The organism is Bacillus sp. AFS012607 (assembly GCF_002558005.1).
GTDB classification, from domain to species: Bacteria; Bacillota; Bacilli; order Bacillales; family Bacillaceae_G; genus Bacillus_A; species Bacillus_A thuringiensis_S.
In genome coordinates this window covers 139753-186866 of sequence record NZ_NTVM01000028.1, presented here as the reverse complement: position 1 = coordinate 186866, position 47114 = coordinate 139753, and the positions used below count along the sequence as shown (strand labels likewise).

The following is a 47114-nucleotide window of genomic DNA, read 5'->3' as shown; positions in this document are numbered from 1 at the left end:
AATTACTTCCACTTCTTCTGGCTCTTCTGTTTCTGTAATTACTTCCACTTCTTCTGGCTCTTCTGGTATTTCCACAATGATTGTTTCTGCAAGTTTTTCTTCTGCTTTGACAATCACTGATTCTTCTGGAGCTTGCTTTTCCACTTCAATAGTAGGTTGTTTTATTTCTGTATTACGTTTAATTTCTTCTGATAATATTGTATCCTCGTGCTCTACTTTAGAAGCCACTAATTCTTCTTGTAGATTGTTTTCGTTTAACACCACTACATCTTTTTCTAGCTTAGCACTTTCCATCTGCTCAGCTACTGTTTTATGAAGTAATTCATCCGCTGAAACTTCCTGCGGTGTACTCATTCCTTGAATCACTTCTTTTTCTTCTACTAAAGGCTCTTGGCGTTCGATTTCATAACCGTTTTTCTCTAGCCATTGATCAACAACTGATTTTTCTTGCTTTTTATCCTGTTGACCAACCGATTCATGACTAGGCGAAGAAGACGTTGCTTGCCCTTCTGAGAAATCTGATAATGTATATCCTTTTTTCTCTAACCATGCATCAACAACTGCTTTGCCCTCTACAGATATTTCAAGATCTTCTCTTTCTTTTACTTCCTCCTGCTTTTCAACCTTTTTCTCTACTGAAGGACGATTATATCCATAAATTGGCGAAATCATTTCTGTTGGACGAAATGGTCTACGGTTACTCTCTTGCGAAGGTGCAGATGCCTTTTTAACGACAGCCTCTCGCACCGGTTCATATTGTACTTCCGGTTCTTCATATGTAGAAACTACCTTTTCCACATACGGTCGTCTGCTTCTTTCCACCTGTATTCCTCTTTGAGCAGTCGGTTCTTCATATGTTACTCCTTGAACAGGTTGTTCTTCGAAGTGATCTACTTCTCTTTCATCCTCTTCATCGAACCCATTATCCGGTACTAAAGGAAAACGGCATTTACCTGCATTCCTACTTGCCATTTGTGCTTCTCTTGCTTCAGTGTAGTGGTTTACACGAGGAATTTTCGGCTGACTTTCAATTTGCTTTTGTACTTCTTTATTCAACGCTGTTTGTTCTTCCTCTTTGTTAAACAACTTTTTCATCCAATCTAACATGCTTACCACTCTTTCTACTAAATAGTAACATCCTTTATTGTATCAGCATTCGGCAAAAAGTGCAGGTAAAATTAAGCATGTCATATTTATCCACAATATTCTAATTTACGAGTGTTTCATATGGAAAAACGCAGCCTTTCATGTAAGACTGCGCTTAAGCTTTACGCTTCCGATATGCATCTATACTATCCGTTACACTTTGCAATAAAGAATTTACATACTGCGGGTCAGATAATTTTTTATCTTCTTCAAGATTTGACATAAACCCAAGTTCTAATAGTACACCAGGTACTTTGGACCAATTAAATCCAGAAAGATCATCCCTGAATTTAATTCCATTTACTTTCACTTGCTGGTTCTCCCTCATTTTATTTACAATCATTTGAGAGATTTGAAGGCTTTCCGCATAAATCTCTTTCGTATGCGGACTGTCTTCTGCTGGCGTCAATACAGCAAATCCACTTTGGTTTGGATTTTCAGAACCATCTGCATGAAGACGTAAAAATAAATTTGCCTTATGATTGTTTGCGAATGTCGCCCGTTCTTTATTACTTATATCAACGTCTTGTGACGTTCTCGTCATTAATACTTGCATTCCCTTCGCTTCTAACTTTTCTTTTAATACGAAAGCCATTTCTAATACAAGTACGGCCTCTCTTTTTTTCGTCACAACACCAGTTGTACCATCTGTGACTTTATATTTTTGTGTTGTTGCCCCTGGCCCAATCGGCTCTAAATTTAAATTCGCTTTTTGTTGATGCCCTGGATCAATAACGACGAGAAACTTCTCTTGTTTTTCATTACTCTCTACTTTTTGTTCATTATTTTGCATTGGTTGCTCAGTTGGCAGCACCGGTGTAGTTTCCTCTATCTTTTCTTCAGTCGGCACTTCCTCCTGCTTATGCTCCACTTGCTCATTCGTTTTAATTGCTTGCGATTCTTCGTTCTTTTCTTGTTCTTGCTGCTTTTCTACCGGTGCGTCTTCTTTGGTATCTTTTCTTTTCTCTTGTATAGAAGATGTAGTTTCTTTTTTCGGCTGCTCTTGTGAACAACCAGCCATATATATTCCAATGAATGCAATCATGCTCATTATTTTTATATACTTCATACTTCTCTCCCATCACTTTGCACCGGATTCAAAGTTTTTCTTATAATTGCCCTATAATCTCATCCATATTTCCAATATAAACAGGATGCCACGTTTCTGTACCACGCTCTGCAGTATAAACCGGATAAGCGTTATCATCTATATTTACGAAAACTGGATCACCCATATCCGTTTCATATCCAATTGCAATCCATCCTTCTTGCCACTTTCCGTTTTCTTCACTTATTAATGAATTTTTATGTTTATCATATCGGTAACCGATTTGTCCTTTTTCTAATTCACTTTCACTAAACACATATATTTCATAAGTACCTAGCTCAACATCTTGCTGTTTTGAAGTTTCAATTCGTTTTAGAAGTTCTGCGATTTTTGGTTGTTGTTTCATACGTCTATCCCCTTCTATTTTTCTAAATTTTAACTAGTTTGTTTATAAAATACAATATAGATTTTAAGAAAAAAGGTGACATTCTTATCATATTTACGATTTTTTGAGTATATCTATCACAACTCTCAATATATCAACGATTCAACAAGAAATTTCGACTTACCGATAAAGAATGACAAAAAGAAAAGAGAGGCTGTCCAAAAGGACAACCTCTCTTTTCTTATATCAATTAAAATTTAAACTCTTGTCCAACTTCAAAGCTATCTTCTAATACAAGAATACCTTTTTCTTGTGGAGCGTCTGGAAGCTCTAATTCACGTGCAGAGCAGATCATTCCAGAAGAAGGAACACCGCGAAGTTCAGCCGGTTTAATTAACATACCGCTTGGCATTACAGCGCCGATTTTCGCAACGACAACTTTTTGTCCTGCATCAACGTTTGGTGCACCACATACGATTTGTAATGTTTCTGTACCGATTTCTACTTTACAGATGTTTAGCTTATCAGCATTTGGATGTTTCTCTTTTTCAGCTACATAGCCTACAACAAATTTCGGAGAAAGATCTGCTTCTACTGTTTCTTCAAAGCCATTCTTCGCTAAAACTTCGTTGATTTTCTCTACAAGCTCTTTCGTTAATGTAAGGTTTCCTGTTTCTGTTACTTCTAAATAAGAAGATGCATTAAAGATGTTGAATCCTGCTGTTATATTGCTTTCACGATCGTATACGCGTGCAACATCTCCTTTGCGATCAAAAGTACGGTTCTCTAAAGTAATATCTTGTAAGGCAACAATTAAAGTGTCACCAATTCCTTCAAGGTTGTAAAAAACGTTCACTTCGTTCATCCTTTCTCTTTTCCATCTGTCTTCTTCCGATTTTTCGCTAAAATAAAGATTGGTTCAAATTCTCCATCTTCATATACGAATGAAAGTGATGTAATCGGAACATGCCCTTCGGCAAAAAATTTCATTGTCATTTGTGCAATAATATCATAACCGATTTCGTTGACGATATCAGCAATAATTAATACATCTTGGTGAGGAACAGCAACAACCATGTCACCAGAAATCTTTTCACGCATCGATTGTAGTAACGATTCGTTTAAAATACGAGTCGCGTCATACCCATCATTTGTGTTTAAAAAGTAGAATGTATTACCCGCTACTGTGTCTTGTTTAAATTCATAACCTAATGAGCGTGCGTTGAATAATGCCATTTCACGCACTTGCTGTTCTGTAAGTTCTAATTTTTGTAACAGACGTTCATCAATTAGTCGATACGTTTTATTCGAATCTAACGCATAGTAAATACGTGTTTCCGCCGTATGATCCGTCATAATAAACGGATTTCCTTCTTCTGCTTGTTTCGGGAAAGAAGTAGAACGAATAACAGGTAAAATTTTTGCTCCGCTATTTTCTTCTTTATGCATCGCAATTAGCGCTTCTTGTACGTAATAAGCAACTTCTTCAATTGCCTTTTCTTTGTTCACTTCCCATTTTGCTACAACTCCTGGAAGTGATACGTTAATACCTTTTTTCGAGTCTTTCTGTTCTATACGTAGAACCTCTTTCTCGCTATCATACTGAAAGTCCCACTCTGGACGAGATAATTTCTTCATTAACTCGTCTTTCATCTTTTTACTTGTCATCTTCATCTCTTTTTCCTCCCTTCCAAAAAAATAACCTCCCCCGCGAAGGTAGAGGTTGTTTTACAATTCAATTGGCAAATTGCCTTATTTTAAACCTTCAATGAACTCTTCGATTTGTTCTTGTGTTTTACGATCTTTGTTTACATAGCGACCAGTTTCTTCACCTTTATTGTACGCTACAAAGCTCGGAATGCCAAATACGTCTAATTTTACACATAGATCAATAAACTCATCACGATCTACATAGTAAAATGAGAAATCACTATATTTCTCTTCTACTTCTGGCATAAATGGGTCTACAAAACGGCAGTCTGGGCACCATTCTGCTGAGAACATAAAGACTACATTCTCTTCATTTTTTAATTGTTGGAATTGCTCCATGCTTTCTAATGACTTCATCTATATTTCCTCCTCTAACGAGTGCATTTTTCATGTTATAATCTTTCTTTTATACTACCATACATCGCGCATGGTGCAAGGTTTATGCTTGCTTTTTGTCATACTTATATTGCCCAACAAGTAACTTAACAACGTGTACAAATAATTCCGTGCGGTCGACATAATCATCTGTAAAAATACCAATCGCTCCTTCGTGACTACGAATATCTTTTCTATGTACAAACTCTTCCATCACTTCGCTTAATTCTTTACCATCTTCAAGAGGTGCTAAAAAATCGTCTGGTAACGTAATACGCGCTCCTCCGGCCACAAATACTTTCCCATCACTTGTTGCTAGCGCGCCCCAGTTACACATAAATAAACCGTGCTCCGTTTTCATCACACCGCCTTCTAGCCCAATACCAATTGGAGCTTCTCCTTCCTCTAGCGCTCGCTTCGCTCTATTAATCGCTCCTTGCATCGTCTCTTCATCTGAAAACGGCTGATTTGCTACTCCTGAAGGAACAGAGAGAGATGTAATTGTAGCATCTTTCCAAACCTTCTCCACAGCACCAACTTTCGTTTTATTCTTCGATCCAACTACTACTTTCATTTCGTTCACCTCTATAAAAATTCATCATTCTATTCTAATATCCGCATCAGATACGAATTAAGTATCAACCACTACCACATATCACCAAGTCATCTATTCAGCCTAAAAAAGAAGGTTTTTTCTAGCAACATTACCGTCTTCGAAAACAAAAACAGCCTTCCTCTCACTTCCTACTTGGAGTCTTCATACATCATTCGAACACCAATTAAGCACTGACCGCTCCCAATCATCGCTGGGTCATCTATTCAACCTAAAAAAAGAAGGGTTTTTCGCCCTTCTTCTCTACGCGTTATTCTTAATTGTCTCTAACGTCGTTTTATCTGTTGTTCTTACAAGCTTCGTAATTAATTCTTTCGCCGCTGCATAATCATCAACATGTAAAATTGAAGCATGTGTATGAATGTAGCGTGCACAAACACCAATTACTGCTGATGGGATACCAGAGTTACTTGTATGTACACGGCCCGCATCTGTACCACCTTGTGAAATAAAGTATTGGTACGGAATATTGTTTGTTTCTGCTGTATCTAAAATGAATTCGCGCATTCCTCTATGTGTTACCATCGTGCGATCGTAAATACGAAGAAGAGCACCTTTTCCTAATTGACCGAACTGCGTTTTGTCACCAGATGCATCGTTTGCTGGACTTGCATCAAGCGCATAGAAAATGTCTGGTTGAATCATATTTGCAGCTGTTTGCGCTCCGCGAAGGCCTACTTCTTCTTGTACAGTAGCACCAGAATATAATGTATTTGGTAATGTTTCATCTTTTAATTCTTTTAACAATTCGATTGCAAGACCACATCCGTAACGATTGTCCCAAGCTTTCGCCATAATTTTCTTCTCATTTGCCATCGGTGTGAATGGGCAAATCGGCACGATTTGTTGTCCTGGTTTTACACCAATTTCAATCGCATCTTCATAACTATCTGCACCTATATCAATTAACATATTTTTTATATCCATCGGTTTTGCACGTTGCGCGTCACTTAATAAATGAGGAGGAATAGAACCAACAACCCCAATAACAGGACCATTCTTCGTCATAACTTGTACACGCTGTGCTAATAAAACTTGGCTCCACCAGCCGCCTAACGTTTGAAAACGAAGCATTCCGTTTTTCGTAATTTGCGTAACCATGAAACCTACTTCATCCATATGACCTGCTACAAGAACACGCGGGCCAGTTTCGTCCCCTTTTTTCAGACCAAATACGCTACCTAAACCGTCTTGTACAATTTCATCCGCATATTTGCTTAATTCTTGTTTCATAAAACGGCGTACATCATGTTCAAAACCTGATGCCCCCTGTAATTCTGTTAACGTACGAAATAATTGTAATGTCTCTTTATTCACGAAGTCCCCTTCTTTCAAACCTTAGTAGAATACCTCTTTTATTGTAACGAAATTTTCGAAATGTTTCTAGTTTCTTCTTTTTTAACTGTATTTGCTTTATAATTATTATTGGTACACTATTTTTATTTTATAGAATTGAGGTGAATATATGAGTTGGAAAGGTTTAGTAGCAGGTCTTGGCGTTGGGTTCGCAGCTGGTTATCTCGTTGCAAACAAAGTACAAGAACAATCCCATATTTCTTCAGAAAAAGCATTGAAAATGGTGAAACAAGCATTAAGTCATAAAGGTGAAATTACTGGCTCTTGGGTACATATGGTTCCAGAGACATTTGAAAAATATGATGTCGCATATGAAGTTTATCGCGGCGGTCTTACAACAATGTTAGATGATATACAAGAACGATTTGAATTTTTAGTTGATGCTAAAACAGGTACTGTTTTAGAAGTTATAGCAGCATAAAAAGGAGGGTTCCCATTAGGTGAACCTCTTATTTTTTTGAAATTGTGGGTATTGATTAAAATTATATCAGCGATTTTCCGAATATATCGACTTACCGACAAAATCCGATAATAAAAAAGAAGCTGCTCCAACAAATATGATGGAACAATCTCCTCTTTTTAAGCTTCTATACTCGTTTTCCGTTCTATTTTTTCTACAATATGTCCTTCCTCATTCCACTTCACAGCACGATAATATGCGTCATGATAAAACGTAAACCACGCCTCTTTTTCAGCACCATACTTCATCCACTTTTGCTTATTTTCAATCGAAGTCATCGGATAATCATCGTATGCCATTACCCATAATACATTTTGATGCGCGTGTGTCGGCAATAGGTCTGCTAAATGTAGCATCGTTTCTCCTTGACTCTCCAAAGCGATAACTGCATGTCCATCGCTATGACCACCGGTATGCGTCATCTTGATTTCATCTGTAATTTCTATTTCTTGCTGGAACGTAACAACTTGATCTACAATTGGCTCCCAATTTTCCTTCCAATATGTATTACGTGATCTAATGTTTGGATTCCTCATTTCATTCCACTCTGTTTCACTTACGTAAACTTTCGCATTTGGAAATGCCGGTACAAGGTGATCATCTTCCCATTTTGTTAGACCAGATGCATGATCAAAATGAAGGTGTGTCATTAAAACATATTGAATATCTTCAGGCTTTAATCCCTGTTTTTCTAACGATTCATAAACCGATGATTCTTCTGTTACACCTTGATTTCGTTTCATCTTCTCATTCAACTTACCGTTTCCTATTCCTGAATCAATGAGCATATTTCCATCTTTCGTTTGTAAAAGTAACGGATCTGTTCGTAAGTAAATATGATTTGTGTCATTATGTTTATATTTACGTGACCAAAGTACTTTCGGCACAACACCAAACATTGCGCCTCCATCTAAATGTGTATTTCCGCCTTTTAACCACGTTACTTTTATATCTCCAATTTGTAACTGTTCCATTACACATCCCCCTTTTAATTAATCTTAACATAAAATTCTGATTATTTTAGGCATAAAAAAACCTATGCATTACTGCATAGGCTCTGTACGATATTTTGCTTCAACTCGGTAAATACGATGACCCTTACTAGAGAATTTCTCTTCGTATTCAGTCATGATGTTACCTTCAAAGTCGCTGTTATGAAGATCTAAGCTTAAGTACGTTAGTAACATACCATACTCAGCCATACTCATAAGAGAATATTCAAATAAACCTTGGTTATCTGTTTTAAAATGAATTTCTCCGCCTTCTACTAACACTTCTTCATAATTACGTAAAAACGTTTTATACGTTAAACGACGCTTCGTATGACGCTTCTTTGGCCATGGATCTGAGAAGTTTAAATAAACGCGATCAATCTCACCTTTTGCAAAGAAAACTGTTAAATCTTCAGCATCTTTATTAATTAACTTTAAGTTCGGCACTTCTTCTTCAATTAATTTATCAAGTGCATCTACAACAACACTTGTGAATTTTTCAATTCCAATATAATTAATATGTGGATTCGCTTTTGCCATATCATACATAAAGCGGCCACGACCTGTACCTACTTCAATATGAATTGGTTGTTCATTTCCAAATACTTCTTTCCAGTTACCAGCGCGCTCCTCTGGGTTTCCGATTACGATATGTGAATACTCGTTAATTCGATCCATTGCATATGGTTTATGTCTTAAACGCATAGATGTCTCCCTCTCTTTACAAAACTATTTTAAAGGAATAATTCCTTATTTCTTTTTTTAATTAATCTACCAAACAAAAAACCAAGTACGTACGAGCACTCGGTCCGTTTCTTTCAAGTATAAGATGTACCATTTTGATAAAAACTACATACAGCATTAAACATTCCATGACGAAACAGCTTTTTCTCTTACATTTGAAGAGAAAAACAATCGAAAGGATGATCCGTTCATGCCAATTAATCAACAACATCAATTAGAAGTGCTGAAAGATATTTTAGTCAACCACCAAAGTGATTGCTGCGGGACAGTTTCAGAATGCGAGCAATTAGAGCGCCTCATTCAATCGTTACTCGCAAACGATAATATAAGTAGTGACGCTAAAACAATGCTAAACGATGTATATTCTTATAGTCAATCGGGTAAATCTTCCTCTAATTTGGACAACCATATTTCCAATAATCAAGAACAACTTACTCAGTGGATTGCTGGAATGGACAATTTTTCTTAAGTATTATTCTGAAGCAAGTAGTTGCTGTAAATATTGATGCCAATATTCAGCTTCTGCTTGCTGTTTTTTTGTTGTATGCCATTGAATAGACAAAATCGTTTGTGCTATCACATACCATCTCATACGCCTAAGCAGCGATTCATCCATTTCAATATCATAAAAACCGAGCCACTCACTCCACTCCTGGCGCGGAATGTACCAATATAATAACATACCAAGGTCTAGAGCCGGGTCAGCAATTACAGCTCCATCCCAATCAATTAAAAACAACTCATCTTCATCCGACAATATCCAATTGTTATGGTTTACATCACAATGGCATACAACAAATTCATTGTATTCAATAGCTTTTAATGAACCCATTAAATATTGAAGGCCTTGCTGAATTGTTTCATCATCCCTTATATCTCCTCTTAAAACGAGTTGCAGTTGTTGTAATAACTCTTGTGCGTGAAGCGGCTGCTTCCCAAGTCTTTGAATCATCTGTACAAGCGCTTTAGAGGAGTGTATTTTCTTCAAAAGTTTCGCAACACGTTCTAGTTTCATATCCTCTGGCTCTAGCTTCTGTCCCGGAAGCCATTTTTGAGCAGAAATTACATCACCATTCGTTACCCTTCTTGTCCAAAGTAATTTTGGAACAATTCCTTCTGCTGACAATACCGCTAAAAAGGGCGATGTATTCCGCTTTAAAAATAACTTCTGTTGTCCGTTTTGCGCAATATATGCATCGCCCGTTACTCCACCAGCCGGTACAAGACTCCACTCTTTTCCTAATAATTGTTCCAACCATTCCATATTCATTACCCGTTAACAAATCCTTATCTTTTATAGTTATGAAAAGAAAAACCGCAACATTTCTAAACATGTTGTGGATTCATATATTTTACTGTAAATGAAAAGAAAAATTAGCCTAGGCCAAAAATCCTCTATTTTATTTTACAAAACCTGTCATAGAATGACAACTTATCAAAATCGTCACCTTTGTCAATTCTACATTTATTACATTCTCATCGTCAAGTAGCGATTTGTCACATTATCGTCAATATATACGTGCTAATTGGAGCGAGCCTAAGTTCCTTTCCTCTAAATGAAGAAATTGGATCTATTTTCGCTTCGTTTTCGTTTACTAACACATGCCACGTTTCTTCTTTCGGAAGTTGCACCGTTTTAGCTTCTAAACCGCTATTAAATAAAACGACAATCTCTTTCCACGGTCCAAACGATTTTACATTTTGCAGGTGGTATGCAAGTACTTCTGTAGATGTTTGTAAAAAAGTCATATGTTTTTTTATAAGGTCTGCGTTTTGTAATCGGAATGCCCCATGCTCTTTACGAATCGCAATTAAACCTTTTATATAGTTAACAGTCTCTATCTCTTTCTCTTTTTGATCCCAATCTAATTGATTGATCTCATCATTTGCATTATAACTATTTTCATTTCCTTTCTTCGTACGATAAAACTCTTGTCCTGCATGTAAGAAAGGAATGCCTTGTGAAAGAATAACCATTGCGCTCGCTAGCAGGTGACGTTTTTTCAAAATCGCTTCTGATTCTTCATTACTGCGCACTAGTTTATCCCACATCGTCATATTATCATGACATTCTACATAATTAATGCTTTGCGCCGGCTCTAGAAACAGCCCTGTTTCTTTCATACTTAAAAGACTTCCTGCTGCAATATACTGCAAATGATTACAGTCTACAGACCCACCAAATGCAAAACCACGCTTGTTTATATGAAATGTACTCCCTTTTATCCCATCACGAAATTGATCATTAAACTGCGCAATATGCGGCATGTTCTTCGCATTATTTAACGTTGCTTTTTCTTTGGCAGGAAGTGGTGTTTGTAAATCCCATCCTTCTCCTAATAATAAAGCATCTCGTTTTATGTTTCGTACTTCTTTTTCTATCACATTCATTGTATCAACATCTAAAATTCCCATTAAGTCGAATCGGAATCCATCGACATTGTATTCAGTAAGCCAATATAAAATAGACTCTACAATGAATTTCCTCATCATTTTCCGTTCAGACGCTATATCATTTCCGACTCCCGTCCCATTAGAAGGCATACCATCTTCACCATGACGAAAATAATAGCCTGGAACAAGCTTTTCAAATGATGATAGCTCTCTTTCATAAACATGATTATATACAACATCTATGATCACCCTAATACCTTGTTCATGAAATGTTTCAATTAGTTGTTTGCACTCAACTATCCTGTTATACGGATCAGAGGGATTTGTAGCATAAAATCCTGTTGGTGCATTGTAATATAATGGATTATACCCCCAATTATAGGCGGACGAAGGATTCGCCTCATCTACACCACCGAAACAATATAAAGGTAATAGTTCAACATGTGTAACACCTAAATCTTTTATATGAGACAACCCTGTTAACGTCCCGTTCCGTCCCGTTGTTCCCTCTTCCATCAATCCTTTATATGTTCCCTTTTGACTCACTCCACTATTTTGATGTATAGTCGCATCACGAATATGCAGTTCATACAATATGGCATCTGTCATTGATTGTAATGGTGGTAATCCCTCTCGTCTTGTTACACTCGTTTTTTCTAAATCGATAACAACACCGTGTTTGCCGTTTACCGTCACCGACTTTGCATAAGGATCCACAGCTTCGTTCCATATTAAATTAATACAAACAAGAAATGTATAGCATGCTCCGTCTAAATCTCCTTGTAATGTTTGAATCCAAACTCCGTTTTCTTCTCTGTACATTTCATGATCGGTATATTCTTTATCACTCTTATAAATTCTTACTTTCGCAAGCCTTGCGGTTGGAGCCCATACTTTAAATGTCGTTTCTTCTTTTTGATACACAGCACCTAAATCTGTACCTTCGTAATAATACTTTTCATCGAAAATTGTTGTTCGAATAACAGCACCTATTTGTAAATCCGTTTCTTCATTCCGTTCATCTCGTACTGTATAATACTTCCCCACATCTAGCGGCTCTTCTATAAAGCACTCATACTTCGTTGCATCTGGAAGTGCAATAGTATGAGCAATCGGTAAATCTTTCACATTACTTCCTTCTTGCAAACGAAATGTCCGACTTGTTCCATACGCATGTGGGAGCAAAATTGTAATTTTATTCATTTCATCTAAATAGGCATCAAATGGACGTTTTACTTTCAACATAAAAAAATCACCATCATTCTCAAAGTTAAAATAAAGTGAAACTTTAATGAGCGAGAAAATTTTCCCATCCTCACTTATTATTAGCCTTCACCAATCAGGCGAGATAAAATGAGCTGCAAATGATAAGGCTTTTCTTATCAACAAGACTCTATACAGTAACTCCATTCTTCTCTATAGTATATTCACCTGCATAAAAAACGTTTTCAACATTCTATTTTTGTAATTTTATTTCAGCAATCGATTTATACTTCGGGGTTTCTTTCACGTGGGATTCGTATAAAGTAATTGTATCTGCTTGAAATGATATTTCAGGCCCTTCTTTTATACTTTCTAAATGAAACTTTTCTTCTCCTATCCATTTACGAGCAACAGTAATATGTGGATGATACGGGCGTGTTTCTAGAGAAAAACCATTTTCTTCACAAATGGCATGTACTTGCTTTTGTAACTGAAACAAATCATGATTCTCACTTACCTTCGCCCAAAGAATACGGGGCTGATCTTCCCTACCAAACGTTGAAAAACCTTGTAACGTGAACGATAGTTCTTTTGTTTTTATAAGTGTTTGTAATCCATTCTTTATCCCTTTTAACTGTTCTTCTGTCGCACCTCCTAAAAAGGAAAGGGTAATATGATAATCTTCCTTATGTACCCACGAGCGAAATGGTAATTTCTCATTCGTATCCTCTTTATAGTTAGACAGCACTTCTTTTATATGATTTGGTAACGTAATTGCGACAAAATAATGCCTATCCATGTACACCGTCTCCTTCTTTCTATTGTTGCTTTTCTTTCTTATCTCATTCAATTAAAAAGAAGCCGCCCTCTAAAGTAGAGAGCGGTCATTATTCATATATCGGCGATTAAAGTTTCACTTTACTTCGCTAATTCATGAATTGCTTGCGCATAAATTGCTGTTGCTTTTAATAAGTCTTCAATTTCAATGTACTCATCTTTTTGATGCGCAAGTTCTTCCTTTCCAGGGAATAGCGGTCCAAATGCCACACCAGCTTTTAATGAACGAGCATAAGTACCTCCGCCAATTGCTAATAGTTCTGCTTTTTCACCTGTTTGTTCTTCATATACACGTTGTAACGTACGAATTAATACGTGGTCTTTATCAACGTGATGCGGGCGTGAATTAGAATAGTCAGCTACTTCAAATCCATGCGTACCAACATACTCTTTCAACTTCGCAATTGTTTCTTCAAAGTTAGTTGTAACTGGGTAACGTACGTTTAGCCCTAAGTTACCACCGTTTTCTTTCGTATAAGAAAGGCGACCAACATTCACTGTTAACGGACCGCTAATTTCATCTTTATAAGCAATAGTAGCTTTTTCACCCAAAATATCACCAGTAAATGTTTCTGTTGCAAATGTCGCAAATGCAGTTGCTTTTCCATCAAGTGAAACTGTAGTCAAGAAGTTTGCTAATAATAAACCTGCATTTTCTCCTTTTTCAGGAGTAGATCCGTGCGCTGAAATTCCTTTTATTTGCAACGTCACTGTATTACCTTCTATAGTCGATTCCCCTATTTTTTTAGCAGTTTGTAAATACTCTTCATATGCTACTGTAAGTGCATTTACATCTTCTCCTGTAATAACCGCTTCTGCAAAATCAGGAACCATATTTAAACGTCGCCCTGAATCAAATGAAACAAGTTCATATGTACCTTTTTTCTCTTCACTACCATTTTGCACAACTTGTATATCAGAAATTCCTTTTTCTGCATTAATAATTGGAAAATCTGCATCTGGTGCAAAACCGATTGTTGGCATTTCTTCGTTTTTAAAGTAGTGATCTACACATTTCCAATTGCTTTCTTCATCTGTTCCTATAATCATACGAACACGTTTTGAAAGAGGTAAGCCTAATTCTTTCACAATTTTCATCGCATAATATGCTGCCATCGTTGGGCCTTTATCGTCAATTGCACCACGTGCAAAAATCTTTCCATCGCGAATATCCGCACTATATGCGGGAGTCGTCCAGCCATCTCCTTCTGGTACAACATCAACGTGACAAAGAATACCTACTAATTCTTCTCCTTGTCCCATTTCAAGATGACCTGCATATCCTTCTAAATTTTTAGAAGCAAAACCTTCAGCTTCTCCTTTATGTAACATGAAAGATAGCGCTTTTTCTACCCCTTCACCGAATGGTGCGCCCTCTTTCGCCGATTCTTCTTCCCATACACTTTTAATTTGTAAAAATTGTTGTGTATCACGAATTAAATCATCTTTTCGTTTTGCAACTTCTTCTGTCCAATTAATCGCTGACATCACGCATCCATCCTTCACTATATTATCTCTTTCATCATAGCAAACCGAAATCCCTTATGCCATACACGAAAACTAAATACCGAACAATTGTAATATTTCAGACATTTCTTATTAGTTTTTCTTTTATTTTTTCAAAAAAATTTGCAGGAATTTGGCGTTTTACGTAGAATTTTATGTGTTAGTTGACTGACCATATATACAATGTCAACTACCAATATTTTTCTATATGAATTTTTGTTAAACTTTTGTAAAATTTAAGTAGATTAAAGCATGAATTTTATCATGTAGAGTACAATGGTAGTAACGACCTTCTTTCCTGAATGGGGTCAAAAAAACTAGTAGAGGAGTGGTTTTCTCTTGAAACCTACAACTACTCGTATGCTAACACGCATTAAATCAATTTATATGTACATCAATGAAAACGGAACGGTAACGACGAAAGACCTTGTAGATGAGTTCGGGATCACACCGCGAACGATACAACGTGATCTAAATGTGTTGCAGTTTAATGAACTCGTGTATAGCCCTTGCCGCGGTAAGTGGACAACAACAGGAAAGAAAGTGAGAATGACCTCATAACAAAAAATAATTGTATGTAAATAAATACATACCCCTTTCTAACTATTAGAAAGGGGTCTTTTCTGCGCCTAAAAGGTACTACTTTTCAGTATCTACTTGATATGTTTTTAACATTTCTACTTCTTCATCTGTTAGCTCTCGGTATTGTCCAAGTTCTAGTTCTTCATCTAATACTAACGGACCCATCTCCGTTCTCTTTAGGTAGACTACTTTTTTCCCTACCGCTTCAAACATACGCTTCACTTGATGGAATTTCCCTTCTGTAATCACAAGCTCAATTTCGGAAATATCATCGCTTTTCAATATTGTAAGCGTACCTGGTTTTGTTTCATAGCCATCGTCTAAGATAACACCTTTAGCAAACTCTTTTACATCCTCTTCTGTTACTACTCCTGCAACGTGTGCATAATATTTTTTCGGCACATGCTTTTTCGGAGATAATAATTGATGTGATAACTTCCCATCATTTGTTATCAATAAGAAACCTTCCGTATCGATATCAAGTCGTCCAACTGGGAACGGATCAAAGATTGCATCTTCTAATTCTAATAAATCTATTACTGTTTCATGATTATCATCTTCCGTCGCTGAAATAACACCTTGTGGTTTATGCATCATTAAGTAAACAAACTCTTTGTATTCCACAACTTCACCGTGAATCATAACTTCTTGCTCTTCTACATTTACATGAACTTTCGCATCTTTTACTGGCGTTCCATCAATTTTCACAACGCCATCTTTCAATAATTTCTTTACTTCTTTTCTACTTCCATATCCCATATTCGCTAATAATTTATCTAATCTCACGCTTTTCACCTTCTTTATTTATCATAGAAAAGGGGACGTAATTACGCCCCTCTTGATTTCAACTTTATTTTAAATCTACTACCAAGTTTACGTTGAATTTTATCTAATGCTTCTCCGCCAAATACTCTTTCAAGTACTCCTGTGCGAATTGCTAACAATCCGTAAACAAGACCACCAATACCTGCACAAATCGCAACTGTTATAAGAGCACCAATACGGCCATCAGGCGAAATCATGAAGGATAGAAGCCATTGTGATAGTTTTACAGCAACGACCATTATAAGTGTCAGTACTGCAATTTGGAATGTTCTTTTATATACAACACCGAATGAATAGTGTGCGTATTTTTTAATTTGTCGATTTGTATACCAAACAGAAGCTAAGAAACCAACTGCGGTCGCTAGAATTGCTCCTACTGTACCGAAATAACGAATAAAGATTACGTTACATACAAATTTCAAAATAACACCCATAATAAGCGCGACAATTGCATGCTTTTGCTGATTAATCCCTTGAAGAATTGCCGCTGTTACTGTAAATAAAGCAAATAACAATGCAACTGGTGCATACCACATTAATACTTGTCCACCTAATGGATCTGAGTCATAGAAAGCAGTGTAAATTGGATATGCAAGTGTTGAAATACCGATAACTGCTGGCAATGTTAAAAACATATTTGCCTGGAATGTTTGTGTAATTTGTAATTTCAAATAGCGGTATTGTTTTTCAGTAAATGATTTTGTAATTGCTGGTACAAGCGTTAAACTAAACGCTGTTGCAAGTGATACAGGAATCATAATTAACTTATGCGTCCACATTGTGAAAATACCCAGCGCTCGCTCTGCGATATCACCTTGACCAATCGCCTGCATAATTGAGTTAAATGTCAATGTATCAATTTGTTGATATAAAGGAATTGTTAACCCAATTACAACGTAAGGAATCGCATATGCGAATAACTCTTTAAACAATTGAACAGTACTTACTGTTGATTCTGGTACAGTTTGTTCAATTAAATATTGATCCAAATATTTTTTACGTTTTAACCAGTACCAAATTAACACACCGAGTGCTCCAACCGCTGAAACGAACGCAGCAAATGTCGCTACTCCAACTGCTGTTGCAACTGTACCGCCAAGTACTTTAATAACGATAAAACTACCTGCTAATAAAAAGACGATACGAATAATTTGTTCAATAATTTGTGAAACGGTAGTTGGTCCCATAGACTGGTGACCTTGGAAATAACCACGAATTAAACTCGCTGCTGGTACAACAATAAGTGCGAAACTTACAAGACGAATGATCGTCGTAACTTCTCCTACATTATTGTGTATACTTTGTTTACCAAGCATCGCTTCTGCAAACAACGGTGCCGTCATGTACAGTACTAGGAACGAAAGAACTCCTGTTACTATCATCATAACCATTCCCGAGCGGAACATTCTCCGGCTCGTTTTATAATCGCCAAGCGCATTATATTTGGAAACAAATTTTGAAACAGCAAGCGGCACACCTGCCGTTGCGATACTTAAAAAGATCGTATATGGAATGTATCCATATGTATAGAGCGTTCCGCCTTCTGTACCTACTAATGCATGAAACGGGAAGACGTAAATCATGCCTAAGAACTTTACTAAAAATGTCCCTAGCGTAACAATAAGCGTTCCGCGCAGAAATTTCGAATCGGACATACAAAAATCCTCCTACATCTACATAAAATGAAACTTTAATCAGTGGGGTGTTCTTCTCCACTGATTATTAGTTGAACCATTCGAGCATTTACAGGCTAACAGACTCCCTATTTACTTCTCCTAAATCTTGAGGTTTTAGTCTTATCGCCTACAAATAGCAGGATAGTGCTGAACTCTAACTTTTGTATTGTACCACAATTCTCTCATTAAGCAGTACTTCACTCTATTTTTCTTTTAACGGAAAACATGCTATTCTTTTAGGCAGGAAATGTAGAAAATGAGGTCGATATATTATGCATTATGATGTTATTGTCATCGGCGGCGGTCCTTCTGGGCTAATGGCTGCAATTGGTGCTGCAGAAGAAGGCGCAAATGTCCTGCTTCTTGATAAAGGAAATAAACTTGGGCGTAAACTTGCGATTTCTGGTGGCGGACGCTGTAACGTAACGAACCGTCTACCACTTGATGAAATTGTTAAACATATACCAGGAAACGGTCGCTTCTTATACAGCGCTTTTTCTCTTTTTAATAATGAAGATATTATTACATTCTTCGAAAATCTTGGTGTTAAATTGAAAGAAGAAGACCACGGTCGCATGTTCCCCGTGTCAAACAAAGCGCAATCTGTTGTAGATGCACTTTTAACACGATTAAAAGACTTAGGTGTAAAAATCCGTACAAATACGCCTGTTGAAACGATTGAATATGAAAATGGTCAAACGAAGGCAGTTGTACTGCAAACAGGCGAAGTGTTAGAAACAAATCACGTCGTTATCGCTGTTGGCGGAAAATCCGTTCCTCAAACTGGTTCCACTGGAGACGGATACGCTTGGGCTGAAAAAGCAGGTCATACAATTACAGAATTATTCCCAACAGAAGTACCTATCCTGTCAAACGAGCCGTTTATACGTGATCGCTCATTACAAGGTCTTGCTTTACGTGATATAAACTTAAGCGTATTAAACCCGAAAGGAAAAGCTATCATTTCTCACAAAATGGACATGCTCTTCACTCATTTCGGCCTATCTGGTCCTGCTGCTCTTCGCTGTAGTCAATTCGTCGTGAAAGCACTGAAAAAGTTTAAAACGAACACAATACAAATGAGTATTGATGCATTGCCAGAGGAAAATAGTGAGCAACTATTTCAGCGCATGCTGAAACAAATGAAAGAAGATCCGAAAAAAGGAATTAAAAACGTTTTAAAAGGTTATGTCCCTGAGCGTTACTTCCTATTCTTATTAGAAAAAAACGAAATTGACGGTAGTGAACAAGCTGGACAAGTTTCTCACGAAAAGATTCGTGCACTTGTGAAAGACTTTAAAGAGTTTACTGTGAATGTAAATGGTACGCAGTCAATTGAAAAAGCATTCGTTACTGGCGGAGGTGTATCCGTGAAAGAAATTAATCCGAAAGAAATGTCTTCTAAATTCACGAACGGCTTATATTTCTGCGGAGAAGTTCTTGATATCCACGGTTATACTGGTGGCTATAATATTACATCAGCCCTCGTTACTGGTAGAATTGCTGGAACGACAGCTGGAGAAAACGCGAAAATGCAATATTAAAAAAGAAACAGGGATTCCTGTTTCTTTTTTTAATATTGCCATGAAATCATTATCGGCGATTTCTCAAATATATCGACTTACCGACAAGAAGCGACAAACATCTGCTCCATGTAACTTTCCATTGCTTTTTTGTTGCTTTATATACCTTAGTACCTTTATATTTTATATTGTTGAATATTTAAAAAAGGGTAAGGGGAAAACAAATGAGAAAAAAAGTCATGATGTCTTTAATGTTAATGACGTTTCTTTCTGCGGTAGAAGGAACGATTGTTAGTACAGCAATCCCTCGTATAACGAGTGATTTGTCAGGCGTCGAACTTGTTAGTTGGGTATATGCAATTTATATGCTTGCAACAGCTGTTTCGACTCCAATATACGGAAAGCTCGCTGATTTATTCGGCCGTAAAAAAGTTTTACTGATCGGAGCTACAATCTTTTTAGTCGGTTCTGCACTTTGCGGAGTCGTTACATCGATGGAACAATTAATTTTCTTCCGCGCTCTTCAAGGTATCGGTGCTGGTGCTGTTATGCCAATCACAATGACGATAATTGGAGATTTATATAGCGAAGCGAAAGACCGCGCGAAAGCACAAGGTTGGATGAGTGCCGTTTGGGGTGTATCCGGTGTTATCGGACCGTTAGTAGGTGGATTTTTAGTTGATTCCCTTTCTTGGCGCTATATTTTCTTCTTAAACGTTCCATTTGGAATTATCGCTTGCTTAATGATTGCAATTTACTACAAAGAATCTATTAAGCCCGCTAAACACCATATCGATTATCTTGGTGCAACAGTTTTTTCATTAAGTACAATCGCTCTACTATATGCATTATTAACAGGTAGCAGTAAGCAAAACTGGGGAGACATGACAATTATCGGCCTATTAATCTTTGCCGCTATTTCATTCATTATTTTCTTGTTCATCGAGAAAAAATCTCCGGAACCATTAATTCCTTTAACACTTTTCTCTAACCGTACATTATCTACGATAAATATATTAACTCTTATTGCTGGCGCAATGATTATTAGTATTACAATGTACCTACCAATCTGGAGCCAAGGTGTATTAGGAAAAAACGCTACAGAAGCTGGACTTATTTTAATGCCAATCCCTGTTATGTGGACATTTGGCGCTATTTTCTCTGGTAACTTAGTAGGCAAATTAAAAACGAAACAAATCATTTTACTTGGGGCTAGCATTTTATCAGTCGCTACGTTCTTATTATTTACACTATCAACCAATTCACCATCGTTCCTTATTTATGTAGCAGTTGGATTATTCGGCTTAGGAATGGGGCTTGTGACACCGATTTACATGGTAACAATTCAAGCAGCAGTCCCAGCTCATACACGCGGAACAGCTGTTGGTTTAAACACATTTATTAATACATTTAGTCAAACGTTAGGTGCTGCAATATTCGGTACAATCTTCAATACGATGATTCACGCACGTGGTATTAAAAATCTTGATCTTGTATCTGGTGGACATGGCGGTACTACAGCAAACGTAGTAACCGAATCACAATCCGCATTAGCATCAAGCGTACACGTCATTTATATGAGCACTTTCGTATTAGCGGTATGTACATTAATTATCGCTTGGATTTTATTAAAGCCAGCTACACAAACAAGTGAGCAACAATAAAAAGGATGACCATTTTGGTCATCCTTTTTACATAACATCTACTCTTCATTCTCCACAATATGTTTCAGCATGGATAATTTATTATCCCAAAAACGTTCATAATACGAGAGCCACTGTTGTAATTCTTCTAATGGTTCTGGATGCAAACGATATATCTTCTCTCTTCCGCTTTTTCTTCCACTTACTAAATTCGCTTCCGAAAGAATATGAAGGTGCTTTACAACCGCAGTACGACTCATCGGGAAATGATCCGTTATTTTGGAAATCGGTAACTCTTTGTCACTTAATAACCGTATTACTTCTCGGCGGGTTGGATCAGCAATTGCTTGAAATACATCATATTTCGCTGCTGACGAGGACACTTAGCCTTCGACAACCTTTTTCAGTTTTTCATTTACAATCGCTACCCAACCACCGCTCATTCTATCGCGAATAATAGAGCTCTTCGCATTTGCTTTCGGAAGAATTTCATCAGGATGTTTCCAGCCGCCGTGAATTAACGTAAATTCTGTTTTGTTATCTCCTAAGTCTTTCAAATTAAATGAAACAATCCAGCCATCTGTATCCCATGAGAAAGATAAATGGTTTGGCTCATCAATTTCTAACACTTTACATGGTGATGGCCCAAATGGTGATTGCACATGAAATTCATGTCCTACCTCTAATACAAAATCATTTGGCATAAACCATGACGCAATCCCTTCTGCAGTTGATACTACACTCCATACCTTTTGAATAGACGCGTTAAAAACGATTGTTTGTTTAATATTATTTAATGTATTTTGTTGTTCCATTTTCATTCTCCTTTACTCCGCGTTATAACATAACACCTTTTGGTTGTACTTTGATGATATAACACCTTTTGGTTTCATGTCAACGCTAATTCTTTTACTGTTGAGAAATTCTCAACATTTTTTCAACAGGACAAACACCCTCTTAGCATTTCCTCATAATATACTCACAAAGGCAATACAAAATAAAAACTTCTCTCAACATGAAACTCCATCATTCATATTGAAAGAAGTGCCTTACTTATATCATGCGTACTTCGTCTCTCCTCCTTCCCTCAGGGACAATACGCGAGATATGACAAATCAGAAGGAATATGCCCACCATTTGAGTAGGTAGTTATTTCTCTTCTCCTCAACATTTCCTTAGGAGCGAAATGACTACCGACTCACTTTTTTCAAACAAAATAAAAAGGGGTTGAACGCTATGTTCTATTGCATTAACTGCTCTGATATTCATCATGAAAAACATCCGAATGATAAAGTATTCAAAAACGGTTTTTATATTGATCCATTTTTAGGTGATCGTTATCACCTTGGTATGTGTAAAGATGCCCAAAACCATGAAACAGGGGAGCCTCTTTTAACGACAAAGAAATCAGGCACAACCCAATCTATTATGAACGTATTACCGACACATGTTGTCCCAACATAAAACATAAAAAAGAGCTGGATGAGCCAGCTCTTTTTTATGCTTTATAAACGATCATTGCTGAAAAACAATAAATTTGGTTTTCATCGTCGTTAATGGAAACACCAACTTGGTACTTAATATCTACAAAGTTGCTATCATCAATCTTTTTCAAAAAAACATTCACAGCGTCTTCTAAGTCTTTTTCGTGACTTTCATCAAACACTTTCACACGAATCATGTTAACACCATCCTAGATCGCAGCCCTCCGCCGCTTGATTATTGCCACGGTGCGTATCTATGATGCGATAAAACTTTCCATTCTCATATATATATCCGTCTTCTAACACATATTTTTTATCTTCAGTATAGACATAAAACTTACCTATCATAAATTTACTCGTATATAATTCCAAATAATTTGGTCTAAATTTAGCTACAACTTTATTTGTAATATCAATTTTTATTGTGCGCCCCACCTTCTCTCCCTCCTTTGCAAAGAACGGATTTAGGTATATTGTATTAGCGCTTTTACATTTTATGCTTAAAAATAAGTGGATATGCCTTCTTTCTTCACCTGTACTATTTTTCTAAAAAAATCACTATAAATAAAATCCCCAAAAAAACATAAAAAAAGCACTTTACCTTATTGACTCGAATATAAATATTATGTTATTATATAAAATTTGACATTTTTACATACGTATGCTATCATTAAAAGTGGTTACCACATATGGAGGTGGATGATTTGTTTCAAATTGGTGATAAAATCGTTTATCCAATGCACGGTGCAGGAATTATCGAAGCAATTGAAGAGAAAGAAATATTAGGTACTTCACGTCAATATTGTGTGATACGCATCATTAGTAAAGATATGCAAGTAATGCTTCCGATGGAACAATTAAAAAAATCAGGTATTCGTTATATCGTTGATCGAGGTACGTTAGATGATATACTTCTTGAATTTCAAAACGGGGAGTCAGACCCATCACTCTCATGGAAACAAAGATATACAATGAATATGGAAAAAATGAAAAATGGCAATTTACAAGATAGCGCAGAAGTGGTTCGGGATTTACTTCGCCGTAATAAAGAGAGAACATTAAATGCGAGCGAAAAACAAATGCTAGATAATGCCCGAAAAATGATGATTAGCGAAGTCGCGCTCGTACAAAATGTTACTGAACATCAAGCAACAGAATTTCTTCAAGATACAATTAATCATTAAATTTAAAATAGCTGAACGCTATTTTTTTTGTAAAAAGGACAAAGAGATAAAACTCTTTGTCCTTTTCATATTACCCACGCCCAGCTTGAAACGATGGATATAACGTCATTCCACCATCTGCAAATAGCGTAATTCCCGTTACATAACTCGCCTCTGAAGAAGCAAGCCAAGTTGCTACCGCTGCAATTTCTTCAGGTTTTCCAATATAGCCCATCGGTATCATACTTTCTACGTCAGCACGCTGCTTTGGATCAGCAAATTTTTCTGCATTTATCGGCGTATTAATTGCACCTGGCCCAATATTATTTACTCGAATACCTTTTGACGCATATTCTAGCGCTAACGTTTCTGTCATCAGTTTAATACCACCCTTACTTGCTGCATAGTGCACAAATAGTGGCCACGGAATTTTCTCATGAACACTAGACATATTAATGACAGACCCTTTAATATCATGTTCTACAAAATATTTAATCGCTTCACGACTTCCTAAAAAAGCACCTGTTAAATTTGTATTAATTACCCTATTCCAATCTTCAAGCGGCATTTCATGCGACGGTACCGCGTTTTCTATCCCTGCATTATTAATCATAACGTCAAGCGTACCAAACTCTTTCACAGCAGATTGAATGAGATTCACAACATCTGATTCGACCGTTACATCACCTTTTACAGCAATCGCTTCGCCGCCTACCTTTTTAATTTCTTCTAACACACCATTTGCTTCTGATTCTCGTGAGCGATAATTAATAACCACTTTCGCTTTTTCCTTAGCAAACCTCACTCCCATCGCTCTTCCGAGACCAGTTGCTGATCCTGTAATAACGACAACTTTCCCTGCTAAATCACTATACATTTCTATACCTCCTTTAACTTTTGGCTATACCTAACATAATTCCGGCTGCAATAATAAAAACGATACCGACAACGATACCCGTTAATTGGCGTTTCGTTTTCTTTTCACCTAATATAAGAATCCCACCAAGCGTGGAAATAATAATTCCCATTTGCGATAGCGAGAAACTTGTTGCGACTCCAACACGCGGCTGCGAAATGAATAAAAACATATTTCCAGCTGCCCAAATTAATCCTGGAATAATATTTCGGATTGCATATTTATTAAATGGCTGATGTTTAAAGGTAAGCAAAATCCCACCTAACACCATACCAACTGCTTGTGGCAACAAAGCTGACCAACCATCTACGTTAAATAGTCTAATCACTACTACGTAAACTAAATAACCGACTGTTGAAATTAATAAAATTACGATACCTCTTTTAAAGTTTGCTGCTTGCTCTGCATTTTTTTCTTCTTCACTTTGAAGCGATGTTAAAATAACACCGATAATAATACAAACGAGCGCTAAAATCCCAAGGACGACCGATATTGTCGTGGACCATTCATGAAATACGATAACGCCAAATAAAGTCGTCGCAACTAATTGAAGTCCTGTTGAAATTGGCATCGTCCTCGAAACACCCATTAAATCAATACTTTTTAATTGATTCGCCTGACCAAGCGCCCAAAATAAACCTGAAACAACTCCAACTCCAATAACGGTAGGTGTTAATACTGGCTTCATAAAAATATAAACAACAATTGAGAAAATAAGTGCTCCAAACGTTGTTCCGAGCGTTTGACTATACGGTCCCCCGCCCAGTTTTACATTAAATAGCACAATACTTCCCCAAAATATAGCTGGTAAAATTGCTAAAAATATATCCATCGCCCATTACCTTTCTCTGTAAAATGTCATAAATTGAAACTTTAATCATCCCGCAAAATAGCGGAATAAGTTACCACTCTCAATCATTAGAATGAGCTTTCATTTTTTCTTTTTTGCGAGCACAAATCTTTTCTACAACATCATTAGAAACATTCTTTTCTCGCTCCACATTTTTTACCTTTATATGATCTAAATAATCCTCCAAAGTAAGTGTAACTTTGTCATTTGGGGGATTATGCGCCCCTTGAAAAGTAAGAAATTGTAGCGTCACTTCAAATCTAGGTACAAATTCATCTTTCCTGCCGAGACGCTTTATATTCATAACTGCATCACATTCATATTGATCTTCTGTCACTTGTCTAATAACCGAATAGTACCTATTCAATAACGCACTCTCTAAAAGCTGTTCTCTTGATTCTTTCGCGAAAGAATCGCTTGGAGAAGAGAAAAAGATAGAACATATCGCTGTAATAATTACACATATTTTTTTCATAACGTCCTCCTTATCCTATAAGTTAGTGTTCTCAAAAACGCCATAAAAAAACGACTTCCCCTACTTAGGAAAGTCGTTTTAATGAATCCAATATTAACCACCACTCACTGGTGGTATAAGTGCAACAACATCACCAGATTGGACCCTGTCATCTTCATTTGCGTATTCTTCATTAATCGCAACCATAATTGGCTCTGAAACTGGTACATTATATTCTTTCGCAACAACATCTTTTAACTCTGCAACTGTAATATTTTCTTTCTCTATTTGTAATTCACTTGTCCCTGCTTCTTCTTGCAAGTGCGCAAATAACAATACTCGAATCATACTTATAGCTCCTTCCCAGGCTCTCCCGCCGGATATGGTGTTTTTTCTAATTGATCACCAATCCATGAGTCACCATCTTCCCAAAACTCCTTTTTCCAAATCGGAACAATTTGTTTTATGCGTTCCATAATATATTCGTTCGCTTCATAAGCCGCTTTACGGTGTGGTGTTGAAACAGCAACAACAACCGCTATATCAGAAATTTGCAACGTACCGATGCGATGTGTAATCGCAACATATGTATCCGGCCATTTCTCTTTCACTTCCAGGCCAATTTTCTCTAGCATCTTTTCTGCCATCGTCTTATAAGCAACATACTCTAAGTATAATGTACGACGCCCTTTCGTAAACTCTCTAACGGTTCCAATAAATGTTGTAACAGCACCGCATTCACGTCGAATCACTTTCTTCGTTACCTCTTCAATCGAGATTTCTGTATTAATTACTTCATAATATGTATTTGTCATTTCGCACTCCTAACCGTTTGTAAAAACCAGTCTATGTACAACTCTTCTTCTGTTATATGAAATACTTTATATTCTTCTCGTATATTTGCCGGGGCATCATACCACGTAATAATCGCTACTATATTTTCTACTTTATGTAAAAGCTCAACGTCTTCCGCAGAACGAAGTAACACTACTTTCGGGTAGTTCTCTTTTTTATAGCCCTCTATTAAAATTGTATCCACTTCAAAAAACTCATATAAGCGAATAATTTCTTGCAAGGACCATTTCTTTCTTAGTGAAGAAAGTGAAAGCAATCCAGCACCTTCTACACTACTTACGACAGCACCAGCTTTACGGTGTCTTTCGCTATCTTTTTGCGCTACTTCTGGAAAACCTCCGTGCCCGTGATGTTTAATGGTAGCAACCTTCATTTCCCGTTCAGCTAATGCATGCACTATTTTCTCCACAAGCGTTGTTTTTCCGCTATTTTGATATCCTACTATTTGTAAGATTGAAGTGGCTTTGCCCATGGCCAATCACATCCCTCAGAGTGCTCTAACAATAATACAGATACTTTCATCCCGGTCTCAAATCCTCTCGTTCCTCCAGGTAACACAATAAAAGCATTCGCATCTGCAAGTGAAGATACTGCACTCGATTTATCTAAACCGACCGGCATCGCTTGTAACGCCCCGTCCACAATCGTTACGTTTGCTCTTACGAAACGAGTAAATGGATTTGGCTTTGGAAAATCTTTTTGTAAAATAGCATCCGCTCTATATACGTGAGGTTCCTTCGCATACAAATACGTTTTTATAATTGGTTGCACAAATAATTCAAAGCCTACATAACAAGCAGACGGATTTCCTGATAAACCGAAAAGTAACTTCCCATCAAATTCAGCTACTGTCGTTACACTTCCAGGTCTCATGGCTATTTTATTAAAGAGTACATTCGCCTGTAACCTTTCATAAATAGCTGGTAAGTAGTCATAATCTCCTACCGATACACCGCCAGTTGTAATTAAAATGTCGACCTCATCCATCGCTAATTGAATAGCTGTAAAACATGCATCTAACTCATCCGCGAGTTGACCATAATAACGAACTTTCCCGCCAGCTTTCATAATTTGAGCTGCGATCATATACGAGTTACTATTTCTAATTTTCCCCGGTTCTAACGGCTCATGTACTTCTAATAATTCACTCCCTGTCGTTACAATACCGACAACAGGCTGTTTTATAACTTTCACAGTGCTATATCCAAACGTTGCTAGTAAGGCCGCAACTCCTGGATTAATTGCCACACCTTTCTTAACGAGAACTTGATTTTGTTTTATATCTTCTCCTTTAAACGACACATTGTCACCGTTATTAAAAGGGCGTTTTAACTTCATATATGTTTTTCCGTTCTTCTCAAATCCTTCTGTCAGCTCTAGCATTACAACTGCATTGCAATCTTCTGGAATAGCTGCTCCTGTCATAATTCGAATCGCTTCAAAAGCTCCTACTTCTTCTAAAAAAACAGAACCCGCCCCGATCTCTCCTATTACTTCAAATTCAACTGGATTCTCTTGGGTTGCTCCTTTCGTATCTTCTGCTCGAATGGCGAAACCGTCGTAAGGGGAACGATCAAAATGAGGAACTTCATGATCTGAGACAACATCTTCCCCGAGAATTCTCCCGTAACTTTCCGTAATAGAAATTTCTTCTACTTCACCATGCTTCGCATATTTCATTACCCGTTCTACTGCTTCAGCAACTTGAATTGGAATTCGTTTTTCTACCATCGTTTCTCACCTCATATTTGCAATTTTTTTTATCTCGATTAAACTTTATGTATTCAATAGAAATTACTTCAAGGAGGAATTCCATGTCTTCATTTACACATTTTAATGACCAAGGACGCGCAAAAATGGTTGATATAAGTGACAAAAAAGCAACCGTTCGAACAGCAATTGCGTGCTCTAGCATTGTCGTTACGAAAGAAATTTACGATAAAATCTCTCACAATGAAATTGGGAAAGGTGACGTATTAGCAGTTGCGCAAATCGCAGGCATTATGGCTGCGAAACGAACTTCTGATATTATCCCAATGTGCCATCCTTTATTATTAAAAGGTGTTGACGTTTCTTTTGATTGGAAACAATCAGAAGAACAATATCGTTTACTCATTGAAGTAAAAGTTAAAACAGAAGGTAGCACCGGTGTTGAAATGGAAGCTTTAACAGCTGCTTCCGCTACCGCTCTTACTGTGTATGATATGTGTAAAGCTGTCGATAAAGGTATGATTATCGGCGAAACATACTTACTTGAAAAAACAGGTGGAAAAAGTGGAGATTATACGAGAAATTCATAATCCTCTCTCCGTTGAACCTAAAGGATTTCCTTTAGGTTCAACCTATATATCTTGCATATAAACTTTTCGCTACATTCATATCATTCGTCCCATGAATGAACGCCCTGCCATCTGTAAATAAAACAAAACGATATTCTTCTACCGGAAATGATAATAGATAAGGTGTCGCCTTTATCTCTACACTTCTTTGTAAGCGCTTTTTAATTTCTTCTAAATTAAAATTCTTCCGCACACCTGGGCGAATTTGTACTGTATTTCGCCCACATAACACTTCTGTTTTTGTTTGTGCTTCAAATGTTAAACTCGGATATGTACGTAACCTTCCGCAAGATAAACAAGTATCTTTTTTCTGCCTATTCACTTTAAATGCCATCTGTTGATTATTCCAAAGATCAAATGATAACATCGTTTCACGAAGCGCCCCAAAGTCTTCTACTAATATTTTCAGCGCTTCCGTAATTTGATGCGCAACTACTAATTGTACTGCCGGTTGTATAATACCAGCTGTGTCACATGTTGCTCCGCTCGCCGGATGCTCCATTAAACAGCGAAAACACGGTGTTTTCCCTGGTAAAATTGTATACGTTACTCCGTAACTTCCGACACACCCACCATATATCCACGGAATATTATACTTTTGTGAAATATCATTAATAAGAAGACGCGTTTCAAAATTATCTGTCGCATCTAATATTAAATCTACATCACGCACTAGCTCTTCCATTTCTTGCACCGTTACATCCGTCACAACTGGATTTATTTCCACCTCAGAATTAATCGCTTGTAAATGTTCTGCAGCCGCTATCGCCTTCGGTTTATACTGCTTTGCATCTTCTTCCGTATATAGTTGTTGTCTTTGTAAATTACTCCATTCTACATAATCACGATCAGCAATCGTTACTTTTCCAACACCTGCTCTAACAATCGCTTCTGCATTTGCCGCACCGAGAGCACCAGCACCAATAATAAGCACATGCTTCTCTCTTATTTTTCTCTGTCCTTCTTCTCTAACACCAGAAAATAATATTTGTCTTGAATATCGCTCCTGCATGCGATAGCCCCCTTTCTTATCCTCCTATATAAGACATTTCGATTTTCGGACGATTTTTTGCACTTTCTTCTGTCCGTTCATCCGAATACCTATCTTTTCTATTCATCCATACATCTTGTATAACACTTAATAACTCCTCATCCGAAAGATTTCCTCTAAGAAGTTCTCTTACATTCAAACCCTCTGTCGCAAATAAGCACGTATAAAACTTTCCATCTGCCGAAATTCTTGCCCTCGTACAAGAGGCACAAAATGACTCAGAAACAGATGTAATAAAACCAACTTCAACATTTGTTCCAACGTACCGATATCGCTTCGCAACTTCACCAAAGTAATGGACTTCAGCTGGCTCAAGCGGATACACCTTATGAATCATCTCAATCAATTCTCGTTTTGTAACCACTTGATCAAAATTCCACCCATTTGTACTACCAACATCCATAAACTCAATAAACCTAAGCGTGATTCCTTGCTCTTTAAAATACGCAGCCATCGGAAGTACTTGATGATCGTTCATCCCTTTTTTCACAACCATATTTACCTTTACTTCCAGCCCCGCCTCTTTAGCTGCTATAATTCCCTTAATCACCGGTTTCGTATTAATATTTCGACCATTAATATTCCTAAATATGTCGTCATCTATCGCATCTAAACTAACATTCACTCTATGTAATCCAGCTTCTTTTAATGCCTTCGCTTGTTTCGTTAAATGGATAGCATTTGTCGTTAACCCTATATCTATTAGCCCATCAATTTTCACGAGACGTGCAATCAGTTTTGTTAAATCTTTACGAAGCAGTGGCTCACCGCCAGTAATTCTAATTTTTCGTACACCGATGTTAACAAATAATTTTGCCAAACGCTCAATTTCATCAAAAGTTAGTAAAAACTCATCTTTCAAAAAAGCATAATCTGGCCCAAATATTTCCGCCGGCATACAATATGTACATCTAAAATTGCAACGATCAATGACAGATATACGTAAATCTTGAAGTGGGCGTCCAAAAAAATCTTTAACCATCTCCTGCATCGCCACCCTCCCTTTCTGCCAAATTTCTTTCTTTTCATTCTATTATAATATATTTTCGGACTGCGATGTTTTTGCCCAAGTGAATAAAGTGAAACTTTAAATAATTAGAGGGTATCCACTCCCCCTGGTTAACGAGGTTTACTTCCAGATACAAGGATAAAAAAACCTTGAAACATAAAAGTTTCAAGGTTTTCTGCTTATTAACTTAATCTAATAATCGTTAGAGTAGCCCCTGGCGTTGCCGTAGATAATGTAGCCAACGCAATTACTCCAAATAATTGTAAACTAACTGCAGCTCCAGCAGGCAAGTTAGCGATTATTGTTGCACTAAATGAACCTGCAGCCACTGCCGGAGAGTTTATCGTTCCCGCAAGCGGACTGCCATTTACAGTTATACGGGAACTTACAAGTAATCCTGCCGTTAAATTAATTGTATAGGCTATATAATAGTTTCCTGCATTCGCAACTGTAAATACAGTATTTCCACCACTAACGGTTATTCCTGGTCCAATATTTTGATTGTTTGGTAACGGAATATTCGTGCCACCTAACAAAACAGAAATAATACTTCCTGATGTATTATTCGCAAATGCATATGTTGCAGTTGTACTGACTCCAGTCGCCCCGGTCGCTCCTGTTGCTCCGGTTGCTCCAGCTCCTGTTGGACCAGTTGGACCTTGTATTCCTTGTGAACCTGTTGGACCTGTATTTCCAGTTGGTCCTTGGGAACCTGTTGCTCCTGTAGCCCCTGTTGGGCCTTGGATTCCTTGCGGGCCTTGAATTCCTTGTGGACCTGTCGCTCCTGTTGCTCCTGTAGCTCCCGTTGGACCTTGTATCCCTTGAACTCCTTGGGGACCTTGCGCTCCCGTTGCCCCTGTGTCCCCTGTAGGACCTTGGGGACCTTGCAATCCTTGCACACCTTGAGGACCGGTTGGACCTATCTCTCCTTGTACCCCTTGTATTCCTGTTGGGCCTTGAGGACCGGTCGGACCTTGGATCCCTTGAATTCCTTGAATCCCCTGTGGGCCTTGTGCTCCCGTGGCTCCGGTTGCTCCTTGAATCCCTTGAGGGCCTTGTTCCCCTTGAATTCCTTGGGGACCGGTTGGACCTTGGATTCCTTGCGGGCCTTGGATTCCCTGTGGTCCTTGATCTCCTGTCGCACCAGTTACTCCTTGTATCCCTTGCGGACCTTGTATCCCTTGCGGACCAGTTGGACCAATATCTCCTTGCACACCTTGTATTCCTTGAGGACCTTGTAACCCTGTCACTCCGGTTGCTCCCGTTTCTCCTGTCGCTCCTGTCACTCCAGTTGAGCCTGTCGCACCAGTATCCCCTGTTACTCCTGTCGCACCAGTTGCTCCTGTCGGGCCAGGTGGTCCACCCGATGGACCAGTTACTCCCGTCGGACCTGATGGCCCTGTTGGGCCGGACGGTCCTGCTGGTCCTCCAGAAGGTCCCGTTACCCCTGTTGCTCCCGTTATTCCAGTTGGGCCTGTAGTTCCTTCCCCTGTCGCACCTGTTGCTCCTGTATCTCCTGTTGCCCCCGTCGGACCTTGGATTCCTTGAATTCCCTGTGGACCTTGCACTCCTTGTGCGCCCGTCGCTCCTTGAATTCCTTGTACTCCTTGCACACCTTGGGGACCCATCGGACCTGTTGGACCAATCTCCCCTTGAGCACCTTGCACTCCTTGGGGACCCTCTGGACCCGTTGCTCCTATTTCCCCTTGTATCCCTTGAATTCCAGTTGCTCCTTGTACTCCAGTTGCTCCCGTTATCCCTTGCACACCTTGTATTCCCTGTATTCCTTGTGGACCTTGTGGGCCTGTTGTTCCTACCGGTCCTTGAATACCTTGTATCCCCTGAGGACCCTCTGGACCCGTTGCTCCAACTGGTCCTGGCACTCCTTGTATTCCTTGCGGGCCCTGAAGTCCCTCTGGGCCTTCTGGACCTGTTGGTCCTATATCACCCATCGGACCTTGTATCCCTTGAACTCCCTGTGGTCCCGTTGCTCCTGATGGCCCTGGTACTCCTTGTATTCCTTGTGGACCTTGATCTCCTGTTGCTCCTGTGACCCCTTGAGGCCCTATAGCCCCCTGTATACCTTGTGGACCTTGATCCCCTGTTGCTCCCGTTACCCCTTGAATACCCTGAACCCCTTGGATTCCTTGTTCACCAGTTATTCCTGTCGGACCAGGAATACCTTGAATCCCCTGCGGTCCTTCTGGACCTGTTGGGCCAATTGACCCTTGAATACCTTGTATTCCTTGCAAGCCCTGTGCTCCCGTACTTCCAGTCGGACCTGTAGTTCCCGTTGCTCCTGTTACACCTGTACTTCCTGTAGCCCCAGTATCCCCCGTTGCTCCAGTCGCACCTGTACTCCCACTCGGTCCGCCACCCGGACCTGTCGCACCAGTTGGCCCCGTCGGGCCAGGAGGTCCTCCAGATGGTCCAGTTATCCCAGTTGGGCCTGTTATTCCAGTCGGACCTGTTAGCCCCTGACCCGTTGCTCCGGTTGCACCTGTATTTCCACTCGGTCCTTGTGTTCCTTGTATCCCTTGTGCTCCTTGTATTCCTTGTGGACCAGTTGCACCCGGTAACCCTTGGACGCCTTGAATTCCTTGAGGTCCCTCAGGTCCTGTCGCTCCAATTGGCCCTTGCAATCCCTGTATCCCTTGTATACCTTGTGCCCCAGTCGCTCCCGTTGGACCAATCGGACCTTGTAACCCTTGCACACCTTGAGGTCCTGTCGCTCCAGTTTCTCCTTGTGGTCCTCTCAATCCTTGTGCTCCCTGCTGCCCTTCTGGTCCAGTTGCACCTATTGGTCCAACTGGACCTTGAATCCCTTGCACACCTTGAGGTCCAGTCGGACCCATCTCTCCCATTGGACCTTGAAATCCTCTCGGTCCTTGCGGTCCAGTCGGACCTTGTGGACCTGTTGGACCAGTAATCCCTATACCCGTAAATCCAGTTGGAACAGGAGGAAAAGTAGGACCAATAAGTTCTGGTGGAATTCTAAAATTAGATTGTTGTTTCCCTTTATTATCACGATTCTTCACACTTTCACCACCTACAAACCGTCTTTTTCATAATAAATAAACCTCTTCTTAATCTATTTACAAAAATAATCTCCAAGACTATTTTTATTTCAAATAAATAAAACTCCCTTAATTCCTTAAGGGAGTCCTGCAATTGAATCCATATTATCTGTATTAGGGACAGCTTGCGCTATACCCGATGTATTTACACTTTGCCCCATATTTGTTCCTGTTACAGTACCAGCAGGGGTGCCCCTTGTATATGTCGTCGTCACCGAATCTCCCGGCTGTAAACAAAGCTTCGTTTCTGTCCCTATTACTGTAACAACATCAATCCAAGTACACCCCATTGAACCACTATACGATTTCGTAGCAGTAAATGAAGTATCACTCAAATTATCACCTGTAAATATATTCCCAGTATTATTAACAATAACAAACTCTTTTATATGCGCAGGCATAATTACACTCTACCTTTCCTTTATGAACCTAACGTACGTGTACTCGTTGCCAAAGGCGGAAGAAATACCGATGTTCTAATCACCGCTTCTGGCTGTCTTTTTCCATTTAAAAAAATAGCCGCACTCGATCCTCCAGCTCCTGCATATACTTTCGCCACAGCTAAAGGCGAGATATCATAACAGTCACCAACATTAACAGCTCCTGTATTATTAATAATTTTTACTTTACGCAAATTAACCCCCATTTACCCCTCCTCCTTTTTTATACTGTATGCAAAAGAAAAAAACTTGAAACAGACTCGTTTCAAGTTTTTAACTATTAACTATTTCGTTTCACCTTCATATTGAAGCATACCGCCAACCATGTTCACTGTTTTAAATCCTTGCTCATTTAAATAATGACATACATTTTCACTGCGCATTCCTGAACGACAAATAAAGATATATTCATTCTCTTTATTAAAGAAGTCTACTTTATGTGGGATATCGCCCATTTTAATATGTACAGCTTCTGGAATCTTTCCTGCCGCTACTTCTTCATCTTCTCTTACGTCTACTAGAAATAACGTTTCTCCATTTTCTAAACGCACTTGTACCTCTTCTGTAGTAATTGTTTTAACTTCTGTCATATGTAGTTCCTCCTTATATACAATAAAACCTTTAGTTTCTTTTCCACAAACATTCTCTACCAATTTTAGCATGCAAAAGAAAGAACGCAAAGAATCGAAAAGCTATTTCTCAATTTTCTCGCAAAACTTATTCTTTACAAACATAACTAGCACATTGTATCCTCAATATACTTGTTTTATGAAAGGAGTCGATTAAAATGTCGCTTTTTCTTTTCATTATGGGCATTGTGTTCTTAATCGCTGCAATTATTGCACTTAGTATGCAAAATAATAAAAAGATAAAATCTCCCCAAGAAATGTCATTCTTATTTCTATTACTTAGTATAGCGTTCTTCGGCATAGCAATCGCTACATATATATTCCGTCTACAAATCATGTAAAAAAAGGTGCCTACTACACATATTGCACCTTTTTCACATAATTTATTTCCTACACAAAACTAGATACTTTCCGATTTAAAAATTCATAAATTTTCTTTTCAAATAAATGAATATCAAATGCTCCTGCCATATGCCCATTTATACTTTCTATCTCATACACTTCCGCATATTTTCCTTGTTTTTGCAAAATGTCTACCATTTTATAATTATAACGTGGCGGCTGAAGCAAATCTTGTTTGCACGGAATCATAAGTACATTCGCTTCTATGTTAGAAAGAGATTCTTCTAGTGAAGAAAACCCATGTGCAATATCATGCAATAAAACCGCCTTCGCAGTATACATCCATGAATTTGCATCTACTAACTCTATACTTCTATATGTCGCTTTATTTATCTCTTTTTCAAATGATGTTAATGTAGAAAACTTTTCATAAGGTTCTATCTCTATACTATTACGAGGAAATGCCATTTCATAAAAATGCTCATCAAACGCATTCATAAACATCATTCTATTTGCTAAATGAAGCCCCTTTATCGGCTGCTCTTCTCCGTATTTTCCATCTTTCCAACTTGGATCCAGTTGAATTGCCTCAATCGCATTTTGTGCTACGTTTACAGACGTAATAATTGGATTTTGTGGGTTCGTAATAACGCCAATCATCCGCTCTACCATATGTGGATAGTGAACCGCCCATTGTTGTGCAATCATTCCCCCCGCCGACGGTCCGATTACAGCGTGTAACCTTGAAATTCCCATACCTTTTATTAACTCATATTGCATACGAGCTACATCAAGAAATGTAAAAACCGGAAAATCCATAGCATATTCTTCTCCAGTTTCTGGGTTAATCGATTTCGGTCCTGTTGTAATCACATATGGATTCTTCACCTGCACATTACAAAGATTATCCGTACATATAACAAAATACTTATTTGTATCAATTGCTTTTCCAGGTCCAATGAGCCCATCCCACCAACCAGACTCCTCATCATGCACTGTATATTTTCCTGCCGCATGACTTGTTGCACTAAAATAATGACAAACCAAAATCACATTTGACCTTTCTCTATTCAACGTACCATATGTCTCGTATCCCATTTGAACAGGAATTTCCCTACCATTTTCAAACGTAAATTCTTTTAAAACAAACTTCTCCTTTTTTACAATTTGCACAGACTCTCCCTCTCCCCGTTATAGTATGAACTGCTTACTAAAGGTTTTTTTCTATGTAAACCAATCTCCTCCTTCTTTTCATAAATAAATGAATAATATACAAAATTAGCCACAAAATAGCACTATATTACACAATTAAAGAGGGCATACATATGATTTGGAATTGGTTTCGTAAGAAAAAAAAATCAAATACAACAGAGGCAAAAGAAGCCGATAACTGGGAGCAGCAGTCTAACAATCCAGATGACGATAACAAAGAACAGACTAGAAGTATGAAACATACTAAAGGTAAAAATAACGAGCAAGATGACTCTTCTCAAGAGAAACAGCAAAACTCTAAGCAAGATGACTCTTCTCAAGAGAAACAGCAAAACTCTAAGCAAGATGATTCTTCTCGGGATAAGCAACAAAGTGCTAAACAAGGTGATTCTTCTCAAAGTAAGCAACAAAGCTCTGGAGGTAATAGTATTTATGACTTTACCAAACCAGAAAAAGACCGTATTCATTCTCTACAAGATTTAATAGAGAAACTTAAAAAGTCTAGTGATTTTATTAATTACCATACATCTGACGATGAAACGATGCCTTATTGGATTTCTTACTATCGCCCTTCACTTGATGGAGAGAAATTACAGAAATATTTAATGCCCACTCTTTTAGAGAAACCCTGTGCTTCTCTAGAACAACTAAAAGAACATATTCCGATGAGCGGCATTACAATTACGAACGACTTACAAAAAATTGAGGACATGGTTTTAAAGGGACATGCGATTATTCAATTGAATCAGCAAGATCAAAAGTGTATGCTTGCAAACATTGCAATTGATACTTACCGGGCACCAAGCCCTCCATTAAATGAATCAACAGTTATCGGTCCACAAGAAGGCTTTGTAGAAGCTATTGATACGAATATTAATTTAGTACGAAAACGCCTTCCTGTTTTAGATTTACAAACAAAAGAAATGATTGTCGGCGAATTTTCCAAAACGAAAGTTGTCATGATGTATTTAGACAACCTCGCCGAAAAAGATAATATAGATTTTCTCGAGGAGTCATTACGTGCTCTTGAATATGATCAAATTAATGATAGCGCTTATATACAAGAACTTATGGGTGAAAAGTCGATTTTCCCTCTCTATATCAATACAGAACGTACTGATAGGGTGACAAAAGCACTCATTGATGGGAAAATTGCTATTTTTGTGGATGGTTCTCCAAGTGTTTTACTAACACCTGTATCCTATTTCGATTTTTTCATTTCACCAGAAGACTATAACGTCTCTTGGTTATACGCTACATTTTCACGCATTTTACGCCTTATCGCTGTTCTATTTTCTATCTGTGCTACACCGTTATACGTTGCAGTTTTAAATTATCATTATGAACTTATTCCAAGTGATTTACTTGAAACTTTGATTTTATCAAGGGCGCAAGTACCATTCCCACCTTTAATTGAAGCACTCTTTTTAGAACTCGCAATCGATTTATTAAGAGAGGCTGGCGCGAGGTTACCGATGAAAGTTGGTCAAACGCTCGGTATTGTAGGCGGTATCGTAATCGGACAAGCATCTGTACAAGCTGGTTTAACGAGTAACATTTTATTAATTATCGTTGCCTTATCAGCACTTGCTTCCTTTATTACACCTATTTATAAAATGGGTAATGCTGTTCGATTACTACGCTTCCCGTTTCTCATATTTGCAGAAATAGGTGGACTTTTCGGTATTTCTCTTGGATTTATCTTTTTATTTACTCATCTATTTAGACTTACTTCCTTACGCAAGCCGTACGCTTTGTTTTATCCGACAAGACAACAATCGGTTAAAGATTCTTGGATTCGTTTCCCATTAACAATGATTGATACAAGAGATGTGCAGGCAAGACCACAACATGTAAAAAAAGCTGCTAAAGGAATTTCAACAAAACATAGATCAGACTTTGATGATTAAGAGATGAGGTGCATTGATGAGTAAAGTTCAAGAAAAATATCAAATATCTCCTACCTTTGTTTTCTTCTTAATTCACGGTGCACAGTTTGGAGCTGGCGTTCTCGGATTTGCTCGAATCACCGCAAAGGCCGCTGGATACGACGGCTGGATGGGCGTTCTAATCACAGGACTCTGTATCCAAATTCTTATATGGATGATGTATTTTTTATTAAAAGAAACAAACGGGAATTTAATTGATTTACAACGACAAACCTTTGGAAAGTGGATAGGAAACGTCTTTAATATCATCTTTGCAACTTATTTTTTAATCGTCAGTATTTCGGTTATTCGAACATACGTTGAAATTATTCAAGTATGGATGTTCCCAACTGCCTCCACCTTTATGTTAACACTCTTTTTATGCCTAGTTAGCTATTACATCATTTCTTCTGGATTTCGTGTCATTACTGGCATTTGCGTCATCTCTGTTGGTGGTACGCTAGGGTATTTATTTCTAAGCTTATTTGTTTTGAAATACTCACATTGGGAGAATTTACTACCTATTTTCACACATTCTTTTTCAGATATTTTAAAATCCGCTCAACTGTCAATCTACAGTATGACTGGTTTTGAGATTTACCTCATGGTTTATCCATTTGTGAAAAACCCTAAACAATCTCATAAATTTGCTCAATATGGGGCACTATTTTCAAACCTTCTATATTTATTTAGCACCCTTTTAGCCTTTTCGTTTTTTAGTGAAAAACAATTATTAAAAACGATATGGGCCCAACTTTCTATGACCCAAGTTATTCAATTACCATTCATAGAAAGGCTAGAATATATCGCAATTTCAGCTTATGCCCTCGTTATTATTACAAGTTTCATTCTACCTTTGTGGGCGGCAACGAGAGCAACGCACGAAATATTCCGTGTAAAACAAAGAGGTGTTTTAATCGCTTTTATGTTTATCACCCTCATTGTTTCACAACTTTTAACAAACAGACACGATATTAATAATTTTATTAGTAATGCATCAAAAGGAAGCTTTTGGCTCATTTATGTATACATCCCAATTCTATTTATTATTGTGTGGGTGAAAAGAAAATGGAAAAAATCAAAAATAAATTAATACTTATCTCTTGTATAACACTCTTTAGTCTAACTGGATGTTTACAAAAAAATATTATCGATGACGTACACCTTATCCAAGGAACTGTCTTCGATGTAGCAAAAGATAATAAAATAAAGGTAACATTTGTTTGTCCTATTCAGCAAAAAGGGAACAAAGTTCAAGTTTTTGAAGGAACAGCAAATGCGGTAAAACAAGTAAAAGCTGACACATCTTTAGAGTCTTCTCAACCATTTGCGAGCGGACAAATGCGGGTTGCTCTATTTACCACCCGAATTGCTAAGAAAGGAATGGTTGCTTCCTTCGATACATTAATTCGTGATGTAAACATTGGGAATGCCTTATATGTTGCTTTACTTGAAGGTAATGGTACTGAACTCTTAAAAGGAAAGTACACGACTTCATCCAACGTTGCAATTTATATAAAAAAAATGCTAGAACATAATATGGAGACCGGTCCTTTACCAACAGATAATCTGCATGTAGGAGCTTTCCGTTATTATCAAGAAGGGCAAGACTACTATATTCCAATTTTAAAGAAACATGGTGATAAAATAAAAATCACGGGAATTGGTCTTTTTAAAAAGGATAAATATGTTGGTAAAATCGCGGAAAAAGATATGTTTATATTCAAAGGACTTTTAGAAAAACATAAGTTAGATTCACATGAATTTAAAGCAGATCCTGGGTACGTAATGATTAATAATATTCGTTCTATTCCAACATACGATATAAAAATAAAAAATGGTAAGCCTTCCTTTTCCATTCATGTTAAACTTGAGGCTCGTATTCAAGAAGTATCGAAACAGATTAACTTAGAGAATGCTAAGAACACAAAAAAGATTGAGAAGGTCGTTCAAAAACAATTGGAGACACAAGGTAAGAAATTAATTAAGCAGTTTAAATCTTTAGATGTCGATCCTCTTGGGCTAGGAGCTAAATATAAGCAACATTATCGCCCATTCAAATTAGAGGAGTGGAAACAAATGTACAAAGATGTTCCAGTTACTATAAAATACACCGTAGACATTACAAATTCTGGTGTAATTGAATGAGAAATGATTGAACTCCTCTCTCCAGCATGATACAACGGAGAGAGGAGTTTTTTATTATCAAATAGAGAGAGAAGATATTTATGGGGGAGCTTATGTCTAAAAAATTAGTAAAGCCTATTTTAAATGGTATTTTATTTCTCGGCGTCTTTTTATTTGCTCATACATACTTAAAAAATGTTTCCTTCACACGTTATTTACTTGTCGTTATACCAATGTTACTCGTCGGTATTTTTGGCATCGATCTTATTTTATCCCTTTTAATAAAAAAAGAAGAATAACAAGCGAACATCTTATTTCGATAAGATGTTCTTTTCATTTCATAATCACCTTATGTTACAATGAAATTCGGCAGAAAACGAGAAAGGATGAAACAACATGGCAAACGAAAAAGGTTTAGATAAAGGATTCGAACTTGTTGCAAAAATGCATGAAGAGTTCGGACATCCTGTGAAAAATACTCCAACAAAACTAACAGAAGAGCGTGCAAAAATTCGTGCAAGTTTTATGCAAGAAGAGCTAGAAGAATTTCTAGAAGCAACGACTGTTGAAGATCAATACGATGCACTGATTGACCTTATTTACTTTGCATTCGGAACGTTTGCCGAAATGGGCGTACGTCCTGATAAAGGATTTGAAATTGTAAATAACGCAAACATGGCAAAACTATTCCCTGATGGAAAACCCCGATTCCGTGAAGGCGATGGCAAAATTCTAAAACCAGAAGGCTGGCAAGCACCAGAACCACAACTTCGTGCTGAAATCGAACGTCAGCGCAAAGAAGCTGAAAAAAACTGCTAGGATTTCCTAGCAGTTTTTTATTATGTCTTTTTTCTGCAATTCATTAATGACCCACGTGTCCCGCGTGTCCTGCTGCTCCACTAATGCTAGCTGCTCCTGCCGCTGCCCCTGCTGCTCCTGCTCCAATTCCACCTGCCCAAGGAGAAGATTGTTGCTGTTGATATTGTTGGTATTGTTGGTGCTGTTGGTGCTGTTGACCATGTTGGCCTTGATGACCGTGTTGACCATGTTGGCCTTGATGACCGTGTTGACCGTGGTGACCTTGGTGACCTTGGTGACCTTGGTGACCTTGGTGACCTTGGTGGCCTTGGTGGCCTTGGTGGCCGTGATGGCCTTGATGGCCTTGATGGCCTTGATGGCCTTGATGGCCTTGATGGCCTTGGTGAGTTTGATAAAGAACAGCTTGCGGATGAATGTGGTGGTGACCGTGGTGATGTACTTGTTGTTGATGACCGTGGTGACCTTGGTCATGATGGTGTCCATGATGACCATGTTGGCCTTGATGATGGTGATGTCCATGATGACCGTGAACAACTTGCGGATACCCACCTATTCCTCCAGCTACAACACCCACTCCCGGTACCGGGAATCCTGTCTGCACTCCTCCAACGAAAGAAGGAAATGTAGTTGGTGCTCCTACTGGAAATCCTGTCTGTACGCCAGCTACTGATGTCGGAAATCCTCCTGTTACTGTAGGCATTCCACCCCCTGATGTCGAAAAGCCCCCCATTGATGTAGGCATTCCAGTTTGCATGCCAGCTACCGATGTTTGGAACCCTCCTGCTGCTCCACCCATCCAGCTCGGAATTCCACCGTATCCTTGTTGGCCAGCCCCTCCCATTAACATCATTTGTTCATAACTATCCGATTCACCTCCGAAGAAGCCATGTGGTGCATTATTGTCCATCCCTTTCATTCCTTTCACCTCTTCTACTCAATTTAGCCTACCTTTTTTATCATATTTCCTATAGAAAAATAGGTGTTTGTCTGTATGGGAATTCCGCTCTTTTATTTATACGTAGTGGAATAATTGAAAACTTAGACTAAAGTGATTCAGAGATTATTTTCTACACAAAAAAGCTCAGAGCATAAATGCTCTGAGCTTTTATTTAGAATGAATTAGTTTGCAACAACGTTAACAAGTTTTCCAGGAACAACAATTACTTTACGAACTGTTTTCCCTTCAATTTGGTCTTGAATTGCTTCAAGTGCAAGTTGTTCCATTTCTTCTTTTGATGCGTCTTTACTCATTGTTAGTTTTGCGCGAACTTTACCCATAACTTGAACAACGATTTCAACTTCATCTTCTACAAGTTTAGACTCATCAAATATTGGCCAGCTTGCATATGTGATTGTTTCATTATATCCAAGTTTGCTCCATAGCTCTTCCCCGATGTGAGGTGCAACTGGTGCGATCATTTTTACGAAACCTTCTACATATTCTTTCGGAAGTGTTTCAGCTTTGTATGCATCATTGATGAATACCATCATTTGAGAAATCGCTGTGTTGAAGCGAAGCTCTGCATAGTCTTCTGTTACTTTCTTCACTGTTTGGTGGTAAGCTTTTTCAAGCTCTTTATTTGGTGCGTCAGTAATTTTCTCACTTAATTCACCGTTATCTTGAACGAATAGACGCCATACGCGGTCTAGGAAACGACGAGCTCCGTCAAGACCATTTTCAGACCAAGCGATTGAAGCATCTAATGGTCCCATGAACATTTCGTATAGACGAAGTGTATCTGCACCGTGGCTTGCTACGATATCATCAGGGTTTACAACGTTACCTTTTGATTTACTCATTTTCTCGTTGTTTTCACCTAAAATCATACCTTGGTTGAATAATTGTTGGAACGGCTCTTTCGTTGGAACTACCCCGATATCGTATAATACTTTATGCCAGAAACGAGCATATAGTAGGTGAAGTACAGCATGCTCTGCTCCGCCGATATAAATATCAACTGGAAGCCATTGTTTTACTTTTTCAGGATCTACAAGTGCTTCGCTATTGTTTGGATCGATGTAACGTAGGTAATACCAGCAGCTACCAGCCCATTGTGGCATTGTATTTGTTTCACGACGACCTTTTTTACCAGTCTCAGGATCAACAACATTTACCCACTCGTCAATGTTAGCAAGTGGTGATTCACCTGTACCTGAAGGACGGATGTTTTCTGTTTTCGGAAGAACTAATGGTAATTCTTCTTCCTTCACAGCTGTCATTGTCCCATCTTCCCAGTGAATTACCGGAATTGGCTCACCCCAGTAACGTTGACGGCTGAATAACCAGTCACGCAGACGGTACGTTACTTTTTGATTTCCTGCGCTCGTTACTTCAAGCCATTCAATCATTTTTGCGATTGCTTCTTCTTTATTTAATCCATCAAGGAATGCTGAGTTTACGTGTGCACCATCACCTGTGTACACTTCTTTCGTAATATCTCCGCCTTTTACAACTTCCTTCATCGGAAGATTGAATACTGATGCGAATTCATAGTCACGCTCATCATGAGCTGGAACTGCCATTACGGCACCTGTTCCGTAAGTTGCAAGAACATAGTCAGCAATCCAGATTGGTAATTTCTCACCGTTTACTGGGTTAACTGCGTAAGCACCAGTGAATACACCAGTTTTCTCTTTCGCAAGTTCTGTACGCTCTAGGTCACTCTTCATTTTTACAGCGTTAATGTAAGCTTCTACCGCTTCTTTTTGTTCTGCTGTTGTAATTTCTGCAACAAGTGCATGTTCCGGAGCTAGTACACAGTATGTTGCACCAAATAGTGTATCAGGGCGCGTTGTGAATACTGTGAACTTCTCGTCTGTACCATCGATATTGAAGTGTACTTCTGCACCTTCAGAACGACCGATCCAGTTACGTTGCATATCTTTTAAGCTTTCTGGCCAATCAAGCTCATCTAGATCTTCTAATAGACGATCTCCGTAAGCTGTAATTTTTAACATCCACTGTCTCATCGGACGACGCTCAACTGGATGTCCACCACGCTCACTCTTACCGTCAATGATTTCTTCATTTGCAAGTACTGTACCAAGTGCTGGACACCAGTTTACAGGTACTTCATCAACGTAAGCTAAGCCTTTTTCAAATAGTTTTAAGAAGATCCATTGTGTCCACTTATAGTAGTTTGGATCTGTTGTATTTACTTCACGGTCCCAATCATAAGAGAAACCTAGTGATTTAATTTGGTTACGGAACGTATTAATATTATGCTCTGTAAATTCAGCTGGGCTATTTCCAGTATCAAGTGCATATTGCTCTGCTGGAAGACCAAATGCATCCCATCCCATTGGATGAAGAACGTTATACCCTTGCATACGCTTCATACGAGATAAAATATCTGTCGCTGTATAACCTTCTGGATGTCCTACGTGTAGGCCTGCACCTGATGGATATGGGAACATATCTAGTGCATAAAATTTTGGTTTTTCTGTCTCATCTGGCGTACGGAATGTTTTATTCTCTTCCCAGTACCCTTGCCACTTCTTCTCAATATCTTGATGATTAAAGCTCATGAGATACCCTCCTTGAAATTCTATTTATTTTCACCGCCCAAAATACAAAAAACCTCTCATCCCTAGAAAGGGACGAGAGGTTTTAGATTCCCGCGGTACCACCCTAAATTAATGTAAAAATATACATTCGCTTAGATCCGTAACGTGGATTAACGGCAATTGCTACTATTAGTTTCACAACTGCAACTCAAAGGCGAGTTCATAACGAAACGTGGATTGACTTGCACCGACCGTCAACTCTCTAAACCAGCTTCTATTACTACTACTCCTTCTCACTGTTATTACACATATGAGTTAATGTGAACTACCCTCCACTTAGTATCTCTAAAAAGCTTACTTAAAGCGGGGCTTCTCGGTTAATCGTTACTTTTAATAACTAACGAATTCGTCTTAAGACAGCCGAGCTATCTCCCTTGTTCTAAAGGTTGTTTTATTTAAATATATTCTAAAACATGTTACATGTTCCGTCAAACTAAACTGCAATTTTTTCTTCAACTGTTTCTTCTACTTTTACTCGTTTATCATACATGCTCGTTGCTATAAGCGCTACTACAAGCATTACCATGATTGCTATAAACAATACTTCCATATTGTATAAATCAACAATCGCTCCGCCAACGACCGGCCCGAACATTTTCCCTACAGTCGCCGCGCTATTTACAACACCTTGATAAAAACCTAGTTTATCTTTTGGTGCAAGTATATTTGCAATCGTCGGAACTGCTGGCCACACAAATAATTCACCGATTGTTAATGTTACCATCGCAACGAGGAACATCGTAAATTGCTGCGCTTGACTTAACACAATGAATGACGCCGCAAAAATGAAGATTCCAATCATAATTTGCTGTTTTAAAGAACGCTTCATCCAGCGAATTAGCATACTAACAAGTGGCTGCGCACAAACAATCATAGCTCCATTTATCGTCCATAATAAACTATAATGACGAAGGCTAATATTCAATTCTTGCATATGTGTTGCAATCGCTCCTTGCCACTGTACGTATGTAACCCAGCATAAAGCATATGCTACACACACGATCAGAAGTGCTTTAAATCCAGGTGTAAGTGACCAACCTTTTTTCGTTTCGATTTCCTTTTGCACTCCTGGCTCTTTCTTGTCTTCCATACCACGGAATCCAATAAAAGCAATTAAGAAGAAAACAAAATATAAAATAAAATTCGCTAAGAAAATATAATCAAAACGATATGATGCAACTAATCCACCACACGCTGTTCCAATCGCAATACCAACATTTTGTCCAACGTACATCGCATTAAATGCCCGTCTTCCGCCCTCTGGCCAAACCGTACCAACCATCGCATACATCGATGGGAAGACCATTCCAGAACCGAAGCCGATTAACGCTAGCCACACAACATATAACGGCCAACCGTGGAAGAACACAAGACCTAAAATTGATACAAGTGTAATAACAATTCCTACTAAAGTTGATTTATAACCGCCCCATTTATCAAATAAAACACCGCCGAGCAAGTTTCCGATTACACCAGTAAGCGAGTTGATCATTAATACCATTCCGGCCACAGATAAAGATTTTCCTAGGTGATCATGCAAATAAATTGTATTAAAAGGCCATAAAAAAGAAGCACCCGTGACATTAATAATCATCCCAGCTACTAATAGCCATACTTTCCTTGGCATAGTTTCCCCTCCTATTCTATTTTTTTCGTTCATATATATAACAGTAAAATTGTAGTCGTTTTTAAATAGGAAGGCAACTGATTAATAGTTGATGAAATTCAGATAATGGTTCATCGGTAAATGAAATTATACTGATCCCTGTTTGAAAATATATTGACTTACCGACAAAAACGACATCAGTAACAATATATAAATAAGGGGAGACTG

General features: G+C 38.2%; 50 protein-coding genes, 1 pseudogene and 1 other annotated feature. Of the genes and pseudogenes, 14 read left to right on the top strand and 37 right to left on the bottom strand.

The window, feature by feature from the left end:
- From CN409_RS26935 to CN409_RS26900, 8 genes and pseudogenes are all read right to left on the bottom strand, one after another.
- Window positions 1-1107: pseudogene (locus CN409_RS26935) on the bottom strand (DNA translocase FtsK); the annotation flags it as partial.
- A 154-nt stretch (window positions 1108-1261) separates the two neighbouring features.
- A complete protein-coding gene (locus CN409_RS26930) occupies window positions 1262-2215 on the bottom strand; it encodes an N-acetylmuramoyl-L-alanine amidase (RefSeq protein WP_000874053.1) in 954 nt (317 codons plus the stop codon).
- Window positions 2216-2255: 40 nt separating this feature from the next.
- Window positions 2256-2600, bottom strand: a complete 345-nt coding sequence (locus CN409_RS26925; RefSeq protein ID WP_000813351.1) for a hypothetical protein — start codon at window positions 2598-2600, stop codon at window positions 2256-2258.
- Window positions 2601-2829: 229 nt separating this feature from the next.
- Window positions 2830-3444 (bottom strand): YtpR family tRNA-binding protein, encoded by a 615-nt coding sequence (gene ytpR / locus CN409_RS26920; RefSeq protein WP_001006765.1) that lies wholly within the window; start codon window positions 3442-3444, stop codon window positions 2830-2832.
- Entirely contained in the window at window positions 3441-4253 is an 813-nt protein-coding gene (locus CN409_RS26915; protein ID WP_000784606.1) for a DUF1444 domain-containing protein, read from the bottom strand. The genes ytpR and CN409_RS26915 overlap by 4 nt, the downstream gene beginning before the upstream one ends.
- Window positions 4254-4331: 78 nt before the next feature.
- Complete coding sequence (locus CN409_RS26910) at window positions 4332-4646, bottom strand: thioredoxin family protein (RefSeq protein ID WP_000838193.1); 315 nt, start codon at window positions 4644-4646, stop codon at window positions 4332-4334.
- Between the two features lie 82 nt (window positions 4647-4728).
- Window positions 4729-5238 carry a DUF84 family protein gene (locus tag CN409_RS26905; RefSeq protein ID WP_000869954.1) on the bottom strand — a complete coding sequence of 170 codons (510 nt, stop codon included), beginning with the start codon at window positions 5236-5238 and terminating at the stop codon, window positions 4729-4731.
- A gap of 282 nt (window positions 5239-5520) precedes the next feature.
- Window positions 5521-6594, bottom strand: coding sequence for a M42 family metallopeptidase (locus CN409_RS26900; RefSeq protein ID WP_001031517.1), 1074 nt, complete (start codon window positions 6592-6594; stop codon window positions 5521-5523).
- 148 nt (window positions 6595-6742) lie between these two features.
- Between CN409_RS26900 and CN409_RS26895 the strand changes: the two genes are divergently transcribed.
- A complete protein-coding gene (locus CN409_RS26895) occupies window positions 6743-7054 on the top strand; it encodes a PepSY domain-containing protein (RefSeq protein WP_000118541.1) in 312 nt (103 codons plus the stop codon).
- Window positions 7055-7212: 158 nt separating this feature from the next.
- Here CN409_RS26895 and CN409_RS26890 read toward each other — a convergent pair whose 3' ends face one another.
- Window positions 7213-8067, bottom strand: a complete 855-nt coding sequence (locus CN409_RS26890; RefSeq protein WP_000436873.1) for a YtnP family quorum-quenching lactonase — start codon at window positions 8065-8067, stop codon at window positions 7213-7215.
- 69 nt (window positions 8068-8136) lie between these two features.
- Window positions 8137-8790 (bottom strand): tRNA (guanosine(46)-N7)-methyltransferase TrmB, encoded by a 654-nt coding sequence (gene trmB / locus CN409_RS26885; RefSeq protein ID WP_001239383.1) that lies wholly within the window; start codon window positions 8788-8790, stop codon window positions 8137-8139.
- Between the two features lie 229 nt (window positions 8791-9019).
- Between trmB and CN409_RS26880 the strand changes: the two genes are divergently transcribed.
- Entirely contained in the window at window positions 9020-9298 is a 279-nt protein-coding gene (locus CN409_RS26880; protein WP_001122235.1) for a YtzH-like family protein, read from the top strand.
- Window positions 9299-9301: 3 nt separating this feature from the next.
- Here CN409_RS26880 and CN409_RS26875 read toward each other — a convergent pair whose 3' ends face one another.
- The 4 genes from CN409_RS26875 to pepV all read right to left on the bottom strand — a co-directional run bounded on the left by CN409_RS26875 (window position 9302) and on the right by pepV (window position 14751).
- Window positions 9302-10099, bottom strand: a complete 798-nt coding sequence (locus CN409_RS26875) for a phosphotransferase family protein (RefSeq protein WP_002081999.1) — start codon at window positions 10097-10099, stop codon at window positions 9302-9304.
- A gap of 227 nt (window positions 10100-10326) precedes the next feature.
- Window positions 10327-12468, bottom strand: coding sequence for a type I pullulanase (gene pulA / locus CN409_RS26870; RefSeq protein ID WP_000921762.1), 2142 nt, complete (start codon window positions 12466-12468; stop codon window positions 10327-10329).
- A 211-nt stretch (window positions 12469-12679) separates the two neighbouring features.
- Window positions 12680-13225 (bottom strand): RNA 2',3'-cyclic phosphodiesterase, encoded by a 546-nt coding sequence (gene thpR / locus CN409_RS26860; protein ID WP_017763668.1) that lies wholly within the window; start codon window positions 13223-13225, stop codon window positions 12680-12682.
- A 119-nt stretch (window positions 13226-13344) separates the two neighbouring features.
- A complete protein-coding gene (pepV, locus tag CN409_RS26855) occupies window positions 13345-14751 on the bottom strand; it encodes a dipeptidase PepV (RefSeq protein ID WP_001274235.1) in 1407 nt (468 codons plus the stop codon).
- A 357-nt stretch (window positions 14752-15108) separates the two neighbouring features.
- Here pepV and CN409_RS26850 point away from each other — a divergent pair, with 357 nt between their 5' ends.
- Complete coding sequence (locus CN409_RS26850; RefSeq protein WP_000805512.1) at window positions 15109-15330, top strand: DeoR family transcriptional regulator; 222 nt, start codon at window positions 15109-15111, stop codon at window positions 15328-15330.
- Between the two features lie 78 nt (window positions 15331-15408).
- Here the strand turns inward: CN409_RS26850 and CN409_RS26845 are convergent, their stop codons facing one another.
- Both CN409_RS26845 and CN409_RS26840 read right to left on the bottom strand, forming a co-directional pair.
- The gene (locus tag CN409_RS26845; RefSeq protein WP_001234949.1) at window positions 15409-16137 is read right to left on the bottom strand and encodes a pseudouridine synthase; all 729 of its coding nucleotides are present in this window, start codon (window positions 16135-16137) and stop codon (window positions 15409-15411) included.
- Between the two features lie 41 nt (window positions 16138-16178).
- Window positions 16179-17831: a putative polysaccharide biosynthesis protein gene (locus CN409_RS26840; protein WP_001284026.1), complete on the bottom strand. Its 1653-nt coding sequence runs from the start codon at window positions 17829-17831 to the stop codon at window positions 16179-16181.
- Window positions 17832-18124: 293 nt separating this feature from the next.
- Here CN409_RS26840 and CN409_RS26835 point away from each other — a divergent pair, with 293 nt between their 5' ends.
- Together CN409_RS26835 and CN409_RS26825 are read left to right on the top strand one after the other, a co-directional pair.
- A complete protein-coding gene (locus CN409_RS26835; protein WP_000558871.1) occupies window positions 18125-19396 on the top strand; it encodes a BaiN/RdsA family NAD(P)/FAD-dependent oxidoreductase in 1272 nt (423 codons plus the stop codon).
- A 203-nt stretch (window positions 19397-19599) separates the two neighbouring features.
- On the top strand, window positions 19600-21039 hold the full coding sequence (locus CN409_RS26825) for an MDR family MFS transporter (RefSeq protein ID WP_001228024.1): 1440 nt from the start codon (window positions 19600-19602) through the stop codon (window positions 21037-21039).
- Window positions 21040-21077: 38 nt separating this feature from the next.
- Here the strand turns inward: CN409_RS26825 and CN409_RS26820 are convergent, their stop codons facing one another.
- Window positions 21078-21401 (bottom strand): ArsR/SmtB family transcription factor, encoded by a 324-nt coding sequence (locus CN409_RS26820; protein ID WP_000098837.1) that lies wholly within the window; start codon window positions 21399-21401, stop codon window positions 21078-21080.
- Window positions 21402-21833, bottom strand: coding sequence for an SRPBCC family protein (locus CN409_RS26815; RefSeq protein WP_097981966.1), 432 nt, complete (start codon window positions 21831-21833; stop codon window positions 21402-21404). It abuts the gene before it with no gap.
- 421 nt (window positions 21834-22254) lie between these two features.
- Here CN409_RS26815 and CN409_RS26805 point away from each other — a divergent pair, with 421 nt between their 5' ends.
- Complete coding sequence (locus CN409_RS26805) at window positions 22255-22482, top strand: DUF3973 domain-containing protein (protein ID WP_000498990.1); 228 nt, start codon at window positions 22255-22257, stop codon at window positions 22480-22482.
- A 34-nt stretch (window positions 22483-22516) separates the two neighbouring features.
- Here the strand turns inward: CN409_RS26805 and CN409_RS26800 are convergent, their stop codons facing one another.
- Both CN409_RS26800 and CN409_RS26795 read right to left on the bottom strand, forming a co-directional pair.
- Entirely contained in the window at window positions 22517-22699 is a 183-nt protein-coding gene (locus CN409_RS26800) for a sporulation protein Cse60 (RefSeq protein WP_000621751.1), read from the bottom strand.
- 1 nt (window position 22700) lies between these two features.
- Entirely contained in the window at window positions 22701-22937 is a 237-nt protein-coding gene (locus CN409_RS26795; RefSeq protein ID WP_000533804.1) for a DUF2553 family protein, read from the bottom strand.
- Between the two features lie 254 nt (window positions 22938-23191).
- Here CN409_RS26795 and CN409_RS26790 point away from each other — a divergent pair, with 254 nt between their 5' ends.
- Window positions 23192-23686, top strand: coding sequence for a CarD family transcriptional regulator (locus tag CN409_RS26790; RefSeq protein WP_000451446.1), 495 nt, complete (start codon window positions 23192-23194; stop codon window positions 23684-23686).
- A 70-nt stretch (window positions 23687-23756) separates the two neighbouring features.
- Here CN409_RS26790 and CN409_RS26785 read toward each other — a convergent pair whose 3' ends face one another.
- The 7 genes from CN409_RS26785 to CN409_RS26755 form a co-directional block, all read right to left on the bottom strand.
- Complete coding sequence (locus tag CN409_RS26785) at window positions 23757-24542, bottom strand: glucose 1-dehydrogenase (RefSeq protein WP_000286680.1); 786 nt, start codon at window positions 24540-24542, stop codon at window positions 23757-23759.
- Between the two features lie 13 nt (window positions 24543-24555).
- Window positions 24556-25413, bottom strand: a complete 858-nt coding sequence (gene glcU, locus CN409_RS26780) for a glucose uptake protein GlcU (protein ID WP_000350863.1) — start codon at window positions 25411-25413, stop codon at window positions 24556-24558.
- Window positions 25414-25492: 79 nt separating this feature from the next.
- A complete protein-coding gene (locus CN409_RS26775) occupies window positions 25493-25906 on the bottom strand; it encodes a DUF3888 domain-containing protein (RefSeq protein ID WP_086390943.1) in 414 nt (137 codons plus the stop codon).
- Between the two features lie 93 nt (window positions 25907-25999).
- Complete coding sequence (gene moaD / locus CN409_RS26770; RefSeq protein WP_000621773.1) at window positions 26000-26233, bottom strand: molybdopterin converting factor subunit 1; 234 nt, start codon at window positions 26231-26233, stop codon at window positions 26000-26002.
- A 2-nt stretch (window positions 26234-26235) separates the two neighbouring features.
- Window positions 26236-26700, bottom strand: a complete 465-nt coding sequence (gene moaE, locus CN409_RS26765) for a molybdopterin synthase catalytic subunit MoaE (RefSeq protein WP_000185947.1) — start codon at window positions 26698-26700, stop codon at window positions 26236-26238.
- A complete protein-coding gene (mobB, locus tag CN409_RS26760) occupies window positions 26697-27218 on the bottom strand; it encodes a molybdopterin-guanine dinucleotide biosynthesis protein B (RefSeq protein WP_002081993.1) in 522 nt (173 codons plus the stop codon). Before mobB ends, moaE begins: the two co-directional genes overlap by 4 nt.
- Window positions 27182-28471 (bottom strand): molybdopterin molybdotransferase MoeA, encoded by a 1290-nt coding sequence (locus tag CN409_RS26755; RefSeq protein ID WP_000229704.1) that lies wholly within the window; start codon window positions 28469-28471, stop codon window positions 27182-27184. Before CN409_RS26755 ends, mobB begins: the two co-directional genes overlap by 37 nt.
- A gap of 83 nt (window positions 28472-28554) precedes the next feature.
- On the opposite strand from CN409_RS26755, the gene moaC reads away from it, so the two are divergent.
- On the top strand, window positions 28555-29040 hold the full coding sequence (gene moaC / locus CN409_RS26750; protein WP_000094146.1) for a cyclic pyranopterin monophosphate synthase MoaC: 486 nt from the start codon (window positions 28555-28557) through the stop codon (window positions 29038-29040).
- Between the two features lie 37 nt (window positions 29041-29077).
- On the opposite strand, the gene CN409_RS26745 is transcribed toward moaC, so the two are convergent.
- The 6 genes from CN409_RS26745 to CN409_RS26720 all read right to left on the bottom strand — a co-directional run bounded on the left by CN409_RS26745 (window position 29078) and on the right by CN409_RS26720 (window position 35246).
- On the bottom strand, window positions 29078-30091 hold the full coding sequence (locus CN409_RS26745) for a molybdopterin-synthase adenylyltransferase MoeB (RefSeq protein WP_001158115.1): 1014 nt from the start codon (window positions 30089-30091) through the stop codon (window positions 29078-29080).
- 16 nt (window positions 30092-30107) lie between these two features.
- Window positions 30108-31121, bottom strand: a complete 1014-nt coding sequence (gene moaA, locus CN409_RS26740) for a GTP 3',8-cyclase MoaA (RefSeq protein WP_001157112.1) — start codon at window positions 31119-31121, stop codon at window positions 30108-30110.
- 200 nt (window positions 31122-31321) lie between these two features.
- Window positions 31322-34177 carry a BclA-related collagen-like exosporium protein gene (locus CN409_RS26735; protein WP_097892130.1) on the bottom strand — a complete coding sequence of 952 codons (2856 nt, stop codon included), beginning with the start codon at window positions 34175-34177 and terminating at the stop codon, window positions 31322-31324.
- Window positions 34178-34293: 116 nt separating this feature from the next.
- Entirely contained in the window at window positions 34294-34617 is a 324-nt protein-coding gene (locus CN409_RS26730; protein ID WP_001110864.1) for a hypothetical protein, read from the bottom strand.
- Between the two features lie 20 nt (window positions 34618-34637).
- On the bottom strand, window positions 34638-34862 hold the full coding sequence (locus CN409_RS26725; RefSeq protein ID WP_000538719.1) for a spore germination protein: 225 nt from the start codon (window positions 34860-34862) through the stop codon (window positions 34638-34640).
- Between the two features lie 78 nt (window positions 34863-34940).
- Entirely contained in the window at window positions 34941-35246 is a 306-nt protein-coding gene (locus CN409_RS26720) for a rhodanese-like domain-containing protein (protein WP_000141224.1), read from the bottom strand.
- A gap of 197 nt (window positions 35247-35443) precedes the next feature.
- Here CN409_RS26720 and CN409_RS26715 point away from each other — a divergent pair, with 197 nt between their 5' ends.
- On the top strand, window positions 35444-35626 hold the full coding sequence (locus tag CN409_RS26715; RefSeq protein WP_000051780.1) for a hypothetical protein: 183 nt from the start codon (window positions 35444-35446) through the stop codon (window positions 35624-35626).
- Between the two features lie 49 nt (window positions 35627-35675).
- On the opposite strand, the gene CN409_RS26710 is transcribed toward CN409_RS26715, so the two are convergent.
- The gene (locus CN409_RS26710) at window positions 35676-36800 is read right to left on the bottom strand and encodes a homoserine O-acetyltransferase family protein (protein ID WP_001167625.1); all 1125 of its coding nucleotides are present in this window, start codon (window positions 36798-36800) and stop codon (window positions 35676-35678) included.
- Window positions 36801-36952: 152 nt separating this feature from the next.
- Here CN409_RS26710 and CN409_RS26705 point away from each other — a divergent pair, with 152 nt between their 5' ends.
- The 5 genes from CN409_RS26705 (at window position 36953) to CN409_RS26685 (ending at window position 41713) form a co-directional block, all read left to right on the top strand.
- Entirely contained in the window at window positions 36953-38749 is a 1797-nt protein-coding gene (locus tag CN409_RS26705) for a spore germination protein (RefSeq protein WP_097981965.1), read from the top strand.
- Between the two features lie 16 nt (window positions 38750-38765).
- Window positions 38766-39860, top strand: a complete 1095-nt coding sequence (locus CN409_RS26700; protein WP_000049080.1) for a spore germination protein — start codon at window positions 38766-38768, stop codon at window positions 39858-39860.
- Entirely contained in the window at window positions 39836-40915 is a 1080-nt protein-coding gene (locus CN409_RS26695; RefSeq protein ID WP_000411348.1) for a Ger(x)C family spore germination protein, read from the top strand. Before CN409_RS26700 ends, CN409_RS26695 begins: the two co-directional genes overlap by 25 nt.
- A gap of 92 nt (window positions 40916-41007) precedes the next feature.
- Entirely contained in the window at window positions 41008-41193 is a 186-nt protein-coding gene (locus CN409_RS26690) for a macro domain-containing protein (RefSeq protein WP_000038780.1), read from the top strand.
- A gap of 97 nt (window positions 41194-41290) precedes the next feature.
- Entirely contained in the window at window positions 41291-41713 is a 423-nt protein-coding gene (locus tag CN409_RS26685) for a pyrophosphohydrolase domain-containing protein (RefSeq protein WP_001262632.1), read from the top strand.
- Between the two features lie 43 nt (window positions 41714-41756).
- Here the strand turns inward: CN409_RS26685 and CN409_RS26680 are convergent, their stop codons facing one another.
- The 3 genes from CN409_RS26680 to CN409_RS26665 all read right to left on the bottom strand — a co-directional run bounded on the left by CN409_RS26680 (window position 41757) and on the right by CN409_RS26665 (window position 46907).
- On the bottom strand, window positions 41757-42629 hold the full coding sequence (locus CN409_RS26680) for a vrrB protein (RefSeq protein ID WP_098217955.1): 873 nt from the start codon (window positions 42627-42629) through the stop codon (window positions 41757-41759).
- A gap of 203 nt (window positions 42630-42832) precedes the next feature.
- Window positions 42833-45241, bottom strand: a complete 2409-nt coding sequence (leuS, locus tag CN409_RS26670; RefSeq protein WP_000009441.1) for a leucine--tRNA ligase — start codon at window positions 45239-45241, stop codon at window positions 42833-42835.
- A gap of 65 nt (window positions 45242-45306) precedes the next feature.
- Window positions 45307-45526 (bottom strand) — a binding site (T-box leader).
- 187 nt (window positions 45527-45713) lie between these two features.
- Window positions 45714-46907, bottom strand: coding sequence for an MDR family MFS transporter (locus CN409_RS26665; RefSeq protein ID WP_001137549.1), 1194 nt, complete (start codon window positions 46905-46907; stop codon window positions 45714-45716).
- Between the last annotated feature and the right edge of the window lie 207 nt (window positions 46908-47114).

Excerpts from the sequence above, each read along its gene's own strand:
- CN409_RS26895 (WP_000118541.1), top strand. The coding sequence starts at position 6,743 with ATGAGTTGGAAAGGTTTAGTAGCAGGTCTTGGCGTTGGGTTCGCAGCT.
- CN409_RS26840 (WP_001284026.1), bottom strand. The coding sequence starts at position 17,831 with ATGTCCGATTCGAAATTTCTGCGCGGAACGCTTATTGTTACGCTAGGG.
- moaC (WP_000094146.1), top strand. The coding sequence starts at position 28,555 with ATGTCTTCATTTACACATTTTAATGACCAAGGACGCGCAAAAATGGTT.
- pulA (WP_000921762.1), bottom strand. The coding sequence starts at position 12,468 with ATGTTGAAAGTAAAACGTCCATTTGATGCCTATTTAGATGAAATGAAT.
- CN409_RS26745 (WP_001158115.1), bottom strand. The coding sequence starts at position 30,091 with ATGCAGGAGCGATATTCAAGACAAATATTATTTTCTGGTGTTAGAGAA.
- ytpR (WP_001006765.1), bottom strand. The coding sequence starts at position 3,444 with ATGAACGAAGTGAACGTTTTTTACAACCTTGAAGGAATTGGTGACACT.
- moaA (WP_001157112.1), bottom strand. The coding sequence starts at position 31,121 with ATGCAGGAGATGGTTAAAGATTTTTTTGGACGCCCACTTCAAGATTTA.
- CN409_RS26680 (WP_098217955.1), bottom strand. The coding sequence starts at position 42,629 with ATGAAAGGGATGGACAATAATGCACCACATGGCTTCTTCGGAGGTGAA.
- CN409_RS26700 (WP_000049080.1), top strand. The coding sequence starts at position 38,766 with ATGAGTAAAGTTCAAGAAAAATATCAAATATCTCCTACCTTTGTTTTC.
- CN409_RS26815 (WP_097981966.1), bottom strand. The coding sequence starts at position 21,833 with ATGGAACAACAAAATACATTAAATAATATTAAACAAACAATCGTTTTT.
- CN409_RS26730 (WP_001110864.1), bottom strand. The coding sequence starts at position 34,617 with ATGCCTGCGCATATAAAAGAGTTTGTTATTGTTAATAATACTGGGAAT.
- moaD (WP_000621773.1), bottom strand. The coding sequence starts at position 26,233 with ATGATTCGAGTATTGTTATTTGCGCACTTGCAAGAAGAAGCAGGGACA.
- CN409_RS26875 (WP_002081999.1), bottom strand. The coding sequence starts at position 10,099 with ATGAATATGGAATGGTTGGAACAATTATTAGGAAAAGAGTGGAGTCTT.
- CN409_RS26725 (WP_000538719.1), bottom strand. The coding sequence starts at position 34,862 with ATGGGGGTTAATTTGCGTAAAGTAAAAATTATTAATAATACAGGAGCT.
- CN409_RS26695 (WP_000411348.1), top strand. The coding sequence starts at position 39,836 with ATGGAAAAAATCAAAAATAAATTAATACTTATCTCTTGTATAACACTC.
- CN409_RS26835 (WP_000558871.1), top strand. The coding sequence starts at position 18,125 with ATGCATTATGATGTTATTGTCATCGGCGGCGGTCCTTCTGGGCTAATG.
- trmB (WP_001239383.1), bottom strand. The coding sequence starts at position 8,790 with ATGCGTTTAAGACATAAACCATATGCAATGGATCGAATTAACGAGTAT.
- CN409_RS26720 (WP_000141224.1), bottom strand. The coding sequence starts at position 35,246 with ATGACAGAAGTTAAAACAATTACTACAGAAGAGGTACAAGTGCGTTTA.
- CN409_RS26775 (WP_086390943.1), bottom strand. The coding sequence starts at position 25,906 with ATGAAAAAAATATGTGTAATTATTACAGCGATATGTTCTATCTTTTTC.
- CN409_RS26685 (WP_001262632.1), top strand. The coding sequence starts at position 41,291 with ATGGCAAACGAAAAAGGTTTAGATAAAGGATTCGAACTTGTTGCAAAA.
- CN409_RS26890 (WP_000436873.1), bottom strand. The coding sequence starts at position 8,067 with ATGGAACAGTTACAAATTGGAGATATAAAAGTAACGTGGTTAAAAGGC.
- CN409_RS26910 (WP_000838193.1), bottom strand. The coding sequence starts at position 4,646 with ATGAAGTCATTAGAAAGCATGGAGCAATTCCAACAATTAAAAAATGAA.
- glcU (WP_000350863.1), bottom strand. The coding sequence starts at position 25,413 with ATGGATATATTTTTAGCAATTTTACCAGCTATATTTTGGGGAAGTATT.
- CN409_RS26705 (WP_097981965.1), top strand. The coding sequence starts at position 36,953 with ATGATTTGGAATTGGTTTCGTAAGAAAAAAAAATCAAATACAACAGAG.
- CN409_RS26755 (WP_000229704.1), bottom strand. The coding sequence starts at position 28,471 with ATGGTAGAAAAACGAATTCCAATTCAAGTTGCTGAAGCAGTAGAACGG.
- leuS (WP_000009441.1), bottom strand. The coding sequence starts at position 45,241 with ATGAGCTTTAATCATCAAGATATTGAGAAGAAGTGGCAAGGGTACTGG.
- moaE (WP_000185947.1), bottom strand. The coding sequence starts at position 26,700 with ATGACAAATACATATTATGAAGTAATTAATACAGAAATCTCGATTGAA.
- CN409_RS26785 (WP_000286680.1), bottom strand. The coding sequence starts at position 24,542 with ATGTATAGTGATTTAGCAGGGAAAGTTGTCGTTATTACAGGATCAGCA.
- CN409_RS26930 (WP_000874053.1), bottom strand. The coding sequence starts at position 2,215 with ATGAAGTATATAAAAATAATGAGCATGATTGCATTCATTGGAATATAT.
- CN409_RS26790 (WP_000451446.1), top strand. The coding sequence starts at position 23,192 with ATGGAGGTGGATGATTTGTTTCAAATTGGTGATAAAATCGTTTATCCA.
- CN409_RS26805 (WP_000498990.1), top strand. The coding sequence starts at position 22,255 with ATGTTCTATTGCATTAACTGCTCTGATATTCATCATGAAAAACATCCG.
- pepV (WP_001274235.1), bottom strand. The coding sequence starts at position 14,751 with ATGTCAGCGATTAATTGGACAGAAGAAGTTGCAAAACGAAAAGATGAT.
- CN409_RS26880 (WP_001122235.1), top strand. The coding sequence starts at position 9,020 with ATGCCAATTAATCAACAACATCAATTAGAAGTGCTGAAAGATATTTTA.
- CN409_RS26665 (WP_001137549.1), bottom strand. The coding sequence starts at position 46,907 with ATGCCAAGGAAAGTATGGCTATTAGTAGCTGGGATGATTATTAATGTC.
- CN409_RS26800 (WP_000621751.1), bottom strand. The coding sequence starts at position 22,699 with ATGATTCGTGTGAAAGTGTTTGATGAAAGTCACGAAAAAGACTTAGAA.
- CN409_RS26925 (WP_000813351.1), bottom strand. The coding sequence starts at position 2,600 with ATGAAACAACAACCAAAAATCGCAGAACTTCTAAAACGAATTGAAACT.
- CN409_RS26905 (WP_000869954.1), bottom strand. The coding sequence starts at position 5,238 with ATGAAAGTAGTAGTTGGATCGAAGAATAAAACGAAAGTTGGTGCTGTG.
- CN409_RS26825 (WP_001228024.1), top strand. The coding sequence starts at position 19,600 with ATGAGAAAAAAAGTCATGATGTCTTTAATGTTAATGACGTTTCTTTCT.
- CN409_RS26915 (WP_000784606.1), bottom strand. The coding sequence starts at position 4,253 with ATGAAGATGACAAGTAAAAAGATGAAAGACGAGTTAATGAAGAAATTA.
- CN409_RS26690 (WP_000038780.1), top strand. The coding sequence starts at position 41,008 with ATGTCTAAAAAATTAGTAAAGCCTATTTTAAATGGTATTTTATTTCTC.
- thpR (WP_017763668.1), bottom strand. The coding sequence starts at position 13,225 with ATGGATAGGCATTATTTTGTCGCAATTACGTTACCAAATCATATAAAA.
- CN409_RS26715 (WP_000051780.1), top strand. The coding sequence starts at position 35,444 with ATGTCGCTTTTTCTTTTCATTATGGGCATTGTGTTCTTAATCGCTGCA.